Origin of the sequence: Pseudocitrobacter sp. RIT415 (assembly GCF_003057695.2) — a bacterium.
Lineage (GTDB): Bacteria > Pseudomonadota > Gammaproteobacteria > Enterobacterales > Enterobacteriaceae > Pseudocitrobacter > Pseudocitrobacter faecalis.
In genome coordinates, this window is the sequence record NZ_QBJC02000001.1 from 230,686 (window position 1) to 288,356 (window position 57,671).

At 54.8% G+C, this 57,671-nt stretch carries 58 protein-coding genes (2 of these 58 only partly in view); 11 read left to right on the forward strand and 47 right to left on the reverse strand.

Annotated elements, in window-relative coordinates; all coding sequences use genetic code 11:
* The 6 genes from nuoF to lrhA form a co-directional block, all read right to left on the reverse strand.
* Positions 1-1,173 carry the 5' portion of an NADH-quinone oxidoreductase subunit NuoF gene (gene nuoF / locus DBY68_RS00995; protein ID WP_015963656.1) on the reverse strand. It extends 165 nt beyond the left edge of the window, so the window shows 1,173 of its 1,338 coding nt (coding positions 1-1,173); its start codon is at positions 1,171-1,173; its stop codon lies beyond the left edge, outside the window.
* Positions 1,170-1,670, reverse strand: a complete 501-nt coding sequence (gene nuoE / locus DBY68_RS01000; RefSeq protein WP_015963655.1) for an NADH-quinone oxidoreductase subunit NuoE — start codon at positions 1,668-1,670, stop codon at positions 1,170-1,172. The genes nuoF and nuoE overlap by 4 nt, the downstream gene beginning before the upstream one ends.
* Before the next feature lie 2 nt (positions 1,671-1,672).
* Complete coding sequence (gene nuoC / locus DBY68_RS01005; RefSeq protein WP_108473592.1) at positions 1,673-3,478, reverse strand: NADH-quinone oxidoreductase subunit C/D; 1,806 nt, start codon at positions 3,476-3,478, stop codon at positions 1,673-1,675.
* Positions 3,479-3,564: 86 nt separating this feature from the next.
* Positions 3,565-4,239: an NADH-quinone oxidoreductase subunit NuoB gene (gene nuoB / locus DBY68_RS01010; protein ID WP_015963653.1), complete on the reverse strand. Its 675-nt coding sequence runs from the start codon at positions 4,237-4,239 to the stop codon at positions 3,565-3,567.
* A gap of 15 nt (positions 4,240-4,254) precedes the next feature.
* Entirely contained in the window at positions 4,255-4,701 is a 447-nt protein-coding gene (gene nuoA / locus DBY68_RS01015; protein WP_108473591.1) for an NADH-quinone oxidoreductase subunit NuoA, read from the reverse strand.
* Between the two features lie 629 nt (positions 4,702-5,330).
* A complete protein-coding gene (lrhA, locus tag DBY68_RS01020; protein WP_108473590.1) occupies positions 5,331-6,272 on the reverse strand; it encodes a transcriptional regulator LrhA in 942 nt (313 codons plus the stop codon).
* A gap of 930 nt (positions 6,273-7,202) precedes the next feature.
* Between lrhA and alaA the strand changes: the two genes are divergently transcribed.
* On the forward strand, positions 7,203-8,420 hold the full coding sequence (gene alaA, locus DBY68_RS01025) for an alanine transaminase AlaA (RefSeq protein ID WP_108473589.1): 1,218 nt from the start codon (positions 7,203-7,205) through the stop codon (positions 8,418-8,420).
* 77 nt (positions 8,421-8,497) lie between these two features.
* A complete protein-coding gene (yfbR, locus tag DBY68_RS01030) occupies positions 8,498-9,097 on the forward strand; it encodes a 5'-deoxynucleotidase (RefSeq protein ID WP_108473588.1) in 600 nt (199 codons plus the stop codon).
* 53 nt (positions 9,098-9,150) lie between these two features.
* On the opposite strand, the gene DBY68_RS01035 is transcribed toward yfbR, so the two are convergent.
* The 4 genes from DBY68_RS01035 to yfbV form a co-directional block, all read right to left on the reverse strand.
* Positions 9,151-10,983 carry an SLC13 family permease gene (locus DBY68_RS01035; RefSeq protein WP_108473587.1) on the reverse strand — a complete coding sequence of 611 codons (1,833 nt, stop codon included), beginning with the start codon at positions 10,981-10,983 and terminating at the stop codon, positions 9,151-9,153.
* Positions 10,984-11,068: 85 nt separating this feature from the next.
* Positions 11,069-11,728: a sugar phosphatase gene (locus tag DBY68_RS01040; RefSeq protein ID WP_108473778.1), complete on the reverse strand. Its 660-nt coding sequence runs from the start codon at positions 11,726-11,728 to the stop codon at positions 11,069-11,071.
* Between the two features lie 11 nt (positions 11,729-11,739).
* On the reverse strand, positions 11,740-12,234 hold the full coding sequence (locus DBY68_RS01045; protein ID WP_015963646.1) for a YfbU family protein: 495 nt from the start codon (positions 12,232-12,234) through the stop codon (positions 11,740-11,742).
* Positions 12,235-12,316: 82 nt separating this feature from the next.
* Positions 12,317-12,772 (reverse strand): terminus macrodomain insulation protein YfbV, encoded by a 456-nt coding sequence (gene yfbV, locus DBY68_RS01050; RefSeq protein WP_108473586.1) that lies wholly within the window; start codon positions 12,770-12,772, stop codon positions 12,317-12,319.
* A gap of 337 nt (positions 12,773-13,109) precedes the next feature.
* Between yfbV and ackA the strand changes: the two genes are divergently transcribed.
* Together ackA and pta are read left to right on the forward strand one after the other, a co-directional pair.
* Positions 13,110-14,312 (forward strand): acetate kinase, encoded by a 1,203-nt coding sequence (gene ackA / locus DBY68_RS01055; protein WP_108473585.1) that lies wholly within the window; start codon positions 13,110-13,112, stop codon positions 14,310-14,312.
* Between the two features lie 78 nt (positions 14,313-14,390).
* A complete protein-coding gene (gene pta / locus DBY68_RS01060) occupies positions 14,391-16,532 on the forward strand; it encodes a phosphate acetyltransferase (protein WP_108473584.1) in 2,142 nt (713 codons plus the stop codon).
* Positions 16,533-16,630: 98 nt separating this feature from the next.
* Here the strand turns inward: pta and yfcD are convergent, their stop codons facing one another.
* Genes yfcD through yfcF form a run of 3 tightly spaced genes read right to left on the reverse strand, consistent with a single transcriptional unit; the run spans position 16,631 to position 18,490 of the window.
* Positions 16,631-17,182: an NUDIX hydrolase YfcD gene (gene yfcD / locus DBY68_RS01065; RefSeq protein ID WP_108473583.1), complete on the reverse strand. Its 552-nt coding sequence runs from the start codon at positions 17,180-17,182 to the stop codon at positions 16,631-16,633.
* Between the two features lie 55 nt (positions 17,183-17,237).
* A complete protein-coding gene (gene yfcE / locus DBY68_RS01070; RefSeq protein WP_108473582.1) occupies positions 17,238-17,789 on the reverse strand; it encodes a phosphodiesterase in 552 nt (183 codons plus the stop codon).
* 56 nt (positions 17,790-17,845) lie between these two features.
* On the reverse strand, positions 17,846-18,490 hold the full coding sequence (gene yfcF, locus DBY68_RS01075; RefSeq protein WP_108473581.1) for a glutathione transferase: 645 nt from the start codon (positions 18,488-18,490) through the stop codon (positions 17,846-17,848).
* Positions 18,491-18,639: 149 nt separating this feature from the next.
* On the opposite strand from yfcF, the gene yfcG reads away from it, so the two are divergent.
* The 4 genes from yfcG (at position 18,640) to DBY68_RS01095 (ending at position 21,404) form a co-directional block, all read left to right on the forward strand.
* Positions 18,640-19,269, forward strand: a complete 630-nt coding sequence (gene yfcG / locus DBY68_RS01080) for a GSH-dependent disulfide bond oxidoreductase (protein WP_108473580.1) — start codon at positions 18,640-18,642, stop codon at positions 19,267-19,269.
* A gap of 58 nt (positions 19,270-19,327) precedes the next feature.
* The gene (folX, locus tag DBY68_RS01085) at positions 19,328-19,690 is read left to right on the forward strand and encodes a dihydroneopterin triphosphate 2'-epimerase (protein WP_015963638.1); all 363 of its coding nucleotides are present in this window, start codon (positions 19,328-19,330) and stop codon (positions 19,688-19,690) included.
* A 21-nt stretch (positions 19,691-19,711) separates the two neighbouring features.
* Positions 19,712-20,614, forward strand: a complete 903-nt coding sequence (locus DBY68_RS01090) for a TIGR01777 family oxidoreductase (protein ID WP_108473579.1) — start codon at positions 19,712-19,714, stop codon at positions 20,612-20,614.
* Positions 20,615-20,897: 283 nt separating this feature from the next.
* Positions 20,898-21,404 (forward strand): GNAT family N-acetyltransferase, encoded by a 507-nt coding sequence (locus tag DBY68_RS01095; protein ID WP_108473578.1) that lies wholly within the window; start codon positions 20,898-20,900, stop codon positions 21,402-21,404.
* Positions 21,405-21,430: 26 nt separating this feature from the next.
* Here the strand turns inward: DBY68_RS01095 and hisP are convergent, their stop codons facing one another.
* The 23 genes from hisP to pdxB form a co-directional block, all read right to left on the reverse strand.
* Positions 21,431-22,204: a histidine ABC transporter ATP-binding protein HisP gene (hisP, locus tag DBY68_RS01100; RefSeq protein WP_108473577.1), complete on the reverse strand. Its 774-nt coding sequence runs from the start codon at positions 22,202-22,204 to the stop codon at positions 21,431-21,433.
* A 7-nt stretch (positions 22,205-22,211) separates the two neighbouring features.
* Complete coding sequence (locus DBY68_RS01105; RefSeq protein ID WP_108473576.1) at positions 22,212-22,928, reverse strand: ABC transporter permease; 717 nt, start codon at positions 22,926-22,928, stop codon at positions 22,212-22,214.
* Positions 22,925-23,611 (reverse strand): histidine ABC transporter permease HisQ, encoded by a 687-nt coding sequence (locus DBY68_RS01110; protein WP_108473575.1) that lies wholly within the window; start codon positions 23,609-23,611, stop codon positions 22,925-22,927. Before DBY68_RS01110 ends, DBY68_RS01105 begins: the two co-directional genes overlap by 4 nt.
* Positions 23,612-23,679: 68 nt before the next feature.
* Positions 23,680-24,462 (reverse strand): histidine ABC transporter substrate-binding protein HisJ, encoded by a 783-nt coding sequence (hisJ, locus tag DBY68_RS01115; RefSeq protein ID WP_108473574.1) that lies wholly within the window; start codon positions 24,460-24,462, stop codon positions 23,680-23,682.
* Positions 24,463-24,694: 232 nt separating this feature from the next.
* Complete coding sequence (argT, locus tag DBY68_RS01120) at positions 24,695-25,477, reverse strand: lysine/arginine/ornithine ABC transporter substrate-binding protein ArgT (RefSeq protein ID WP_108473573.1); 783 nt, start codon at positions 25,475-25,477, stop codon at positions 24,695-24,697.
* A 294-nt stretch (positions 25,478-25,771) separates the two neighbouring features.
* Complete coding sequence (locus tag DBY68_RS01125; RefSeq protein WP_108473572.1) at positions 25,772-26,341, reverse strand: UbiX family flavin prenyltransferase; 570 nt, start codon at positions 26,339-26,341, stop codon at positions 25,772-25,774.
* Positions 26,342-26,422: 81 nt separating this feature from the next.
* Positions 26,423-26,671, reverse strand: coding sequence for a hydrogenase maturation factor HybG (hybG, locus tag DBY68_RS01130; protein WP_108473571.1), 249 nt, complete (start codon positions 26,669-26,671; stop codon positions 26,423-26,425).
* 12 nt (positions 26,672-26,683) lie between these two features.
* Positions 26,684-27,025 carry a hydrogenase maturation nickel metallochaperone HypA gene (gene hypA / locus DBY68_RS01135; RefSeq protein WP_108473570.1) on the reverse strand — a complete coding sequence of 114 codons (342 nt, stop codon included), beginning with the start codon at positions 27,023-27,025 and terminating at the stop codon, positions 26,684-26,686.
* Positions 27,018-27,509: a hydrogenase-2 assembly chaperone gene (gene hybE / locus DBY68_RS01140; RefSeq protein ID WP_108473569.1), complete on the reverse strand. Its 492-nt coding sequence runs from the start codon at positions 27,507-27,509 to the stop codon at positions 27,018-27,020. The genes hypA and hybE overlap by 8 nt, the downstream gene beginning before the upstream one ends.
* A complete protein-coding gene (locus tag DBY68_RS01145) occupies positions 27,502-27,996 on the reverse strand; it encodes a HyaD/HybD family hydrogenase maturation endopeptidase (protein WP_108473568.1) in 495 nt (164 codons plus the stop codon). Before DBY68_RS01145 ends, hybE begins: the two co-directional genes overlap by 8 nt.
* Positions 27,996-29,699, reverse strand: a complete 1,704-nt coding sequence (hybC, locus tag DBY68_RS01150) for a hydrogenase 2 large subunit (RefSeq protein ID WP_108473567.1) — start codon at positions 29,697-29,699, stop codon at positions 27,996-27,998. Before hybC ends, DBY68_RS01145 begins: the two co-directional genes overlap by 1 nt.
* Positions 29,696-30,874, reverse strand: a complete 1,179-nt coding sequence (hybB, locus tag DBY68_RS01155) for a Ni/Fe-hydrogenase cytochrome b subunit (protein WP_108473566.1) — start codon at positions 30,872-30,874, stop codon at positions 29,696-29,698. Before hybB ends, hybC begins: the two co-directional genes overlap by 4 nt.
* Complete coding sequence (gene hybA / locus DBY68_RS01160) at positions 30,864-31,847, reverse strand: hydrogenase 2 operon protein HybA (protein ID WP_108473565.1); 984 nt, start codon at positions 31,845-31,847, stop codon at positions 30,864-30,866. Before hybA ends, hybB begins: the two co-directional genes overlap by 11 nt.
* A 2-nt stretch (positions 31,848-31,849) precedes the next feature.
* Positions 31,850-32,968, reverse strand: a complete 1,119-nt coding sequence (gene hybO, locus DBY68_RS01165) for a hydrogenase 2 small subunit (protein WP_108473564.1) — start codon at positions 32,966-32,968, stop codon at positions 31,850-31,852.
* Between the two features lie 387 nt (positions 32,969-33,355).
* Entirely contained in the window at positions 33,356-34,873 is a 1,518-nt protein-coding gene (gene purF, locus DBY68_RS01170) for an amidophosphoribosyltransferase (protein ID WP_108473563.1), read from the reverse strand.
* A gap of 33 nt (positions 34,874-34,906) precedes the next feature.
* Positions 34,907-35,395, reverse strand: coding sequence for a colicin V production protein (gene cvpA / locus DBY68_RS01175; RefSeq protein ID WP_015963619.1), 489 nt, complete (start codon positions 35,393-35,395; stop codon positions 34,907-34,909).
* A 252-nt stretch (positions 35,396-35,647) separates the two neighbouring features.
* Positions 35,648-36,349 (reverse strand): cell division protein DedD, encoded by a 702-nt coding sequence (dedD, locus tag DBY68_RS01180; RefSeq protein WP_108473562.1) that lies wholly within the window; start codon positions 36,347-36,349, stop codon positions 35,648-35,650.
* Entirely contained in the window at positions 36,339-37,607 is a 1,269-nt protein-coding gene (folC, locus tag DBY68_RS01185; protein WP_108473777.1) for a bifunctional tetrahydrofolate synthase/dihydrofolate synthase, read from the reverse strand. The genes dedD and folC overlap by 11 nt, the downstream gene beginning before the upstream one ends.
* Before the next feature lie 72 nt (positions 37,608-37,679).
* A complete protein-coding gene (gene accD, locus DBY68_RS01190; RefSeq protein WP_199538643.1) occupies positions 37,680-38,594 on the reverse strand; it encodes an acetyl-CoA carboxylase, carboxyltransferase subunit beta in 915 nt (304 codons plus the stop codon).
* A gap of 153 nt (positions 38,595-38,747) precedes the next feature.
* Positions 38,748-39,407, reverse strand: a complete 660-nt coding sequence (locus tag DBY68_RS01195) for a DedA family protein (RefSeq protein WP_108473560.1) — start codon at positions 39,405-39,407, stop codon at positions 38,748-38,750.
* A gap of 28 nt (positions 39,408-39,435) precedes the next feature.
* Positions 39,436-40,248: a tRNA pseudouridine(38-40) synthase TruA gene (gene truA / locus DBY68_RS01200; RefSeq protein WP_015963614.1), complete on the reverse strand. Its 813-nt coding sequence runs from the start codon at positions 40,246-40,248 to the stop codon at positions 39,436-39,438.
* Entirely contained in the window at positions 40,248-41,261 is a 1,014-nt protein-coding gene (locus tag DBY68_RS01205; protein WP_108473559.1) for an aspartate-semialdehyde dehydrogenase, read from the reverse strand. Before DBY68_RS01205 ends, truA begins: the two co-directional genes overlap by 1 nt.
* Positions 41,262-41,323: 62 nt before the next feature.
* Positions 41,324-42,460, reverse strand: a complete 1,137-nt coding sequence (gene pdxB, locus DBY68_RS01210; protein ID WP_108473558.1) for a 4-phosphoerythronate dehydrogenase PdxB — start codon at positions 42,458-42,460, stop codon at positions 41,324-41,326.
* A 111-nt stretch (positions 42,461-42,571) separates the two neighbouring features.
* Between pdxB and flk the strand changes: the two genes are divergently transcribed.
* Positions 42,572-43,576 (forward strand): flagella biosynthesis regulator Flk, encoded by a 1,005-nt coding sequence (gene flk / locus DBY68_RS01215; protein WP_108473557.1) that lies wholly within the window; start codon positions 42,572-42,574, stop codon positions 43,574-43,576.
* Between the two features lie 86 nt (positions 43,577-43,662).
* Here the strand turns inward: flk and DBY68_RS01220 are convergent, their stop codons facing one another.
* Together DBY68_RS01220 and fabB are read right to left on the reverse strand one after the other, a co-directional pair.
* Positions 43,663-44,841: an MFS transporter gene (locus DBY68_RS01220; protein ID WP_108473556.1), complete on the reverse strand. Its 1,179-nt coding sequence runs from the start codon at positions 44,839-44,841 to the stop codon at positions 43,663-43,665.
* A gap of 201 nt (positions 44,842-45,042) precedes the next feature.
* Positions 45,043-46,260 (reverse strand): beta-ketoacyl-ACP synthase I, encoded by a 1,218-nt coding sequence (fabB, locus tag DBY68_RS01225; RefSeq protein WP_108473555.1) that lies wholly within the window; start codon positions 46,258-46,260, stop codon positions 45,043-45,045.
* A gap of 160 nt (positions 46,261-46,420) precedes the next feature.
* On the opposite strand from fabB, the gene mnmC reads away from it, so the two are divergent.
* The gene (gene mnmC, locus DBY68_RS01230; protein ID WP_199538640.1) at positions 46,421-48,421 is read left to right on the forward strand and encodes a bifunctional tRNA (5-methylaminomethyl-2-thiouridine)(34)-methyltransferase MnmD/FAD-dependent 5-carboxymethylaminomethyl-2-thiouridine(34) oxidoreductase MnmC; all 2,001 of its coding nucleotides are present in this window, start codon (positions 46,421-46,423) and stop codon (positions 48,419-48,421) included.
* Positions 48,422-48,521: 100 nt separating this feature from the next.
* On the opposite strand, the gene DBY68_RS01235 is transcribed toward mnmC, so the two are convergent.
* Genes DBY68_RS01235 through prmB form a run of 6 tightly spaced genes read right to left on the reverse strand, consistent with a single transcriptional unit; the run spans position 48,522 to position 53,069 of the window.
* On the reverse strand, positions 48,522-48,797 hold the full coding sequence (locus DBY68_RS01235; protein ID WP_108473553.1) for a YfcL family protein: 276 nt from the start codon (positions 48,795-48,797) through the stop codon (positions 48,522-48,524).
* Between the two features lie 26 nt (positions 48,798-48,823).
* A complete protein-coding gene (locus DBY68_RS01240; RefSeq protein WP_108473552.1) occupies positions 48,824-49,372 on the reverse strand; it encodes an elongation factor P hydroxylase in 549 nt (182 codons plus the stop codon).
* A 3-nt stretch (positions 49,373-49,375) separates the two neighbouring features.
* A complete protein-coding gene (locus DBY68_RS01245; RefSeq protein ID WP_108473551.1) occupies positions 49,376-50,185 on the reverse strand; it encodes a sulfite exporter TauE/SafE family protein in 810 nt (269 codons plus the stop codon).
* Positions 50,185-51,009: a penicillin-insensitive murein endopeptidase gene (gene mepA / locus DBY68_RS01250; protein WP_108473550.1), complete on the reverse strand. Its 825-nt coding sequence runs from the start codon at positions 51,007-51,009 to the stop codon at positions 50,185-50,187. The genes DBY68_RS01245 and mepA overlap by 1 nt, the downstream gene beginning before the upstream one ends.
* Positions 51,010-51,011: 2 nt before the next feature.
* On the reverse strand, positions 51,012-52,097 hold the full coding sequence (aroC, locus tag DBY68_RS01255; protein WP_108473549.1) for a chorismate synthase: 1,086 nt from the start codon (positions 52,095-52,097) through the stop codon (positions 51,012-51,014).
* A gap of 39 nt (positions 52,098-52,136) precedes the next feature.
* The gene (gene prmB / locus DBY68_RS01260) at positions 52,137-53,069 is read right to left on the reverse strand and encodes a 50S ribosomal protein L3 N(5)-glutamine methyltransferase (RefSeq protein ID WP_108473776.1); all 933 of its coding nucleotides are present in this window, start codon (positions 53,067-53,069) and stop codon (positions 52,137-52,139) included.
* A 164-nt stretch (positions 53,070-53,233) separates the two neighbouring features.
* On the opposite strand from prmB, the gene smrB reads away from it, so the two are divergent.
* Positions 53,234-53,785, forward strand: a complete 552-nt coding sequence (gene smrB, locus DBY68_RS01265) for an endonuclease SmrB (protein WP_108473548.1) — start codon at positions 53,234-53,236, stop codon at positions 53,783-53,785.
* Positions 53,786-53,871: 86 nt separating this feature from the next.
* Here the strand turns inward: smrB and sixA are convergent, their stop codons facing one another.
* The 3 genes from sixA to fadI form a co-directional block, all read right to left on the reverse strand.
* Positions 53,872-54,357 carry a phosphohistidine phosphatase SixA gene (gene sixA, locus DBY68_RS01270; protein WP_108473547.1) on the reverse strand — a complete coding sequence of 162 codons (486 nt, stop codon included), beginning with the start codon at positions 54,355-54,357 and terminating at the stop codon, positions 53,872-53,874.
* A gap of 199 nt (positions 54,358-54,556) precedes the next feature.
* The gene (gene fadJ / locus DBY68_RS01275; RefSeq protein WP_108473546.1) at positions 54,557-56,707 is read right to left on the reverse strand and encodes a fatty acid oxidation complex subunit alpha FadJ; all 2,151 of its coding nucleotides are present in this window, start codon (positions 56,705-56,707) and stop codon (positions 54,557-54,559) included.
* Positions 56,707-57,671, reverse strand: partial view of an acetyl-CoA C-acyltransferase FadI gene (gene fadI / locus DBY68_RS01280; protein ID WP_108473545.1) — the 3' portion only. Its footprint extends 346 nt past the window's final position; the window shows 965 of its 1,311 coding nt (coding positions 347-1,311); the start codon falls outside the window, past its right edge; the stop codon is at positions 56,707-56,709. The genes fadJ and fadI overlap by 1 nt, the downstream gene beginning before the upstream one ends.

Here is a 57,671-nt window from a genome sequence, read left to right on the forward strand (position 1 = left end):
CAGGAATCGACACAGTTGCTCAAGTGTCTCGATATCGCCCGGTTGGCCTTCGCCTTTTTCCAGCGCGCGCAGAATTTTCACGCTCCACGGCAGGCCGTCACGGCATGGCGTACACCAGCCGCAGGACTCACGGGCGAAGAACTCTTCCAGGTTACGCACCAGGCCAACCATGCCAATTTCATGGTCGACGGCCATCGCCAGCGCCGTACCCAGACGGCTGCCCGCTTTACCGATGCTTTCGAACTCCATCGGCAGGTCGAGATGCGCTTCGGTGAGGAAGTCAGTTCCCGCCCCCCCTGGCTGCCAGGCTTTGAATTTGAGGCCATCGCGCATGCCGCCCGCGTAATCTTCGAGAATTTCACGCGCGGTCGTGCCGAATGGCAGTTCCCACAGACCCGGATTTTTCACGCGCCCGGAGAAGCCCATCAGCTTGGTACCCGCATCTTTACTTTTCGAGATGTTCTGGTACCACTCCACGCCGTTCGCGAGGATGGCCGGGACGTTACACAGGGTTTCCACGTTGTTAACACAGGTTGGTTTGCCCCACGCGCCAGAGGTCGCCGGGAATGGCGGTTTGGAACGTGGATTGGCGCGACGCCCTTCGAGGGAGTTGATCAGCGCGGTTTCTTCACCGCAGATATAACGCCCTGCCCCGGTGTGCACGAACAGTTCAAAATCAAACCCGGTGCCCATGATGTTTTTGCCAAGCAAGCCGGCTTCGGTTGCTTCAGCAATCGCGCGGCGCAGATGCACCGCCGCTTCAACGTATTCACCACGCAGGAAGATGTAACCACGATACGCTTTCAGCGCAAACGCGGAGATCAGCATGCCTTCCACCAGCAGGTGCGGCAGTTGCTCCATCAGCAGACGGTCTTTGTAGGTGCCGGGTTCCATTTCATCGGCGTTACACAGCAGGTAACGGATGTTCATGGATTCGTCTTTCGGCATCAGGCTCCATTTCAGGCCGGTAGAGAAGCCTGCACCGCCGCGCCCTTTCAGGCCAGCGTCTTTCACCTGGTTGACGATTTCGTCTGGCGACAGCCCGGTCAACGCTTTACGCGCGCCCTCGTAACCGTTTTTGCTACGGTATTCATCCAGCCAGACCGGCTGTTTGTCATCACGCAGACGCCAGGTCAGCGGATGCGTTTCGGGAGTACGGATAACGTTTTTCATTTATACCGCTCCAGTAGTTCAGGAATGGCTTCCGGCGTCAGATGGCTGTGAGTATCCTCATCAATCATCATGTTTGGCCCTTTATCGCAGTTCCCCAGGCAGCAGGTCGGCAGCAGCGTAAAGCGACCGTCAAAGGTCGTCTGCCCCGGTTTGATGTTGAGCTTTTGCTCCAGCGCCGCCTGGATCCCCTGGTAACCCGTGATGTGGCACACCACGCTGTCGCAGTAACGGATCACGTGACGGCCCACCGGCTGGCGGAAGATCTGGCTGTAGAACGTTGCCACGCCTTCGACATCGCTTGCCGGAATACCCAGCACATCGGCGATCGCGTGGATCGCGCCGTCCGGTACCCAGCCACGCTGTTTCTGGACAATTTTCAGCGCTTCGATGGACGCCGCACGCGGGTCTTCGTAGTGGTGCTTCTCGTGCTCTATCGCTTCACGCTCTGCCGCACTCAGCTCAAAAGCCTCGGTTTGTGGTTGTTGATTCTCGTGCATAATTAGCGGTCCACGTCTGACATAACAAAATCGATACTACCCAGATAGACGATAAGGTCTGATACCAGGCTGCCACGGATAGCCGACGGAATCTGCTGAAGATGCGCATAGCTCGGCGTGCGGATACGGGTACGGTAGCTCATGGTGCTGCCGTCGCTGGTCAGGTAGTAACTGTTAATACCCTTGGTCGCTTCCACCATCTGGAACGATTCCTGCGCCGGCATAACCGGGCCCCAGGAAACCTGCAGGAAGTGGGTGATCAGGGTTTCGATATGTTGCAGCGTGCGCTCTTTCGGCGGCGGCGTGGTCAGCGGGTGATCCGCTTTGAACGGGCCTTCCGGCATGTTGTCGAGGCACTGCTGAAGAATACGCAGGCTCTGGCGCAGCTCTTCCACTTTCAACATCACGCGGGTGTAGCAGTCAGAAACGCCACCGCCGGTCGGGATTTCAAAGTCGAAGTTTTCATAGCCAGAATATGGACGCCATTTACGCACGTCGAAGCCGATACCGGTCGCGCGCAGGCCAGCACCGGTGGTGCCCCACTCAAGCGCTTCTTTTGCGGTATAGGCGGCAACGCCTTTCGAGCGGCCAATCAGGATAGTGTTACGCAGCGCGGCTTTCTCGTAAGAGTCGAGACGCTTCGGCATCCATTCGAGGAATTCGCGTAGCAGGCGATCCCAGCCTTTCGGCAGATCGTGCGCGACGCCACCGATACGGAACCATGCCGGGTGCATACGGAAACCGGTAATCGCTTCTACCAGATCGTAAATTTTCTGACGGTCGGTAAAGGCGAAGAACACCGGTGTCATCGCGCCGACGTCCTGAATAAACGTCGAGATGTACAGCAGGTGGCTGTTGATGCGGAACAGTTCGGAGAGCATCACGCGGATTACGTTGACGCGATCCGGCACGGTGATACCCGCCAGTTTTTCAACGGCCAGTACATACGGCATTTCGTTTACGCAGCCGCCGAGGTATTCGATACGGTCGGTATACGGAATGAAGCTGTGCCAGGACTGGCGTTCGCCCATTTTCTCCGCGCCACGGTGGTGGTAACCCACGTCAGGCACACAGTCGACGATCTCTTCGCCATCAAGCTGCAGGATAATACGGAATGCACCGTGCGCAGACGGGTGATTCGGGCCGAGGTTGAGGAACATAAAGTCCTCGTTTTCGGTACCGCGTTTCATGCCCCACTCTTCCGGTTTAAAGGTCAACGCCTCCATTTCCAAATCCTGCTTGGCTTTAGTCAGCTCAAACGGATCGAATTCGGTTGCGCGCGCCGGGTAGTCTTTACGCAGCGGGTGACCTTCCCAGGTATTCGGCATCATGATACGACGCAGATTCGGGTGGCCGTTAAAAGTAATGCCAAACATCTCCCAGGTTTCACGCTCATACCAGTTGGCGTTAGGGAAGAGTTTGGTGAAGGTCGGCACGTTCAGGTCGTTTTCAGACAACGCCACCTTGAGCATAATATCGCTATTACGTTCAATGGAGATGAGATGGTAGAAAACGGAAAAATCCGCCGCGGGTAAGCCCTGGCGGTGCGTGCGAAGACGTTCGTCCATGCCATGTAAATCAAACAGCATGACGTAAGGCTTAGGCAGTTTCTTCAGGAAGTCGCCGACTTCCAGCAGCTGTTCGCGCTTGACCCAAACGACGGGAACCCCGGTGCGGGTCGCCTGAACGGTAAAAGCATCCGGCCCAAAACGGTTGCGCAGTTCGCCGATGACCGGATCATCAAGGTGATCGCGGGTTTGCCATCCGGCTGCGTCATGCGCGGTTAAATCGGTCATATTGTTCACCATTGCAAAAGGTCCGTGGTGACTGCTGACGAGGCTTCGCGCTGTTGTAGATTGATTTGCGAAGTTTTTATCCCGTCTGCAGGCGCAAATTAAATCTCGTCAGGCGTGCGCAGGTTGGTCACTGCAATTCGTTCGCCGCGTTTACGCTCGCGTTCCGACTGCATATTGGCGCGATAAACGCCCTGATCGCCTACTACCCATGACAACGGGCGGCGTTCTTTACCGATTGATTCCTGCAGCAGCATCAGCGCCTGCATATAGGCTTCCGGACGCGGTGGGCAGCCCGGGATGTAAACATCAACCGGAATAAACTTATCCACGCCCTGTACAACGGAGTAAATGTCATACATACCGCCAGAGTTCGCGCAGGCGCCCATTGAGATAACCCACTTCGGTTCCAGCATCTGTTCGTACAGGCGCTGAATAACCGGAGCCATCTTGGTGAAGCACGTGCCCGCCACCACCATCAGGTCAGCCTGACGCGGAGAAGCACGCAGCACTTCCGCACCGAAACGCGCCACGTCATGCACCGCAGTGAAGGACGTCACCATCTCAACGTAGCAGCAAGAGAGACCAAAGTTGTAAGGCCAGATGGAGTTTTTGCGACCCCAGTTGACCATATCGTGCATCGCGTGTTCGAGCTTGCCCATATACACGCTTTTGTTAACTTCCTGCTCCAGGGGATCGGTAACAATCTCCTGTTTTTGCAGGGGATAACGGTCGTTCTCACCGTTAGGATCTATGCGGGTGAGCGTATAATCCATCGTATTGCCTCGCTTTTACTGCGTATTACGGTTAGTGACGCTGTCAGTATCAGAGTTAACCAGGGTGCGGCGAGAACGCGCAGGCGTCCAGTCAAGTGCGCCAACACGAACGAGGTAAACCAGACCAGCCAGTAGCACCAAAATGAAAATTGCGGCTTCGATAAACCCTACCCAGCCACTTTCGCGGATAGACGTTGACCAGGCGAAAAGGTAGAGCGCTTCCACGTCGAAGATGACGAAGAACATAGCGACCAGATAAAACTTCGCGGACATGCGCAGGCGTGCGGTACCGACAGAATCGATACCCGATTCAAACGGCGTGTTTTTACTTCTTGCGCGCGCGCGACCGCCGAGATACCAACCGCCAATCAGCATGAGGCAGCAAAGGCCGATGGCAATGACCAGAAAGATAGCGAATGCCCAGTGATGAGCGATGATTTCAGTGGATGTTGACATACGCACAGCTTTACCAAATAGGTAGCATAACCACGTCTGCTCTTACTGGCAGATGGACGCTACATTGATTCATGGGGAGGATTAAAAAACCAGCAAAACGGCCTGAATCACAGCATAGACCGAAAAAATTTGAGGTTTTTTACTCCTTTCGATAACCTTTTGTCAACTTTAACAAAGGTTTCATCACATTAATTTACATCAATTCCATTTCATTAACATTACGTGCCCTTTGCGGCATTTCGACTCATGTCACCCTCCGGATTGAGTGCTGGTGAATCGTGTCCGTTTTCGAACAATAACAATTAGTACCCTTCTATTTTGACAGGAATTTCACACGATTCCTCCCCCTCTGGAGGAGTATTTTCTTGATCTAAGACACGGTTCTGTTAATTCAGCCTGAAAAACAGCAACAAAACACCCGGTTTTTTAACATTAGCAGGATATGTTAAAAGTGGATCACAATTGACCTAAATAGCGGCAAAAAACCATTTAATTAACTGATTGTATTACAAATAGTAAAAAGCATTAATTGCCAAAAGCATTAGCGCAGGCGAAAAAAAAGCCACTGGCTGACTTTCGCTGGCCAGTGACTCTTTTTTACACTTACAATTTGTTACCAGTTTTCTGCGAGGTTGTTACTCAATGACCTCGTCATCAGCATGGGAATTATCTCCCCCTTCCAGGGTATAGAGCGTGCTCTGTGTCCAGGGCTTGATGCTCGTCTCAACCGACTGGAAGATCATCTGCATTAATTCATTTGGATTCTGCACGTTACAGCTTAGTAAATATTCGGTATCTGGCAATACCGGCATTTTATCGGCACGACCCAGCACGCGCAGTTCCGGACTCATCATCTCGACCGGCCTTGCCGTCACACCGAGTCCCGCCTTCACCGCGGCGCGTACCGCTGACGGAGTAGAGGCCACATACGCCAGTCGCCACGGCACATTTGCCGCATCCAAAGTAGAGATGATCATATCGCGGAACGGGCTTGGATCATCAAGCAACACCAGCGGTACGGGCTCTCCTGGTCGCAGAGCGAATTCAGCGGCGCAGTACCAGTGCGTCGGTGAGGTGCGTAACACCGTCGAGTGGAACGCATCAATTCGATGCGTGGTGAGTACCAGGTCGACCTCATTCTTGTGGAGCATTTCTGCCATATCCGCGTGTCGCTTAACGCGCACATCCAGCCCAAGCTTTGGCCAGGCGGAGCTAATACGGTTGAGCAGGAATGGCAGAATGGTATCCGCTGATTCATCGGAGGAACCAATCGTCAGTTGCCCCTGAAGCGTACTGAACATCAGCGATGTGCAGGCTTCATCATTAAAGCGCAGAATTTTACGTGCATAGCCTAATAACTGGATACCGTGCTCGGTTAACAGTTTATTACGACCATGACGGGCAAAAAGTTCTTTGCCAACAAGTTGTTCCAGCCGCTGCATTTGCTGGCTAACGGCGGATTGGGTGCGACAAACGGCTGCTGCTGCTGCGGCAAAAGTGCTTAAATCGGCGACCGCAACAAATGTTCTCAGCAGATCGAGGTCGAGATTAAGTATCGGACGATTTGCATTTATCATATTTATTCACTTACAGGTCGCTAAGGCTAACCTGCCTTGTTGATGCCGCGCTCTGAAATCAGGCTCATCCTTTTAAAAGCCCATCCTTCGGCATGATGCAACCGAATGACTGCCTGACGGAGCGGTATTACATTAAAATTGTCTGCCTCCCATCGGGTGACAGTCCCCTCTGCGATAAAGTGTTTATCTTCAGGTGTGAGACTATTCTTCTCAGTACCTTTGTGTGTGCTCTTTCAAAATCCGGTTATCTGGCCAGTCTATATAATGCTGACTACCCAATAATACCGGAGGGAAACGAATGATTAAAAACTGTTTAATAACATCATGTTGTCTGTTTGCAGCGATAATCACTCACAAGAATGATGAATGAATGCACGCGATAACATCATTATCCTAACCTAAATCCATTATATTTATAAGTATTAATAAGTAAGATCTTTAGGCAAAAATTCCATTAAAATCAAAATGCTTTAATAAAACTAACAATTCTTAAGGATTACTTTGCAATTTAAAATAAAACATTAATGACCCTCCGAAGCGTTCATTAACAATGATTAACATTGAATTCACAGCGAAATGTATTAGTCATGATGTATATGTTTCATGAATTCATTCACAATTAATATTACTAAAGCATTGCTAAAGTATATCGCGACACGTTTACCGCCTGACTTCACAACTTCGATTTTAATCAGTTGAAAAAACTGCCAATCCACCACCCTCCCACACATGACGCTATCAAACAATAAATTAACAAAACATACAATCCGTGATATCGCTTAATTATAGTTAAATAGAATGTGCTGCAACATTAGCACTGGCAAAATCTTCTCCTGTTGACCCTTCAAAACACCGGTGATGCGGAGTACATTATTCCGAGCTGACTTCCATGGCTGGGAGTGGCGATAACAGCTAAAAGGTTAAAGGTTCATGTCCCCCATCGAAAAATCCAGCAAGTTAGACAACGTCTGTTACGACATCCGTGGCCCGGTTCTGAAAGAGGCCAAACGCCTTGAAGAAGAAGGCAATAAGGTTCTGAAGCTCAATATCGGCAACCCGGCCCCCTTCGGGTTTGACGCGCCGGATGAAATTCTGGTCGATGTGATCCGCAACCTGCCGACGGCGCAAGGTTATTGCGACTCCAAAGGGCTCTACTCGGCCCGTAAAGCTATCATGCAACACTACCAGGCACGCGGCATGCGCGACGTGACGGTAGAAGATATTTACATCGGTAATGGTGTATCTGAACTCATTGTGCAGGCAATGCAGGCCTTACTAAATAGCGGCGATGAAATGCTCGTGCCGGCACCAGATTACCCGTTATGGACAGCTGCGGTATCACTTTCAGGTGGCAATGCGGTGCACTATCTGTGCGATGAATCCGCAGGCTGGTTCCCGGATCTCGATGATATACGCGCTAAAATCACCCCGCGTACCCGCGGCATTGTGATCATCAACCCGAACAACCCAACCGGCGCGGTCTATTCCAAAGAGCTGCTGCTGGAGATCGTCGAGCTTGCCCGCGAACATAACCTGATCATCTTCGCTGACGAAATCTACGATAAGATCCTCTACGATCACGCTCAACACCACTCTATCGCCGCACTGGCCCCAGATTTGCTGACCGTAACGTTTAACGGCTTGTCAAAAACCTATCGCGTGGCGGGCTTCCGCCAGGGCTGGATGGTACTGAATGGGCCGAAAAAGCATGCGAAGGGTTATATTGAAGGGCTGGAAATGCTGGCCTCAATGCGTCTGTGTGCCAACGTTCCGGCGCAGCACGCCATCCAGACGGCGCTTGGCGGTTATCAGAGCATCAGCGAATTTATCGTACCGGGTGGTCGTCTGTATGAACAGCGTAACCGCGCGTGGGAACTGATTAACGAGATCCCGGGCGTGTCCTGTGTGAAGCCTGACGGCGCGCTCTACATGTTCCCGAAAATTGATGCGAAACGCTTTAACATTCACGACGACCAGAAAATGGTGCTCGACTTCCTGCTACAGGAAAAAGTGCTGCTGGTTCAGGGAACGGCGTTTAACTGGCCGTGGCCGGACCACGTGCGTATCGTCACGCTGCCGCGCATTGACGATCTGGAAATGTCGATATCCCGCTTTGGTCGCTTCCTGTCGGGCTACCGCCAGGCGTAAGACGTTGGCCGGATTTGCATCCGGCCCTCATCTCAGCGCACAATGACCCTTACTGATGTTACCGAGTAAGGGTCGTTATGAATCAGAGTCATTTTTTTGCCCACCTCTCCCGCCTGAAGTTAATCAACCGCTGGCCATTGATGCGCAACGTGCGCACGGAAAACGTCTCTGAACACAGTTTGCAGGTGGCGATGGTTGCCCACGCGCTGGCTGCAATTAAAAACCGCAAATTTGGCGGGCAGGTTAACGCCGAACGCATCGCACTGCTGGCGATGTACCACGATGCATCAGAAGTCCTGACCGGCGATTTACCGACGCCAGTGAAATACTTCAACTCGCAAATCGCTCAGGAATATAAAGCTATTGAGAAGATTGCCCAGCAGAAGCTGGTCGAGATGGTGCCGGAAGAGTTGCAGGATATCTTTGCGCCGCTGATCGATGAACATCAATACAGCGAGGAAGAGAAATCGCTGGTTAAACAAGCCGATGCATTGTGCGCGTATTTGAAATGTCTGGAAGAGTTATCGGCCGGAAATAACGAATTTTTGCTGGCAAAAGGTCGGCTGGAGAAAACCCTGTCCGAACGGCGTAGTGAAGAGATGGATTATTTTATGGCGGTGTTTGTACCGAGCTTCCATTTGTCGCTGGACGAAATCAGTACCGATTCGCCGCTGTAGTGCGGCCTGTTGTTGCCGGATGGCGCTTATCCGTCATCCGGCTCAATAGCCACTTAAAACGGGAACAATACCGGTATCAGCAGCACGCTGACAATCATCACCAGAATGGTGAAAGGTACACCGATCTTCACGAAATCACTGAAGCTATATTTCCCCGGCCCCAGCACCAGCGTGTTCACCGGCGATGAAACCGGCGTCATAAAGGCCGCCGAGGCCGCCATCGCGACGACCATGGCGAACGGATAAGGTGAAACCCCCATTGATTTCGCTGTCGCCAGCGCAATCGGCGCCATCAATACCGCCGTTGCGGTGTTAGAAATAAACAACCCGATAGTCGCACACATCACAAACAGACAGCCCAGCATCAGGTAAGGCCCCTGCCCGCCGCCGATATCCATCAGCCCTTTCACCACCAAATCAACACCGCCGGTTTTTTGCAGCGCCAGCGCGAACGGCATCATCCCCACAATCAAAATGATGCTCGGCCAGTGGATCGATTTATAGGCGCTTTGCGCATCAATGCAGCGGAATTTCCCCATCAGCAGGCAGGCGATGATCGCCGCAATCGGGTTGGGAATTTCATCTGTCAGCATTAAAGCAACCATCAGCACCAGGCAGAAAATCGCATGCGGAGCCTGACTGTGCGCAGGCGAGGCGTCGCTCACTTCAACCGGCAGGTTAAGCACCACGAAGTCGCGCCCTTTCTGCGCCAGCTGATTGATGAGCTTCCAGTTCCCCACCACCAGTACGATATCGCCAAGTTCCAGCGGGATATCCACCACCGAGCCGTCCAGCGCTTCGCCGTTACGTTTCATCCCCACGACATTCAGACCATAACGGGTACGAAACGCAATTTCGCGCACCGTTTTCCCCAGCAGTTCCGACTCCGGGATCAGCGAGACTTCCGCCATCCCCACATCCAACGCCTGATCGGCAAAGTATTCGCCGCGCAGCACCATCGGCTCAAGCATCTGCTCGGCGCAAAACTCACGCAGGTCAACGTCTGCCGCGGACATATCAATCAGCAGCACATCGCGCGCGCGGAATTCCGATACCCCGTTAACGTTCACGATTACCCGGCGAAAACGACGCCAGCGCTCAACGCCGATAACGTTCGCGCCGTAGCGTTCACGCAGTTTCAGGTCATCGAGTCGCTGACCAATCATGGGCGAGCCGGGGCGAATCGCCAGCCGACGTGCGCGCCCGGTCAGACGGTAGGCTTTGATGAGGTCGCGAAACGAGCTGCGTTTACCGCCATCACGGGACGATGACGGGTCTTCGCCTTTGAACATAAAGCGCATCAGCAGCATATAAACGATGCCGAGCAGCAGCACGACCAGGCCTATCGGCGTGACGCTGAAGAAACCAAAGCCGTGCAGCCCTTCACGCAGTAATTCACTGTTAACCACCAGGTTCGGCGGCGTTGCCACCAGCGTCATCATACCGCTGATAAGCCCGGCAAAACTGAGTGGCATCATCAGGCGCGACGGCGAGATGTTCATACGCAGGGATACGCTGAGGACGACGGGGATAAAGATAGCCACTACGCCGGTCGAACTCATAAACGCGCCGAGCCCTGCGACGGTGAGCATCAGATAGACCAGCATCTTGGTTTCACTGCTGCCCGCCACCTGCACCAGCCACGCGCCCATTTTGGTCGCCACGCCGGTACGAACCAGGCCATCGCCGATGATAAACAGGGCGGCAATCAGAATAACGTTGGGATCGCTAAAACCCGAAAAAGCTTCGCTGAGAGTTAAGGTGCCACTTAATACGAAGGCCACAATGACCAACAGCGCAATAGCATCCATGCGCACTTTGCCCATCGCGAACAACACGACCGCGATAGCCAGTAGAGAGAGAACCCAAATCAATTCACCGTTCAAAACACATCCTTGTCAGAAAGATAAGTGATAAGTATTGGCATGATGGCAGAAAAAAGCCCCGTGAATACGGGGCCAAATCATAAGATTATGCTTTTAACGTCACGTCAACAGTGCCGTCGGGCTGTTTAGCAATATTCAGTACATCAAGCGAGGTCAGCACAAAATCGGCTTCGTTAAGACGTGGCGCATCTGCCGGAACGTTAACCGCAATCACGTGACACCCCGCCGCCAGCCCGGAGAGCACACCCGCCGCGGCGTCCTCCACAACCGTGCAATCCTGCGGAGCGAGCCCTAACAGCTCCGCGCCCAGCAGATACGCATCCGGCTCTGGCTTGCCGCGTTTCACGCGCTCGGCAGTGACAAACACCTCCGGCATCGGCAGCCCCGCCGCTTTGTGGCGAGCATGCGCGACCGGGATGGAACCCGAAGTAACAATCGCCCACGGAATATGGTTCGCGTTCAGCGTTTCGAGCAACTCAAGCGCGCCTGGCAGTGCAATCACGCCGTCCGTATCGCTGGCTTCAATCTGCTCAAGGCGGGTGAACTCAGCCTGAATCGCCTCTTCAGATTGCCCCGGCATAAAGTGGCGCAGCGAGGTGATCGCTTGTTTACCGTGGATAAAACCGAGGATCTCATCGTGCGGGATCCCGAAGCGATCGCCCCAACTGCACCATGAGCGTTCCACAACCGGCAGAGAATCCACCAGCGTACCGTCCAGATCAAACAGAAAACCTTTACACTGCACAGGCGCCTCCATCAGGCGTTGATGATTTGATTAATTTCGTTGCTGCTCAGGTGGTACTGGCGCGGGCAGGAGTGCCACACGTTCAGCATGCGCTGATACTTATCCCACATTGGGGTCTGAGCGTTAAAGCCGTGCGTACCCGCGTCGAAATGGGTATAGCGGCCTTCAACATTGACCATGAAGCGGACATAGCTCAGGAAGCGGGCTTCAGTCGCCGCGTCAAAGCCCAGGAAGGTGACGCGACGTTCATCGATGGTGTCGGCGTCTTTCAGGTTGGTCCATGAGACGTGCAGCGCGTGATACATCTCCATGATGTCGATAACAATGCGGCAGGTTTCTTCTTTTAACTCACCGAAGTCGCGATCCAGTTCGCGCATTTGCAGGCCAAAACCGCGCTCGATGATGGTCTGCAGACGGCGATAGCGTTCGGCGTTATCGGGATCAAGCATAGTCATCATTTTGTATTGATTGGACAAAATCAGACGTTGAGCATGGGTCATTTCCATTTTTACGACTCCTGTTGCGCTTTGCAGCATAAAAAAAGACACAAACGTTGTGCCTTCTTTTATATGCGTTTTTGATGGTTAATTACAAATCATCAAGGAAAGTTTTATCCAGTTGTTTGAAGGCGCGCTTAAGCGTGTCAGCCAATGCCTGATAATCGGGCTTGCCTTCGACCGGGGCGAGCGCTTGCCCTGCCTCCTGTAATTTTCCCCGCACTTCGTAAAACCACTGCAAGGTGGATGGCGGCAACGGCGTAACAGAGCGTTTTCCCAACCACCATAACCCCTGCATTGGCAGGCTCAGGGCAAACAGCGCGGTAGCGACGGCCGGGCCAAGTTGCCCACCCAGGGCAATTTGCCAGCACAGCGTAAAGACCGCTACCGGCGGCATAAAGCGGATTGCGTGGCGAGTGATACGGATGGCGCGGTTTTCGATAAATACCGGCGCGAGGCGTTTTTCCAGCGGCCACGTCTTAGAGTAGTGCTGCCCCCGGCGGAACAAACTAAAAAAACTGACCGAGCGATTTTCGGGCGTCGACATGGCTTACCTCAACTTCACATATAAAAATTAAAAAATTCGTGCAAATCCACAACTGGGTATGACAACGTTCAAAACATTTTGGCATACACCCTGCAATCGGGTATCCTGTGCCAGCCTGAGATGAGGGCTAGTCTATCTCGTCCAGTCCGTCAAATTATCGCATATTCTGCCATTGGCTGAAAAATATGCAAAATGACTTAGAATCAATATGTATTTCTTTCATCCTGCCTCAAAATCGATTCAGGCATGATGTTAATCATAAATGTCAGCTTCATCCTGCGCTACGCTTTGTGACTCCTGACGTTTTTTTAGCCACGTATCATAAATAGGTACTTCCATGTCGAGTAAGTTAGTACTGGTTCTGAACTGCGGTAGCTCCTCACTGAAATTTGCCATCATCGATGCACTGAACGGTGACGAGTACCTCTCTGGTTTGGCCGAATGTTTCCATCTTCCTGAAGCACGTATCAAATGGAAAATGGACGGCAGCAAACAAGAAGCGGCTTTAGGTGCAGGCGCCGCTCACAGTGAAGCGCTGAACTTTATCGTTAACACTATTCTGGCACAAAAACCAGAACTGTCTGCACAGCTGACTGCGATTGGTCACCGTATCGTACACGGCGGCGAGAAGTACACCAGCTCCGTTGTTATCGACGAATCCGTCATCCAGGGCATCAAAGACTCCGCCTCTTTTGCTCCGCTGCATAACCCGGCTCACCTGATCGGTATCGCCGAAGCGCTGAAATCCTTCCCAAATCTGAAAGACAAAAACGTGGCTGTATTCGACACCGCGTTCCATCAGACCATGCCGGAAGAATCTTACCTCTATGCTCTGCCGTACAGCCTGTACAAAGAGCACGGCGTTCGTCGCTACGGCGCACACGGCACCAGCCACTTCTTCGTGACTCAGGAAGCGGCCAAAATGCTGAACAAACCGGTTGAAGAACTGAACATCATCACCTGCCACCTGGGCAACGGTGGTTCTGTTTCTGCAATCCGTAACGGCAAATGCGTTGACACCTCTATGGGTCTGACGCCGCTGGAAGGTCTGGTTATGGGTACGCGCTCTGGCGACATCGATCCGGCTATCATCTTCCACCTGCACGACACCCTGGGCATGAGCGTTGACGCTATCAACAAAATGCTGACCAAAGAGTCTGGCCTGCTGGGTCTGACCGAAGTCACCAGCGACTGCCGTTATGTTGAAGACAACTACCAGGAGAAAGCAGACGCTAAACGTGCAATGGACGTTTACTGCCACCGTCTGGCGAAATACATCGGTTCTTACACTGCACTGATGGACGGTCGTCTGGACGCTGTTGTCTTCACCGGTGGTATCGGTGAAAACGCCGCGATGGTTCGCGAACTCTCCCTGGGTAAACTGGGCGTTCTGGGCTTCGAAGTTGATCACGAACGTAACCTGGCTGCACGTTTCGGTAAATCTGGTTTCATCAACAAAGAAGGCACCCGCCCTGCTGTTGTGATCCCGACCAACGAAGAGCTGGTTATCGCGCAAGACGCCTGCCGTCTGACCGCCTGATTCCACACCGCCAGCAATGCTGGCGGTGCTGTTTTGTGCCCGCCCAAATCGGCGGCAACGAGCAAAAGAGGATAAACCGTGTCCCGTATTATCATGCTTATTCCTACCGGAACCAGCGTCGGCCTGACCAGCGTCAGCCTGGGCGTCATCCGTGCTATGGAACGTAAAGGCGTTCGTCTGAGCGTCTTCAAACCTATCGCTCAACCGCGTACCGGTGGCGATGCACCAGACCAGACCACCACTATCGTGCGTGCGAACTCTGCTATCCCGGCGGCTGAACCGCTGAAGATGAGCCACGTTGAGACTCTGCTGTCCAGCAATCAGAAAGATGTGCTGATGGAAGAGATCATCGCTAACTACCACGCGAATACTAAAGACGCGGAAGTGGTTCTGGTTGAAGGTTTAGTGCCGACGCGCAAACATCAGTTTGCTCAGTCTCTGAACTATGAAATCGCTAAAACGCTGAATGCAGAAATCGTCTTTGTGATGTCTCAGGGTACTGATACCCAGGAACAGATCAACGAACGCATTGAGCTGACTCGCAGCAGCTTCGGCGGCGCGAAAAACACCAACATCACCGGCGTTATCGTTAACAAACTGAATGCCCCGGTTGATGAGCAGGGCCGTACTCGCCCGGATCTGTCCGAAATCTTCGACGACTCCACCACGGCAAAAGTGATTAAAGTCGATCCTGCTAAGTTGAGCTCTGCCAGCTCTCTGCCGGTTCTGGGCGCGATTCCGTGGAGTTTCGATCTGATCGCGACTCGCGCAATCGACATGGCGCGTCACCTGAACGCGACCATCATCAACGAAGGCGACATCAAGACCCGCCGCGTGAAATCCGTGACCTTCTGTGCACGTAGCATCCCGCACATGCTGGAACACTTCCGTCCGGGGTCACTGCTGGTGACCTCCGCAGACCGTCCTGACGTTCTGGTTGCCGCTTGTCTCGCAGCCATGAACGGCGTTGAGATCGGCGCGCTGGTTCTGACCGGTGGCTATGAAATGGACGCACGCATCAGCAAACTGTGCGAACGTGCCTTCGCGACTGGCCTGCCGGTATTCATGGTGAACACCAACACCTGGCAGACCTCTCTGAGCCTGCAGAGCTTCAACCTGGAAGTCCCGGTTGACGATCACGAGCGTATTGAGAAAGTTCAGGAATACGTTGCTAACTATATCAACGCTGACTGGATCGAGTCTCTGACCGCGACCTCCGAGCGCAGCCGCCGTCTGTCTCCGCCGGCATTCCGTTATCAGCTCACCGAGCTGGCGCGTAAAGCCGGTAAACGTGTTGTTCTGCCTGAAGGCGACGAACCGCGTACCGTTAAAGCGGCTGCTATCTGTGCTGAACGTGGTATCGCAACCTGCGTGCTGCTGGGTAACCCGGATGAAATCAACCGTGTTGCTGCAGCGCAGGGCGTTGAACTGGGCGCTGGTGTAGAAATCGTTGACCCGGATGTGGTTCGCGAAAGCTATGTTGCGCGTCTGGTTGAACTGCGTAAAAACAAAGGCATGACCGAAACCGTTGCCCGCGAACAGCTGGAAGACAACGTGGTTCTTGGTACCCTGATGCTGGAGCAGGACGACGTTGACGGCCTGGTTTCCGGTGCCGTTCACACGACTGCTAACACCATCCGTCCGCCGCTGCAGCTGATCAAAACTGCGCCAGGCAGCTCGCTGGTTTCCTCTGTGTTCTTCATGCTGCTGCCAGAACAGGTTTATGTTTACGGTGACTGCGCGATCAACCCGGATCCGACCGCTGAACAACTGGCAGAAATCGCGATTCAGTCCGCTGATTCCGCTACTGCATTTGGTATCGAACCGCGCGTTGCGATGCTCTCCTACTCCACCGGTACCTCTGGTGCAGGTAGCGACGTAGAGAAAGTTCGCGAAGCGACTCGTCTGGCGCAGGAAAAACGTCCTGACCTGATGATCGACGGCCCACTGCAGTATGACGCCGCTGTGATGGCTGACGTTGCGAAATCTAAAGCGCCGAACTCCCCGGTTGCCGGTCGCGCTACCGTGTTCATCTTCCCGGATCTGAACACCGGTAACACCACCTATAAAGCGGTTCAGCGTTCTGCCGACCTGATCTCTATCGGGCCGATGCTGCAAGGCATGCGCAAACCGGTTAACGACCTGTCTCGTGGCGCACTGGTTGACGATATCGTCTACACCATCGCGCTGACCGCGATTCAGTCGGCTCAGCAGGACTAATATAGTCTGCCGCCCCTTCACCGGGGCGAAAAAAAATCCAGGGGTGTAAACCTCTGGATTTTTTTATGGGCGCGAGACGCCATCACATTTGCCGTACGCTACTCTTTGTCAGCCGTTTCAGGCTCATGCGACTGATTCTTCGCATTGCGGCTCATCCACAGCGCCAGCGCTTTTAGCGAGTCTGCGGTAAATTCGTCACAGCGGGCGGTGATCTCTTCCGGCGTCAGCCAGCACACTTCGCTGACCTCTTCTTCCTGCAATGCAAACGGCCCGTGCGACACGCAACTGAACAAGCTTCCCCAAACGCGGCAGTGTTTATCTTCAAAGTAGAACTGCCCATGGTCGGCAAACGGCACACCGGCAATGCCAAGCTCTTCTTCTGCTTCGCGACGCGCGGAGTCCAGCATCTGCTCATCAGACTGCACCACACCGCCTGCCGTCGCATCCAGCAAGCCAGGTTGGTAATCTTTGGTATCGGTGCGACGCTGCACCAGTATCTTGCCCATACCGTCATGAACGACAATATAGGTAGCACGATGACGCAGACATTGAGCCCGCATCTGTTCACGGCTGGCCTGCGCGATAACCTCATTGTCTTCGTTGACGATATCAACCCATTCCGTGCTTGCCAAATGATTCTGCTCGACCATCAGAAAACCTTCTCCAGGAGCGCTCTTGCGGCGCATTTTACGTTTGTCGGCTAAATTACGGGTTAATCACAACCTCTGCAATAACCTGTTGATCATTGAGTGCGAAAACTTGCAATTTATCGCCATCCAGCATGCCGTAACTGGCGACATTTCCGCCTTTCGGGATACTGACCGAGCCAGGATTAAACAGGAAAATCTCGCCGCGCTTCTCGGCAACCGGAAGATGCGTATGTCCAGAGACCAGCACATCGCCCGCCGCCAGCGGCGGGGGGTTATCGGGGCCAAAGAGATGACCGTGCGTCAGAAACAAGCGCTGTTTTTCTGTCAGGATCTGCTGCCAGGGCGCGGTGATGGGAAAGTGCAACAGCATCTGGTCTACTTCGCTGTCGCAATTGCCGCGAACGGCAATAATCTGGCTCGCCAGCGGGTTGAGGCGTTCGGCTACCTGCGCCGGTGCGTAGCCTTCAGGCAATGCATTACGCGGCCCGTGATAAAGGATATCGCCAAGGATAACCAACCAGCGGGCGTCGCTTTGTGCAAAGAGTGACAATACGCGTTCAGTCGCGGGCAGAGAACCATGAATATCCGATGCAAACATCAGCTTCATTTATCAAATCTCCACACATGAAAACCGTACTATCATAATGGATTCCGTTCGTGTTTTCAGCCTGCGCGTTTCGCTGAAAGCGCAACGTAACGCAGAACAGAAGAACGCTGCCACTGGAACTCGGCGTAATCAGCAAGCGCCTGCGGGACATCATCCCCGTTCAGCACCAGGCGATTAAGCATCAGCGCCAGGTCCGTATCCGCGATACACCATTCGCCAAACAAATTTTGCTGCCCGTGAGCCAGTAACGCGCTCGCCGTGTCAAACAGTTTAGCGGCGCTTGCTTCTCCCGCGCGGGTTAATGGCGGTTTTTTTACACCAGCAAATACCACATCCGTTGAGCGCTCTTCGCGAATCGGCATCAGGTCGCTGCGCAACCATGCCTGAATTTGCCGGGCCCGGGCGCGTTTTTGAATGTCGTGAGGATAGAGCCGCTCCCACTGCGGCGGGGCAAAGCGCTCATCAAGGTATTCAGTGATTGCCGATGACTCGCTCAACTGGAAGTCATCGATTTCCAGCAGCGGCACGCGTCGCGTCTGGCTATAGCCTTTCCAGCCTGACTGAAGATGTTCACCGTTATTCAGCGACACGGATTTAAGGGTGAACGGCAGGCTTTTTTCCTGCAGTGCCACGTAAACGGATAAAACATAAGGCGAGAAAAAATCGGAATCTGACCAAAGGGTAATAGCAGGGTTGCTCATAACATACTCACTGTCTGATGGCGATAAATCAACATATCCTGTCTTTTCACGCTTGTCACTTATCGCCACCATGAGGATTTTGCATGTCATCCCCGTGTCGCAACTGAGGCCTATACTTAGGTCACACCCCGCCACAAATCGGAGAGACGATGATAGACCTCTACTATGCGCCCACCCCGAACGGCCACAAAATAACGCTTTTTCTGGAAGAAGCCGAATTGCCCTACCGTTTGATTCGCGTCGATATCAATAAAGGTGAGCAGTTTAAGCCGCAATTTCTCGCCATTTCGCCGAATAATAAAATTCCGGCAATAATTGATCATCAACCGGAAGACGGCGGTGCCCCCTTTAGCCTGTTTGAATCCGGTGCCATCTTGCTTTATCTGGCTGAAAAATCCGGCAATTTGCTGAGCGGCGAACTGCGCGAGCGCCATACGACGTTGCAGTGGTTGTTCTGGCAGGTCGGCGGTCTTGGCCCGATGCTGGGGCAGAACCATCACTTTAATCACTTCGCCCCTCAGCCCGTCCCCTATGCCATTGAGCGATATCAGGTGGAAGCTCAGCGCCTGTATAGCGTGCTGAATCAACGCCTTGCCAGCAATCCATGGATTGCTGGCGATCACTACAGCATTGCCGATATTGCCTGCTGGCCGTGGATAAACTCTCACGTTCGGCAACGTATCGATCTTGCCGCTTATCCGGCAGTGCAAAACTGGTTTGAGCGCATACGCCAACGCCCGGCCACCGCGCGTGCCATGCAGCTGGCCCAGCCCCATTAAGCAGCCGATTGCTTTCGTGTATGATGGCTGAGACAACGATAAAAAGGAGTAATCTGCAATGTCTCAGCCAGACGCTATTATCCGCATCAAAAATCTTCGCCTGCGCACCTTTATCGGGATTAAAGACGAAGAGATAGCCAACCGTCAGGATGTGGTTATCAATATTGAGATTCGCTACCCGGCAGACCGCGCGCGCAACAGTGAAGATATTAACGATGCGCTGAACTATCGCACTATCACCAAAAACATCATTAGCCACATTGAGGGTAACCGTTTCTCACTACTGGAAAAATTAACTCAGGATGTGCTCGATATCGCACGTGAACATCACTGGGTCACCTATGCTGAAGTGGAGGTCGATAAACTTCACGCGCTGCGTTACGCCGACTCTGTTTCCATTGCTATGAGCTGGCAACGTTAAGCGCTTCCTGACGGAGGTGGCATGAAGATTCTGATAACCGGCGGTACCGGGTTGATTGGCGGCCATTTAGTTCCGCGACTGCTGGAACTGGGCCATGCGGTGACCGTGGTTACCCGCAGCCCTGATAAAGCCCGGCAGCGTTTTGGCTCGCGCGTTGAGATCTGGAAGGGGCTTGACGACAAGCGCACGCTTGATGGCATTGACGCCGTCATCAATCTGGCGGGCGAGCCGATTGCCGATAAACGCTGGACTGATGCGCAAAAACAGCGGCTGTGCGAAAGCCGCTGGCATATTACGGAAAAAATAAGCACATTAATTCAGGCCAGCGAAACACCGCCTCACGTGCTAATTTCAGGTTCTGCGACGGGATATTATGGCGATCTCGGTGAAGTTGTGGTGACGGAGGAAGAGCCGCCGCACAATGAATTCACCCACAAACTCTGTGCGAAGTGGGAACAGATCGCCTGCACCGCGCAAAGCGATCGTACTCGCGTTTGTCTGCTTCGCACCGGCGTCGTGCTGGCGGCAAAAGGCGGCATTCTCGGCAAAATGCTCCCACCGTTCAAACTTGGGCTTGGCGGGCCAATCGGCACCGGTCGACAATATCTGGCGTGGATCCATATCGACGATATGGTCAACGGCATTTTGTGGTTGCTCGATAATCCACTTCGCGGGCCGTTTAATATGGTTTCCCCCTATCCGGTCCACAATGAACAATTCGCCCATTCCCTCGGCCATGCGCTACATCGCCCCGCGATTCTTCGCGTTCCCGCCACGGCGATCCGCCTGCTAATGGGAGAATCGTCGGTGCTGGTGCTGGGTGGGCAACGCGCCCTGCCAAAACGGCTGGAAGAGAGCGGTTTTGTCTTCCGCTGGCACGACCTCGATGAAGCGCTAGAGGATCTTTTAGGCTGGGGGAAGTGAGAGTGATGACATTGCCTGATGCGCTACGCTTATCAGGCCTACTATATTTTTGCAATATATTGAATTTGCAATATTTTGTAGGCCGGATAAGGCGTTTACGCCGCATCCGGCAATAACAAAGCGCACTTTGTCAGCAATCAGGCGCCTTTAAACTGGGGGCCTTTGTAAACCTTCATGTTCTTATACCATGGTCTTAGCCATCACCACGCTGCACTCAAGAGCCTGTAATCCCACACGTTGAGGTGTTAAGGTACTCGCTTCTTTACCCGTTATGGCATTGAATATGATTACCCTCACCACGCCGCGTCTGTTGCTCTCATCCTTCAACGCATCTGACTGGCCCTTTTTCCTGCGACTTCGTCAGGATCCTCAGGTGATGCGTTATATGGGCGAGGTGTTGAGTGAAGCGGCGCTGCGCACGATTTTCGACGCGCGCTGTGCCGATAGCGGCGTATTCGTTCTGCGTGAAAACAGCGGTGAGCCAATCGGTGATATTGGCTTGCGCATCAGCAGTAAAAATCCACACGAAGCCGACGTCGGCTATGCACTGTTACCGGGTGCGCAGGGGAAAGGCTATGCCCGCGAAGCACTGAGCGCTATCTGCCAGTACGGGTTTACTGAACTGGGTGTCAATGCCATTAATGCCTGGGTGCTGGGCGAGAACCGCAGCTCTTCGCGCCTGCTGGAAAAACAGGGGTTTGTGCGCATTCAGGTACTGGAAAATGCCTATCATCTGAACGGTATTGACTACGATGACTGGGTCTATCGGCTGGAACGTCCACACGAATAGCCCGGCGGGGAGCCGGGCTGAGAAGATTACTTCAGAGAACCTTTGAGGAACTGCTGCAAACGCGGGCTTTGCGGGTTATCGAACAGTTGTTCCGGGGTACCCTCTTCCTCAATTTTGCCCTGATGCAGGAAAATAACATGTGACGATACGTGACGGGCAAAGCCCATTTCGTGCGTCACCACTACCATGGTTTTCCCCTCTTCCGCCAGTTGCTGCATGATGCGCAGCACCTCGCCCACCAGCTCCGGATCCAGCGCGGAGGTCGGCTCATCAAACAGCAAGACTTCCGGCTCCATCGCCAATGCACGAGCAATCGAAACACGCTGCTGCTGGCCGCCGGAAAGGTGCACCGGATATTTCGCCTGCTGGCGCGCATCAATGCCCACCTTCGCGAGATACTTTTCCGCTCGCTCGCGCGCTTCCTGCTTGCTCAGGCCCAGCACCTGAATCGGCGCTTCCATCACGTTCTCAAGCACCGTCATGTGGCTCCAGAGATTAAAGTGCTGGAAGACCATCGTCAGACGCGTACGTAGCAGGCGCAGCTGATTTTTATCAGCGACTTTCAACTGTCCGTCTTTATCCCGTACCAGCCCGATATTCTGACCGCTCACCACAATCGTGCCTTCGCTCGGTTTTTCGAGGAAGTTAATACAGCGCAAAAACGTACTTTTCCCCGACCCGGACGAACCAATAATAGTGATCACATCACCGGCATCCGCCTTCAGTGATACCCCTTTCAGCACCTCGTGTTCGCCGTAGTGCTTATGCAGATCGATTACGTTTAATTTATTCTCAGGCATCGTGTTCTCAGTGCGAAGAAGAAGGTTTTACATGCTGCAACCAGCGTTTTTCCGCTTTGCGGAACAGAGAGATCAGCACATACGAGATAATCAAATAAAGCACCGCCGCGATCCCAAATGCCGTAAAGGGCTGATAGGTGGCAGAGTTGATATCTCGGGCAATCTTCAGTAAGTCCGGCACGGTGGCGGTGAATGCCAGCGCCGTCGAGTGCAGCATCAAAATCACTTCATTGCTGTAAGCCGGCAGCGCAATACGCAGCGCCGACGGTAAAATAATGCAGCGGTAAAGCTTAACGGAGGAGAAACCATAGGCGCGCGCCGCTTCAATTTCACCCGCCGGTACCGCGCGAATCGCGCCCGCGAAAATCTCGGTTGTATAGGCGCAGGTATTCAGCGTGAGCGCCAGCACCGTACAGTTCAGGCCGCTGCGGAAAAAGGCGTTCAGCAGTTCGGTGCCTTTCACAATTTCGAGCGTATACATGCCGGAGTAGAACACCAGCAGTTGCACATACAGCGGCGTGCCGCGAAAAATATAGGTAAACAGCCACACCGGGAATCGGATGTATTTATTGCTGGAGACGCGGGCAATGGCGAGAAACAGCGCCAGAATGCCGCCCATCACCACCGAAGAAATCAGCAGCCACAGCGTAATGGCAACGCCCGTGAAGCGATACCCATCCGTCCACAGCAGGGATTTCCAGTATTCCTGAATAATGTCAATCACAGGTCAGCCCTCTTCACGCCCACGGAGTAACGGCGTTCGAGCAAGAGCAGCACACCATTGGAAACGGTTGTAAATACCAGATAAATCAGGCCACAGACGATGGCGAAATAGAAAGGCTCCCAGGTACTCTTCCCGGCCAGCTGTGTCGCTTTCACCACATCTTCCAGCCCCAGCAGCGACACCAGCGCTGTCGATTTGAGAATAACCTGCCAGTTGTTGCCAATTCCCGGTAGCGCGTAGCGCATCATCGCCGGGAACAGAATGCGACGGAACGTCTGCCCGCCGGTAAAGCCAAAGGCCGTCGCCGCCTCGATGTGCCCTTTCGGCACCGCCATAAACGCACCGCGGAAGGTCTCAGTAAAATAGGCGCCGTAGATAAACCCAAGCGTAATAATACCGGCAATCATCGGGTCGATGTCGAACTGGCTTAAACCGAGTGAATCGGTGACCACGTTCAGCGCCATCTGTAACCCATAGAAAATCAACAACATCAGCACGAGATCTGGCACGCCACGAATCAGCGTGGTATAGCCTTCAAAAATCAACGCCAACAGGCGATTATTGGAAAGCTTTGCACCAGCCCCAACCAGGCCGATAAGCACCGCCAGTACCACTGAGCTGATTGCCAGCTCAAGCGTCACCAGCGCGCCCTGAAAAATGACTTGTGAAAACCCGTAAAGCATTCAGCCTGCCCTGTCTTATTATCACCGTCGCCCCATTCAGAGGCGGGGCGACGGGTGGTCAGCGACGGTTATTCGCCGTATACGTTAAAATCGAAGTACTTTTTCGCCAGCTTGTCATACGTGCCGTCAGCACGCATTTCAGCAAACGCTTTATTCAGCGCTTCACGCAGTTCGTTATCTTCTTTACGCAGGCCCATACCGGTACCCACGCCAAACAGTTTTTCATCTTTGATGGACGGGCCACCAAACGTGTAATCTTTACCAATTGGCTGCTTCAGGAAACCTTCGCTTGCCGCGACTTCATCCTGAAACGCCGCGTCAATGCGCCCCGCGGTCAGGTCAGAATAAATGTTGTCCTGGCCCTGATAAGAGACAATCTCAACGCCTTTTGCCGCCCAGTGTTCATTACCGTAAGTTTCCTGGGTCGTCCCCTGCAGTACGCCGACACGTTTACCTTTCAGCGTGGTGAGGTCTGGCGTCACCGGAGAACCTTTTTTCACCACCAGGCGAGAATCCGCTGCATAAAGCTTGTCGGTAAATGCGATTTCCTGCTGACGTTTTTCGGTGATAGAGAGCGAAGACATAATGGCATCGATTTTCTTCGCTTTCAGAGACGGGATCAGCGCGTCCAGCGGGTTCTCAACGAAGGTACATTGTGTCTGGATACGCTTACACAGCTCTTTTGCCAGATCGATATCAAAACCAATCAATTCACCCTTCGCATTCTTTGATTCAAACGGTGCATAGGTTGGGTCGGTGCCAATTCGTACTTTTTGTGGGATTGCTGCGAAAACACTCGAAGCGCTGGAAAGCGCCAATACCAGAGAAAAAGATAACGCCAGCTTTTTCATATTTATCCTCGACTGCCTTTGATTTCTGCGGGTTTGTCCAAAAAATCCTGAGCAGTTATCGTGCCACTTTTCAGCCCAGAATGGCAAAGCATTCTGCCCTGTCTGTTGGCTTTTTTCTCACTAAAAATGCGTATTTATGCAGGAATGCACCACTTTTGTGCACAGAGTGCACAACATCGAGACATTGGCAGCACCAATGCACCATTAAAGTGCATTGGTGCTGTCGGGAAAATTAATCCCCGTAGACGTTGAAGTTAAAATACTTCTTCGCCATTTTGTCGTAAGTACCATCTGCGCGGAGCTCAGCCAGTGCTTTATCAAAGGCCTGCTTCAGCTCAACATCATCTTTACGCAGGCCAACGCCTGTGCCGTCGCCAAAGAATTTTTTATCCTTCACGGAAGGCCCGGCGAAGTCAAAATCTTTCCCGGCAGGCTGCTTAAGGAAACCTTCACTGGCGGCCACTTCATCCTGCAATGCAGCGTCCAGACGACCCGCGGCCAGGTCGGAGTAAATCAGGTCCTGGTTCTGGTACGCCACGACATCAACGCCTTTGCTGCGCCAGTTCTGGTTCGCATACGCTTCCTGAGTCGAGCCCTGCAATACGCCGACGTGCTTCCCTTTCAGTGAGTCCAGCGTGGGCTGGATAGGCGAACCTTTTGCGGCAATTAGACGGGAATCTGCCGCGTAGAGCTTGTCGGAGAAGGCAATCTCCTGCTGGCGTTTTTCGGTGATAGAGAGAGAAGAGATAATCGCGTCGATTTTCTTCGCTTTCATGGAGGGGATCAGGGCATCAAAATCACTGCCGACCCAGGAGCACTTCACCTGCATGCGTTTGCACATCTCATTACCCAGATCGATATCAAAGCCGATGAAATCGCCTTTAGCATCTTTGGACGAGAACGGTGCATAGGTGGTGTCGGTGCCGATGCGGATACTTTGCGGCAATGCGGCAAACGCGCTGGAAACGCTGCCAAGACCGAGCAGTAAAGAGAGAGCCAGAACCGTCTTCTTCATACATACCCCTTTAAAAATCGTGATGCAGTGAGCTGCTATCTAATAGGTTGTGTTGTGTGTTGCAGACCAACAGTGCAGCTTTTATGCCATCTTTATCGTCAGCGCTAACTTTGACGTTAAATATGTTAATAAAAAGATGCAATATGGTAACAAGATAGGAAGATAGCAGTTCGGACACATAATCCGCAGCAGTAAAACGCAAAATGCGTGATTAAATATCGAGGATTTGATCGGCGTTACAAAATCGCCCTGCAACAGGGCGAAAAGCACAGATGAGCACCACACTGGTGCAGTTCAGGCACCTTGCCAGCGGGTAAAGAGATCGTGTGGCAGGTCGATATTGAAGAGATCGAGAACGCGGTTAACTGTCTGATTTATAATATCATCAATGGTTTGTGGGCGATGATAAAACGCCGGAACAGGCGGCATAATCACCGCGCCAATCTCGGCGGCCTGAGTCATTAAGCGCAGATGCCCAAGATGCAGCGGTGTTTCCCGCACGCAGAGCACCAGCGGGCGATGTTCTTTGAGCACCACATCCGCGGCGCGGGTCAGCAGCCCATCGGTATAACTGTTCACAATGCCGGAAAGGGTTTTCATCGAACACGGCAGAATCACCATGCCCATGGTTTTGAAGGAGCCCGAAGAGATGCTGGCGGCGATATCTCGCGCATCATGCACGACATCGGCAAAGGCCTGCACCTCGCGCAACGAGAGATCCGTTTCCAGCGCAAGAGTTTGCCGCGCGGCCTGGCTCATCACCAGATGTGTTTCAATATCAGGCACGTCGCGTAAAACCTGAAGCAGACGAACGCCGTAAATTGCGCCGCTGGCACCGGATATTCCAATAATAAGTTTTTTCACTGTGACTGCCCTTTTTGCGTAATGCTGCAACGTAGCAGGATTATAGCGTCCTGGGCCAGTTCAACGAAATTAAACCATTACTTACACCACCGTTTCGTCAAGTTCCATCTGCCGCAGCGCAGCCAGCGTCGCCTGCGCTTCGGCTTCATCAATAATGCTCATGGCAAAGCCCACGTGCACCAGCACCCACTGCCCAACGAGGTCGGCGGTGTCGCCTTCGCAGATAAGCGCAATATTCACATCGCGTTTCACGCCGCACACTTCCACCTGCGCGAGCTGGTGAATATCTTCACCCACGGCCAGCACCTGGCCCGGTACGCCAATACACATAATTAACTCCGGTTATTCCACTTCAATACTTTTTACCCGCAGCGAGTCGCCCGTATCGACGCGCAAATTCGCACTATCACACTGTGGGCAATGCGCATCATGCTGGGTGATTTCCACCGCGCGGCTGCAATCCCAGCACCAGGCCTGCGCGGGGCGGTACTCAATATGCAATTCACAGCCCTGCGCGACGGTATTCTGACAGACAATATCAAAGCTGAAACGCACGGCGCTCTCTTCCACGCAGGAGAGCGCACCGATCTCGAGCCATACGCCCGTCACGCGGTTAACACCGTGCTGCGCGGCCTGCTGCTGGATGATTTCCACCGCGCTCTGGCACAGCGACAGCTCATGCATCCGCCACGCTCCGACGGCCAAACAGCAGCGAGCGGCGGCTTGTCATGCCCGGCGCATCCGGGTTGCTCACCGGGAGGGAAAGCAGCATCCGCGCACAATCATCCACCAGCCGCAGCCCCTCTTCCACCGCAAGCGTTTTAGGTAGCGGTGACAGCAGCGAGCAGGAAAGATATTGCGAAACGCCCTCCAGCTCGCCCACGGTAAAGGTCATGATGCCGTAAGGCAGTTGCAGCCCCAGTTTTTCACTGACGGTGCGACGCGGCCAGCGCTGCTCCGGGCCGGGAAAAATAACCGCGCTCAGCATCCACGGGGTGATAACGCAGCCCGTCCATTGCCCTTCAAAGAGCGTGAAGTCTGAGACAGACACTGGCATGGTTGGGTGCAAAAAAGCCAGGTCATGCATCGAACGGCGCGCCACTTCCTCAAAGGCTGCCTGCACCAATAACTGTGGCGATGCTGAGAAACCGGTAATTTCATCAGACATGCGTTTCCTCCCGGGCTACCACCTCAACGCCCGATTCGCGCAGCGCCAGCAGCACCTGCTCCAGCGCCGGCGTAATCATCGCTTCTACGGTTGGCGTTAAACCGATATGGGGCTCAAGGGATTCAGGAATAACGCCCACCAGGGTGAGTTTTTTCGGAAATTCGCCGGTGAAACGCAGGGCCGACAGAACGTCGGCCAGTCCAAGCTGATGCGGGGAGATTTTGTTGGTAAACAGCGCCGGAACTTCATCATCGCGCAGCACCATAATCGTGCCCGGCGCATTTTTGCGTGAGACAATGGCATCGGCAATAATCAGATGATCGCGATCGGCCATATCCCCCAACAACTCCATGCCGGCCGTACCGCCGTCAAGTACCTCGACGTAATCCGGCAGGATGTAACGCTGTTCCAGGGCTTCAACAATACGCACGCCGATTGCCTCATCGGTGAGCAGAATGTTGCCAACGCCTAACACTAGAATCCGCATCACAGCACCTTCACCGCGACAACATCGTTGCCGTCGGCGTCCACCACATGCACCGCGCAGGACATGCACGGGTCGAAAGAGTGAATCGTGCGCACCACTTCCAGCGGTTTTTCCGGATCGGCAACCGGCGTCCCCACCAGCGAACGTTCATACGGGCCAACTTCGTCGTTGAAATTACGCGGGCCGGAGTTCCAGGTGGAAGGTACAACCGCCTGATAGTTGCTGATAATCCCGTCTTTGATCACCATCCAGTGCGACAGCATCCCGCGCGGCGCTTCGAGGAAGCCGACGCCTTTAAACTCACCGGTGGCCGGGATATTCGGTTTCACAAAAGTGGTATGGTCGCCCTTGCCGATGTTAGTCACCAGCGCACTATACTGATGCTGCAGAATATGTTGCAGTTCGCAGCAGTGAACGGTACGCCCGATGATGCGACCAAGCGTAGAGTGCAGTTGCTCTACACCCAACGTTTTACCCGTCAGTTTGGTATAAATGGCGATGATTTCATTGAGCTTCGTGTGGGTAGATTCGCGTTTTGCCGCCAGTTTACACAGCATGTTCGCCAGCGGCCCCACTTCAACGGTTTTACCGTAAAAGGTCGGCGCTTTCACCCAGGAGTATTTTCCATCGTCTGACCAGCCGGTGTAGTTCGGCACGGTGGTGCCTTCCCACGGTGCCTGCGGCGATTCGTCTTTATACCACGCGTGCTTCGCGCTCTCCTGGATCCCTTTAATCAGAAACTCATCAGACTGAGAACTTATCGGGCGATAGGTTGAGAGATCGCTGTTGGTGATATAGCCGCCCGGGAAGAGGAAGCTGCCGTTTTTACCATCGGTCGGGAATTCCGGCGTAGCAAGATAGTTCACCGCCCCGCGACCGCGCTCCAGCCACTCAGGATAAAACGCCGCAATGACCGCAGTATCGACTTTATAAACCTGCTCAACGAAATCGCTCAGTTTGTCGATAAAGGATTTGATGTACATCAGGCGTTCAAGGTTCAGCACGCCCAGGCCATCCAGGTTGATTGGGTTCGCTACGCCGCCAACAGCGAGGTTCTGAATGTGCGGCGATTTACCTCCCAGCAGCGCCACCACGCGGTTCGCGTCACGCTGGCACTCCAGCGCCTGAAGATAGTGCGCAACAGCAATCAGGTTTACTTCCGGCGGCAGTTTCATCGCCGGGTGCCCCCAGTAGCCGTTTGCGAAAATGCCTAACTGGCCGCTGGCAACTAAGTCCTTAATTTTATTTTGAACCTTCGTAAACTCTTCCGCGCTGTTCAGGTGCCAGCTCGATACACCGTTCAGCATCGCCGAGGCTTTCGCCGGATCCGCTTTCAGGGCTGACGTGATATCCACCCAATCGAGCGCCGAAAGCTGATAAAAGTGCACGATGTGATCATGCGTGGTGTGGGCCGCCAGAATGATATTGCGGATATGCTGCGCATTCACCGGCACATCAATTTTCAGCGCGCTTTCTGCCGCACGCACGGAGGCAATCGCATGGGTGGTCGTACACACGCCGCAGATACGCTGAACAATCATCCAGGCGTCACGCGGATCGCGATTTTTGACAATCTCTTCCATGCCGCGCCACATGGTGCCGGACGCCCAGGCCTTAGACACCACCCCATTTTCAATTTCGCAGTCAATACGCAGGTGCCCTTCAATTCGGGTTACCGGGTCAATCGTAATTCTCTGGCTCATGCTTTGCTCGCCTCATGACGCTTGTTGTCGTTTTGTTTTAAAGGGGGAAGTATCGGCAACAGACGAATGAGCAGAATGTATGCACAAATCTCAATTGCCACAAAACCCATAGAAATCAGCAGCTCTTCCCAGGTCGGGAAGTAGTGGTAACCGCCACCGGGGTTGAACGCTACCAGTGAATAGGAGATACGCCAGGTCGCACAGCCAAGCAGCGCGCTCAGTGCGGACAGGTACAGCATGCGCGAATCATTACGCAGTTTCCCAACGCGCAGTACCACCAGCGGGAAGAGCATCAGCAGCGCTTCCAGCCAGAACAGGAAGGAGTAGAAATCCCCTGCAAAGGCATACGACAGCTTGTGACGATAAATCAGCTCGCCTACGCGTAACACCAGGAACAGGGCAAGCAACACGCTGGCGGTATTCATCAGCTTCACAAACAGCGATTTCTCATCCGGCCCTCTTCCCCGTAGCCCAGTCTGCACCAGCGAACCTTCAAACACCACAATGGCGAAGCCCATGATGAAAGCGGTCAGCACCGAGAACAGCGGCAGCATCTCGTAGCTTTGCCACAGCGGATGCACTTTATAGCCCGCCGAGATCATCAATGACCCCATGGAAGACTGGTGCATCGTCGGCAGCAGTGCGCCGAGCGCGATGATGAAGAACATCAGTTTATTGAGGAACTTCAGCGGTACTTTCCAGCCCATACGTTCCAGCAGCGCGGGCGCAAACTCCAGCGCCATCACGCCGATATAGATGGTCATACAGACGGCGGTTTCAAACAGCACCGAGTTAACGTTAAAGTGCCCCGGAATGTAAAAGTACGGCAGGTTCCAGTAACGCCCAACGTCGATGGTAATCGACAGTCCACCGAGGGAATAACCAAACAGGCTCGCCAGCAGCGCCGGACGCACCAGCGGGTGATAACGCCCTTTGTTGAACACATACACCGCCCAGGCCAGCGCCCAGCCCCCGCAGGCAAAGCCGGTGCCGATCAGCAAATCGAAAGCGATCCAGATCCCCCACGGGTATCCACCGTTAAGATCGGAAACGGAACCCAATCCCCAGATCAGACGTTTGACGATCATGATCAGGCACAGCACAGCCAGCGGCGCGAAAATAATGATCGGCTTGCTGATAATTTTCCCGCCCAGCGGTTTTGGATCATGACTCATGATCGTCTCCTCCTTCGTGAGGGCCGCTCTTCGTATTGCGACGCACCAGCACGGTTAGCCCCGCCAGCAAAGCAAGCGGCAGCATCATGCCCTTATAAACCGTGTGTTGAACATGCTCGGAACGTGCACCAGTAGAAAGCTCATCCAGCTTCGGCAAGCCCAAATTCTCATAGGGCACACCGGTCAACACCATCACCTGCGTTCCTCCCCCCTCTTTCTCTCCGTAAAGATGTGGATAGTAGTGTGGTACCGTATGCAGGTAGGTATCCCCGGTTTTCAGGGTCTGACGCGGGTAGTGGTATTCGCTTCCCGGCTTCAGGGCCAGACGTTTTTTCGCCTCCGCCATCAGTTCTTCGCGGGTGCCAAAAATCACCGCGCCCGCCGGGCAAACGGAAACGCAGCCGGGTAATCCGCCTTTATCCAAGCGTTCAACGCCCTTCTGGTTGCACAGTTCACACTTGTGAATCGCACCAAACGGGTTGTTGTAGTCGTATTTCGGCACGTTATACGGGCAGGCGACCATGCAGTAGCGGCAGCCGGTGCAGACATCTTTGTTGTAATGCACGATGCCGGTTTTCGGGTCTTTTCTCAGCGCCTGAACCGGGCAGACGGAGACACAGTTGGGGTCTACGCAGTGCATGCACTGTTTTTTGATGTAGGCGTACCCGTTCTCTTCCTTGTCTTTGTTGACGCCCGTTCCACTACGCCACACCTGAATGATGTTATTGGTGTAGGGCGAAAGTTTGTCGTTGTTGGACCAGGTTTGTTCGCCCTGCGGATTGCGTGCCGGGAAGTTGATATTCTGGCACTCGGTCACGCAGGCCTGGCAGCCGACGCAAAGTGTTGAGTCGTATAGCATGCCCAACGAACCCGGAATGGGCGGGCGGTTTTCCGCAGCCTGAGCCACGGAAGGCGCAGCCCCCAGCAGAAATGCGCCACCGGAGGCAGCTTTAATAAAGTGTCTTCTGTTCACGGTTATTCTCCCCGTGAGTCAGTGTTGTCTTTCTTCTGCTGACGCCCCAGTTCGCGCACAGCCATTACGCTGACGCCCGCCACCAGGCCGACCACACCGCCCAATAAACCCACGGCGCCAGCAGAAATCTCGCCGCCCTCTTTCAGGTTTACATCCGGCTTTTCCGCCCGTGGCGTTTGATTCTCAACCGTTGCCAGTTGGTGGATACCTTTGTGGAAACCGACGCCCTCTTCGTTACAACCGTAACAGGGATGACCAATCGCCACCGGCCAGACGCCACCGACGTCGCAGAATTGCAGCGTGGAGCAGTTGCCGTACGTTTCTGGCCCTTTGCAGCCCAGATGGTACAGACACCAGCCCTGGCGATGTCCTTCATCGCCAAACTCTTTCGCAAAGCGCCCGGCGTCAAAGTGCGGACGGCGTTCGCAGTGTTCATGGATCAGACGGCCATAGGCGAAGGTTGGGCGATTTTTGCCATCGAGCTTCGGCGGTTTGCCAAAGGTGATGATATGCGCGACGGTCGCGAGGAAGTTATGCGGGTTGGGCGGGCAACCCGGAATGTTGATTATCGTTTTGCCCGGCAAGGCTTCCTGAAGCCCTACCGCGCCGGTCGGGTTAACGCCCGCCGCCGCCACGCCGCCCCAGGCTGCGCAAGAGCCGATAGCAATAATCGCCGCCGCGCCTTCTGCCGCTTTACGGATATGGTCGATAATCGGCTCGCCGGCGACCATGCAATAAATTCCGTTATCTTTTAACGGGATCGAGCCATCGACCACCAGCACATACTGACCTTTGTATTTCTCAAGGGCGTTGTGCTTGTTCTCTTCAACCTGATGGCCGAAAGCGGCGGAGAGCACTTCGTGGTATTCCAGAGAGATAGTCTCCAGCACGAGGTTTTCGACGGTTGGATGGGTGGCGCGGAGCAGAGATTCCGTGCATCCGGTACACTCCTGCGCGCCAATCCAGATTACCGGCGGACGCTGCGGGCGGGTGATTGATTCGGCCATCTCGGCGGCCGCTTTACTACTGAGCCCCATCGTGGCGGCCAGTGCTGCACAAAGCTTCATAAAATCACGGCGGTTAACGCCATGAGAAGTGCTGAGGGTGTTATCTCCAGTCATCTTGTTGTTATTCCGTAACGAAGACTTGGGTTTCTCCTGCACCTCTCGCAGGTTGCAAAAGGCGCACCATTGACCACATTTATTTTATGGTTATTGACAGCATACTACTCCGCCATATAGACAAAACGAAGGGTCGAGAGGGTTTTGTAACCAATGAAAGCAGTTTTTCTTACCACCTCACTAACCCCTGATTGGTATTATCCACATATTAAAAATGGTTAATGGACGCTACTATAAAATTTATGGCAGTGATGTTTATCCGGTTTGTTCACACTATTGAAAAACGGATTCTGAAAAATGTGAGGAAGACGAAATTACTGCGAAAAGAGAGGGATAGGATTGGGGGTACAGAAAAGAAAACGCCAGGTTGCCCTGGCGTTAGACGCGTTAACCTTCGTTATGCATCTCTAAGTTTTCCACTTCGTTCTGCAACTGCACCGCTTTGGCGTCGTCGTTACGCAGGGAATCGAGATAATCGAGGTACTGTTGATCGACATCTTTAGTGACGTATACACCGTTAAATACAGAACATTCAAACTGCTGAATATCCGGGTTTTCTGCGCGTACCGCGTCGATCAGATCGTCCAGATCCTGGAAGATAAGACCGTCTGCGCCGATGATCTGGCGAATTTCGTCGACTTCACGACCGTGGGCTATCAGCTCGGTCGCGGTTGGCATGTCGATACCGTAGACGTTCGGGAAACGAATTTCCGGTGCGGCGGAGGCCAGATACACCTTCTTCGCCCCGGCTTCACGTGCCATCTCGATAATCTGCTCTGAGGTGGTGCCGCGCACGATCGAGTCATCGACCAGCAGGACATTTTTATCGCGGAACTCGGCACGGTTGGCGTTAAGCTTACGGCGCACCGATTTACGACGCAGTTGCTGGCCCGGCATGATAAAGGTACGGCCAACGTAGCGGTTTTTCACGAAGCCCTGACGATACGGTTTGCCCAGAATACGTGCGATTTCCAGCGCGATATCGCAGGAGGTTTCCGGAATCGGGATCACCACGTCAATGTCCAGGTCTTCCCACTCGCGGGCAATCTTTTCACCCAGTTTGGTGCCCATATTCACGCGCGCGCTGTAAACGGAAATCTTGTCGATAAAGGAGTCCGGGCGCGCGAAATAGACGTACTCGAACAAGCACGGGTTGCTGACCGGGTTATCCGCGCACTGGCGGGTGAAGAGCTGTCCCTTCTCGGTGATATACACCGCTTCGCCCGGCGCCACGTCGCGCAGGAACTCAAAGCCCAGGGTATCGAGCGCCACGCTTTCGGAAGCAACCATATATTCCGTGCGGCCATCACCAATATCGCGTTTGCCCAGCACCAGCGGGCGAATGCCGTTCGGGTCGCGGAAGGCGACCATGCCGTGACCGATAATCATTGCCACGCAGGCGTAAGCGCCACGGATTTGACGGTTGGTCGCCGCAATTGCGGCGAAGATGTTATCGGCTTCCAGCGGATAATGACGGAAATTGTCGAGTTCGCTGGCGAAGATATTCAGCAGGATCTCGGAATCAGAGGTGGTATTGATGTGGCGGCGCTTCTCTTCGAACAGTTTTTGACGCAGTTCGTGCGCGTTGGTCAGGTTGCCGTTATGGGCAAGGGTGATGCCATACGGGGAGTTGACGTAGAAAGGTTGCGCCTCAGACGCGCTGGAGCTGCCAGCGGTTGGATAGCGCACGTGGCCAATCCCCATGTTGCCCTGCATACGCTGCATATGGCGAGCTTCAAAGACATCGCTGACCAGCCCGTTTGCCTTACGTAAACGGAAACAGTTGTTTGCATCAATGGTGATGATGCCCGCGGCATCCTGTCCACGATGCTGCAGCACCGTTAACGCATCATAAATCGACTGGTTGACCGGCATAACACCGGCGATACCGACAATACCGCACATACGTCTTTTCCTCGTTAAGCCACATCTCAGGACTTATGTCCTGGGCAAGAAACTTGACGAGCTTTGCAGATAGTCAAAGAACCATCTGATGATGAAACTGAACTGCGGGATAAGCTGCGATTTATGCCAGTCTTCGCTTTTCGCCACACCGGTAAAGGTATCAAGGAAGAACAGAATAGCGGCGACGATTAACACCCCGCGTAGCGCACCAAAACAGATGCCCAACACCCTGTCCGTTCCCGATAAACCGGTTTTTTCCACCAGTTGACCGATAACGTAGTTAACGATAGCGCCGACGATAAGCGTCGCGATAAACAGTACCGCGATAGCAATCCCGTTGCGAACCAGTTCATCATCAAAGCCCGTGAACCAGACGGACAGGTACGTGTAGTAATGACTCGCGACAAAGAAGGCACAGCCCCATGTCACCAGCGATAACGCTTCACGAACAAAGCCACGGATAAGGCTAACCAGACAGGAAAAACCTATTACCGCGATAATGGCGTAATCAATCCAGACCATATGTGTCCCACGATGCTACGCCCTGTCATCCGGTTCGGGGCGCATTCTAACAGAAAAAGAAAACGTTTGCGTAGGGATTTCCTTTCCCTGCGAAAATAAAAATGGCGCTGAAAAAATGTTCAACGCCATCGCTTCTGGAGGGGTTTTTAATCCCCCTCACCTTAGGGAGAGGGAGAAAACCCGCACCGACCTTTACACCATGCTCGATCGGTTCCCTCTCCCTCAGGGAGAGGGCTAGGGTGAGGGTCGCCTTTAATTCGGCGAATACCCCATCACCACCCCGCTCAGCCCGGAGAGCTGCTTAAGCTCGCCAAGCGAACCTTTAAGCTTCTCTTTCGACGCATCAGGCCCTACCAGGATGCGGGTAATTTTACCCTGAACTGGCGTGGAAGGCGACGTGTAGACGCGATAGCCCGCACCGCGAAGCGACGCGACAATCTCGTTGACTTTATCGGCGTTTTTCAACGCGCCAAGCTGCACGACGTACGCCTTCCCTTCCGGGGCCGGTTTTTCAGCAGGCGTCGGTTTGGCGGGCGGTGTTTCAGTCGCGGCGGCGATTTGCTCGCTGGCGACATCACGCGTTGGCTGCGGCTTCGGTTTCGGCGGCTCAACCGGTTTGGGTTTTGGCTTCGGTTGTTCCACTTGCACCGGCGCAGGATCGATGCCGTTGTTGTTCGCCGCGGCAAAACGCCCCGGATCGAGCGACGGTGCTGCCGCATCGCCCGCTCTCACTTCTTCCGCCGCGCCTTCCGGCGGCTGAGCTGGCAGCGCCTGTGTCGCCGTCGGCAGCATATCGGGCTCATCGCGGTCGCCCGGTTTTGGCACCAACGGGATCGCGGCAAACTCATCCTGGTAGTGTTTTTTCTGCCCGTCGAGCAGCCCTGGCAGCACAATGACGCCCAGCGCTACCAGCACAATTGTCCCGACTAAGCGGTTCTGAAACTTACTTGCCACCGGCTCTCCCCGCGTCTAACTCTTCCATTACATGCGCTACCGTGTGAAATGAGCCACACACCAGCACCGTATCTTCTGGCCCGGCATCGGCCATCGCCGCGTGCCACGCCTGCGCCACGCTGGCGTAGACGGTTCCTGCGCGTAAGTGTTTCACCAGCTCTTCAGCGGTGGCCCCGCGCGGCCCTTCTAAAGGCGCACAATACCAGCTATCGACCACACCTTCCAGACACGCCAGCGTACCGGCGATATCCTTATCATGCAGCATACCAATAACCGCCAGAACGCGCCCGGTCAGCGGCTCAGATTTGAGACGCCCGGCGAGGTACGCGGCGGCATGCGGGTTATGAGCAACGTCCAGAATCACGCGCGGTGAGGTCTGGATAGTCTGAAAGCGCCCCGGCAGAATGGCACCGGCGATACCGTCACGAATGGCCTGCTCGCTAACGTTAAGGCCACTGGCACGCAGTGCCGCCAGTGCGGTCGCCGCATTAGGTTGCGGCACCTGCGGCAACGGCAGCGCATCCAGGCGGCCTGCCGCATCGCTAAACCACCAGCTTTCAGCGTCCACGCCATACTGCCAGGCAATATCACGTTGTAACAGCTGTGCGCCCTTTTCACGCGCCACATCAGCGATCGTCGTCGGCATATCCGGTTCACCCACTACGGCCGGACGCCCGGCACGGAAGATACCGGCTTTTTCACGGCCAATACTTTCGCGATCCGGCCCCAGCCAATCGGTGTGATCCAGCGCGATGCTGGTAATGACCGCGACATCCGGATCCACCAGGTTGGTGGCATCCAGTCGCCCGCCGAGCCCAACTTCCAGAATGACCACATCCAGCGCGGCTTGTTTAAACAGCCACAATGCGGAAAGCGTACCGTATTCAAAATAGCTCAACGAGATATCGCCACGCGCCTGCTCGATAGCGGCAAACGACGCCGTATGCGCGCTCTCCGTGAGTTCTGCGCCCTGCACGCGTACACGTTCGGTGTAACGCACCAGATGCGGAGAACTGTAAACGCCCACTTTGTAGCCCGCCGCCGTCAGCATCGCTTCCAGCGTCCGGCAGGTGGTGCCTTTGCCGTTGGTTCCGGCAACAGTAAAGACAAATGGCGCAGGTTTCTGCACGTTCAGCCGGGCAGCCACCTCGCCCACGCGTTCCAGGCCCAGGTCGATGGTTTTGCTATGGAGGTGTTCCAGATAAGAAAGCCACGTAGCCAGGGGCGACGTGGCCTGAGGAATAAGTTTGTTGTCCATGATGCCCGCGATTTGTTTAACGGTGATGAGAAGCAAAAAGGGCAGCGCCGTCTGGCCCTGCCCTTTGCATTATCAGGCCTCTGGTTCCTGATCCGGTACCGGTGGTACCTCCACACTTTCGTGGGCTTCTTCCGGATTTGGTGCCGGAAGATTCATGAGCTTCGCCAGGATGCTCGCCAGCTTCAGGCGCATTTCCGGACGACGAACAATCATATCGATTGCCCCTTTCTCAATCAGGAACTCACTGCGCTGGAATCCCGGCGGCAGTTTTTCACGAACCGTTTGTTCGATAACACGCGGGCCGGCAAAGCCGATCAGCGCTTTCGGTTCAGCGATGTTCAGGTCGCCCAGCATCGCGAAGCTCGCCGATACACCGCCCATGGTCGGGTCGGTCAGTACCGAGATATACGGCAGACCACGTTCCTGCATTTTCGCCAGCGCCGCAGAGGTTTTCGCCATCTGCATCAGCGACATCAGCGCTTCCTGCATACGTGCCCCACCGGATGCAGAGAAGCAAATCAGCGGGCAGTTATCTTCCAGCGCCTGCTCAACCGCACGAACAAAACGCGCGCCAACTACGGAGCCCATCGAACCGCCCATAAAGGCGAATTCGAATGCCGCAGCCACCACCGGCATGTCGTGCAGCGTGCCTTTCATGACCACCAGCGCATCTTTCTCGCCCGTTTCTTTCTGAGCAGACGCCAGACGGTCTTTGTATTTTTTGGAGTCACGGAACTTCAGCACGTCTTTGGGCTCAAGCTCGCTTCCCAGTTCCACCAGTGATCCTTCATCCAACAGGCTATGCAGGCGATTACGCGCTGACATACGCATGTGGTGGTCACACTTAGGGCAAACCTCCAGGTTACGCTCCAGCTCGGCGCGGTACAGAACCTGCCCACAGCTGTCGCACTTGGTCCATACACCCTCAGGAATGCTCGCTTTGCGTGTAGGGGTGATGTTGCTTTTAATTCGTTCAATCCAGCTCATTGATAACCTTTCTGCCTGAACCTGGTCGATGCCAGTTTTGTCATAAGGGGCGCATAATGCCATTTTTGCCCCTTACAGACCATGAATGTTGCACATTAAAACATAACAGCCCGAAACTTTGGATAAAAAAGTGGTCGAACCGCGAATTCGCGCTTACTTCGCTTGTTTTGCCGCCGCGCGACGATGGCGCACAATTTCGATAACCCCTGGCAAAACAGAGACCACAATAATCCCGACAATCAGTAACTTAAGGTTATCCTGAATCATCGGGATGGTACCGAAGAAGTAACCCGCATAGGTAAACAGCAGCACCCATAATACCGCGCCAATTACGTTATAGGCGGCAAAATGGCGATAGGACATGTGCCCCATCCCTGCGACAAACGGTGCGAAGGTGCGAACAATCGGCACGAAGCGCGCCAGAATAATCGTTTTTCCACCGTGTTTTTCATAAAACTGGTGCGTTTTATCCAGGTAGCTGCGACGGAAAATTTTCGAGTTCGGGTTACTGAACAGCTTCTCGCCAAACAGCCGTCCAATCGTGTAGTTCACCGCATCTCCGGCAATTGCCGCAATCAACATTAATGCCACCATCAGATGGACGTTAATGTCGTTGGTGCCCAGCGAAGCCAGCGCCCCGGCGACAAACAGCAGGGAATCGCCCGGTAAAAACGGCGTAACAACCAGGCCTGTTTCACAGAAAAGAATTAAAAACAGAATGGCATAAACCCAGACGCCGTATTGCGCGACGAGCTCTGCCAGATGCACATCAATATGTAGAATAAAATCAATGAGAAAGTGAATCAGATCCATAATTGTCTTCAGCCTTTGTGAACTGCTCTCAGTCCGCTAAAAAAAGCGGCCCCATGGGTACGCGCGGCAGGTCAAAACGTTCCGGGTAATCAACAGAAACCAGATACAAACCTTCCGCTTTCGCCGTTGCTGCCGCCAGCGTTCTGTCTTTTGCGGCTAACAACTCAGCAATCCAGCTCTCTGGCTGGTTTTGGGCGCCGACTTCCATCAGGCTGCCGACGATATTCCTTACCATATGATGCACAAAGGCATTCGCTTTAATATCTACCACCACGTACGCGCCATAGCGGGCAACATTAATATGCATAATGTTGCGCCACGGCGTGCGTGACTGACACTGCACCGCGCGGAACGAGGTGAAATCGTTCTCGCCCAACAAACACTGGGCGGCACGGTGCATTCGCGCCTCATCCAGCGGTTGATGATAGTGGGTTACTCCCTGACTCATCACCGCCGGACGTAACCGATGATTGTAGATGATGTAGCGATAACGGCGAGCCGTGGCGCTAAAACGTGCATGAAAATCTTCCGGCACATGTTTCACCCAACGCACGGCGATGTCACCAGGTAAATTCGCATTTACACCAAGTGTCCACGCCGCGTCTTTACGATCGGCGGTGGTTTCAAAATGCACCACCTGCCCGGTACCGTGTACGCCGGAATCGGTACGCCCGGCGCAGAACACGGTGATCGGTTCGTTGGCCACCTGAGTGAGCGCTTTTTCCAGCTTCTCCTGCACGCTGCGGACTTCGTTCTGACGCTGCCAGCCATAATATTTGCTGCCGTCATACTCGATGCCCAGCGCAATTTTATAGACGGGCTGTTGCTGCACTTCCGACATTAGTACATATACTCCTGCACTAATTTTTCAGCGATTTTCACCGCCATCAGCGCGCCGCCAAAGCGAACGTTATCAGCGACCGACCAGAACTGTACCTGTTCCGGCATACCGTAGTCATTACGCACACAACCGACAGAAAGATGCGCGCTGCCGGAAGCATCGTTCACTTGCGTCGGGAACTCATTCTCTTCAGAGAGCACGACATCTTCGCCACGAGCGAAAGCATCACGAGCTTCGTCTGCTGCCAGCGGACGCATGGCTTCGAATCCGACCATCTGCGCATGACCATAGAAGACCGGCGACTGGACGCAGTTAGCGGAGATAATCAGGCCTTCATCCTGCAAAATTTTGCGCGTCTGATCGACGATTCGCTGCTCTTCACGCACGATACCTTCACGATTCGGCAGCAGCGGCAGCATGTTGAACGCCAACTGGCGACCGAAGAAATCGTCATCATCAATCGGAATGCCGTTGAGCAGTTTTGCACTCTGCCCCGCCAGCGCATCGACGGCTTTCTTGCCGTGAGCCGATGCGGAAAGCAGGCAGGTCACGTTGATACGCGCCAGACCGCCCTGGTCGATCAGCGGTTTCAGCGCTGCCAGCAGTTGACTGGTCTGGCTGTCCGGCACAGCAATCAAGTTACGGTTACGGTAATCGGCCAACACAAACGGGTTCACTTCCGGCACAACCAGCGGCACGTCCGGTTCAAGCGCGAACTGTCCACTCAAATCAATAACCAGGCAGCCTGAGTTAGTGGCTTCTTCCACATACGTTGACGTGGCTTCAACACCCGCTGCAAAGAACGCGAGTTGAACCTGTGTCCAGTCGAATTCCGCCGCATCCTGAACGCGCACGGTTTTCCCGCCAAAGCGCAGCGATTCCCCGGCGCTTTCGCTACGCGCCAGCGCATAGAGTTCACCTACCGGGAACTCACGCTCCGCCAGTGTTTCAAGCAGGGCTTCCCCAACGGCGCCCGTTGCGCCCAGTACGGCAATATTCCAGCCTTCAGACATGGTGATTAACTCCAGAAATAGCGACGTGCCTCGCCGACGAGCAAGGCACAAAAGAAATAATCTTAACGAATCGGATGATGAACGGCGTTAAACCCGAGCTTTTTCAGAAGCGTTGCCGCATCTGCGTCATCACATTGTACATACAGTGACGACCACTCGCGGCGCTCAAGGTAATTTTTACGCAGCTTGTCGAACTCACCCGGAATGCCCGCCACTTTTCGCAGCGGCGCATCATCGCGGCGCACATCATACACCAAATGCACCAGCCTTTTCAGCGTTGGCTGATCGAGCTTACCGTGCAAGGTGATGCGGCCGAATTCCGGCGGCGGCAGCAGCGTATCCAGCGCCACCTGCTGCGCCTGGCCGATAAACTTGCTATAGGCTTCAAACACCTGCGTGGTGCCGCGCGCTTTGCCTTCCAGCGTGTAGCCAGCGATGTGCGACGTGCCGATATCCACTTTTTCGAGCAGCGCCAGGTTGAGATCCGGTTCCGGCTCCCAGACATCAAGCACAACGCTAAGATCCTGACCGGCTTCAAGGCATTTTAGCAAGGCCGCGTTATCCACCACCGGGCCACGGCAGGCGTTAATTAAAATCGCGCCCGGCTTCAGACTGCGGATCAGCGCTTCATCGGCCAGGTGCAGCGACTTATACGGGCCATCTTTAAACAGCGGCGTATGGAAGGTCAGGATATCGGCTTCCTGTACCAGTTCATCGAGCGCGCGGAAATCGCCCTCGTCGCCGTTATCGGCACGCGGCGGATCGCACAGCAGCGTGCGCACACCCAGCGCTTCCAGACGTTTTTGCAGCCGTCCGCCTACATTACCGACACCCACAATCCCGACCGTACGGTCAGTGAGCGTAAAACCGTCGCGCTCAGCCAGATACAACAGTGAGGAGAAAACGTATTCCACGACCGCAATGGCGTTACAGCCAGGGGCGGCGGAAAAACCAATGCCCGCCTGCGCAAGCCACGCCTGATCGACATGGTCAGTACCCGCGGTCGCCGTGCCAACAAATTTAATTGACTGATTCGCCAGCAGGGACTCATTCACCTTCGTGACGGATCGCACCATCAGCGCGTCGGCGCCCGCCAGTTCCGCTACCGGAATGGGACGTCCTGGAACAGCCTTCACCTCACCCAAACGGCTGAAGAGCTCACGGGCGTAGGGCATATTTTCATCAACAAGGATTTTCACGTTACGGTACCTGTCTGAGAACGAGAGTTAACCGGGGAAGTGTGCCATAATCTGGCCGCCAGGCATACTCGACATCCTGGTTAAGTAGAGCAATAAGGTTAAGGATAAATCATGACGCAACCCATTTCAGGTATGCCCTCGCGCCCTCCGGGGGAAGGTTCAACCACCACTTCTGTCGCCGGAGAACAACCGCTCTCCACGCAGCAGCGCACGGTACTTGAACGTCTCATCACGCGTCTTATGGCGTTGACCTCACAAACGAATGCGCAGGTGTGGGCTGGCGTGCGTCACGATTTGGGGTTGAAGAATGATTCACCGCTGGTGTCGCGCAATTTTCCTGCCGCCGAGCAGAATCTGAATCAGCGCCTCGAAACGGCACAGCAGAATCTTAGCACCCGGCAAACCCTGTCACAGCTGACGGAACTGTTGAATCACGGTAATAATCGCCAGGCGGTCAGTGATTTTATTCGCCAGCAGTATGGGCAAACCGCGCTGAGTCAGTTAACACCCGCTCAACTGAAAAACGTGCTGCAACTCCTGCAAAACGGCCAGCTGTCGATTCCGCAACCGCAGCAACGCCCGGCAACCGATCGCCCGCTGCAGCCAGCCGAGCACAATACGCTGAATCAGTTGGTGACCAAACTTGCCGCTGCCACGGGCGAGTCGAGCAAGATTATCTGGCAATCAATGCTGGAGCTTTCCGGCGTGAAAACCGGCGAGTTAATTCCGGCCAAACATTTTACGGCACTGGCGACCTGGCTACAGGCGCGTCAGACACTAAGCACCCAGCCGGCGCCGACGCTCAATGCACTGCAGGCGGCGCTCAAACAGCCGATGGAACCGCACGAGTGGCAGGCCCTGAAGGATTACGGTCAGCAAAACTGGAACATCACGCCACAGACGGTGCTGACAATGACGCAGGTGCAAACGCTGTTGAATCAGCTTTTCCTCAAGCGCGTCGAGCGTTCGCAGGACACGCTGGATGTGCAATATGTGCAGCCCATCACCAGCCCATTCGCACCGATCATTGAGGCATATAAATCCGCCTCTGCGCGACCGGGCCTGATGCTTATCGTGCTCGTTGTGGTGATGGCGCTGTTATGGATGGTGCTCTAAGCCTGCAGTAACAACAGACGAATGATGGTGGTCATCACCGCGTCATCATCATTCGTTCCGGTAATCAAATTTACCGCTGCGAGGCGTCACTTTTTACGAAACGCGACGAGCGTCACCACAATACCCAGCAGCGCCGAAATCGCCCCGGCGAGGAAGACGGAAGGATATCCCGCCATTGTCGCCAGCATCCCCGCCAGCGGGCCGGAGACACCGAGCGCGATGTCCTGAAATGCCGCATAGCCGCCTAATGCCGTGCCGCGCACCTGCGGCGGTACACGCTTGACGACTTCGACGCCCAGCGCCGGGAAAATCAGCGAACAACCTGCGCCGGTCAACGCCGCGCCGGCCAACGCCATCCATGCATCCGGTGCCTGCCACAGCAGCGCAAGCCCCACCGTTTCAACCAGCAGCGAGCCCACCGCCACCTTCACGCCGCCAAAGCGGTCAGGCATCCAGCCAAACAGAATACGCACCAGCACAAACGCGCCGCCGAAGGCCGTCAAGGTGAAACCCGCCATCGCCCAGCCGTTGCTGGCAAAGTAGAGTGACACGAAGGTACCTATCATCGCAAAGCCCACGCCCTGCAACGCCAGGCCCAGACCCGGCTGCCAGATAAGCCCAATGACGCTCCACAGCGAAGGCCGCTCGCCTGCGTTGGCGGGCACTTTGCGTACACTGCCGTTAAATGCCCACGCCGCCACAGGCAGCAACATCGTCACCACGGCGAGCGTGGCAAAACTGTAATGACTGTTGAGGAAAAGCCCCAATGGCGCACCGACCGCCAGTGCGCCAAAAATCGCCATCCCGTTCCACGACATCACCTTTCCGGAGCGTTTTGGGCCAACGAGCCCCATTCCCCAGGTAAGTGTTCCGGTCAGCAGCTGGCTTTCACCAAAGCCCAGAATCAAACGGCCAACAATCAAGAGGCCAAACTTCACCATCGCATCAACGGGCAGCAGTGCCGCCGCCAGCCAGGCCGTCCCGGCCAGCGCACAGGCGGCCATTCCCTGAAGCGCCGAACGCTTCGCACCGTATTGATCGGCCAGACGCCCGGCATAGCCGCGCGTTAATACGGTGGCGAGAAACTGAATACCCACGGCGATACCGACCATGGTATTGCCATACCCCAGTTCCTGATGCACAAACAACGGAATAACGGGCAGCGGAATACCGACGGTCAGATAGGTGAGAAAAACAGCAAAGGCGATACGGAACAGCGAGCCGTTACCGGAAGATGCTGGAACAGATTGAGAAACTTCAGACATGCTTTACTCCAGAATGCAGAGTAAGGCGGGGAATAGACCACGCCTCCTCCACCTGATAATCAGGGTGTCGGCGCGTTGATTGACGTTAAACGCTTACGCACTCGTATGAGAGTGTTGAGGGCCGATTTTGCCTTTTTTAACAGCAAGATGTCAACGCACAAAAAAGGAGCCTTCCGGCTCCTTTTTTAAGGCGTTCAGCAATTACGCTTTCAGCTTACGCATCACCAGCGTTGCATTAGTGCCGCCGAAGCCGAAGCTGTTGGACATCACGGTGGTCAGTTCACGCTCGGTCGGTTCGGTTACGATGTTCAGGCCAGCGGCCTGCTCGTCCAGCTCTTCAATGTTGATGCTTGGCGCGATAAAGCCATGTTCCAGCATCAGCAGAGAATAGATAGCTTCCTGCACGCCAGCGGCACCCAGAGAGTGACCGGTCATGGCTTTGGTTGCAGAGATAGCCGGGCTGTTACTGCCAAACACTTCCTGAATAGCGCCCAGTTCTTTCACGTCGCCAACCGGCGTAGACGTACCGTGGGAGTTCAGGTAGTCGATAGGAGTATCAACGCCGTTCATTGCCATCTTCATGCAACGTACTGCGCCTTCGCCAGACGGAGCAACCATGTCAGCGCCATCAGACGTTGCACCGTAGCCCACGATTTCTGCATAGATATGCGCGCCGCGCGCCAGAGCGTGTTCCAGCTCTTCGACAACAACCATACCGCCGCCGCCCGCGATGATAAAACCGTCACGATGTGCGTCATACGTACGGGACGCTTTTTCCGGGGTGTCGTTGAATTTCGTGGACAGCGCGCCCATTGCATCGAACTCGCAGGCCATTTCCCAGCCCAGTTCTTCGCCGCCACCGGCAAACACGATATCCTGTTTGCCCAACTGGATTTGTTCTACCGCGTTACCTATGCAGTGTGCGGAGGTGGCACACGCGGAACTGATAGAGTAGTTCACACCGTGAATTTTGAACGGTGTTGCCAGGCACGCGGAAACCGCGGAGCCCATGGCTTTGGTCACCACATAAGGGCCGACTGCTTTCAGGCCACGTGGGCTACGCATTGCGTCGGCACCGAACACCTGCGCTTTAGAGGAGCCGCCGGAACCAGCGATCAGCCCCACACGCGGGTTGTTCTGATAATCTTCAGCTTTCAGGCCAGAGTCTTCAACTGCTTGCTGCATAGAGAGGTAAGCGTAAATAGAGGCATCGTTCATGAAACGGACCACTTTGCGGTCGATAAGACCGGTGGTGTCCAGTTTGACGTTACCCCATACGTGGCTACGCATACCAGAGTCTTTAAACTCTTGAGAGAAAGTGATCCCCGAGCGTCCTTCACGCAGAGATGCCAGGACTTCCTGCTGGTTGCTACCGATGCTGGAAACGATGCCCAGGCCAGTAATCACTGCACGTTTCATTCATAACCTCTGTAAGTCATCACTATTTTAAAGTTTCGAGAGGCAAGATAGCGTACACTTGTACGCCGAACAAGTCCGATCAGCCAATTTATGCATAAATTTGCGCCTTCCGGCACGCATCGCTAAGATCGGCAGACTCCTTGCCGCACGAGTAACTTACGTGAAACAAAACGCCATACAATCTGCCAACCTCGAATTCAACAGTGAGGGTACACCTGTTTCCCGAGATTTCGACGACGTCTATTTCTCCAACGACAACGGTCTGGAAGAAACGCGCTACGTCTTTCTGGGAGGTAACCAGTTAGAGGCACGCTTCCCCACCCATCCGCATCCTCTGTTTGTAGTAGCGGAAAGCGGGTTCGGAACGGGGCTCAACTTCCTGACCCTTTGGCAGGCATTTGATGCCTTTCGTCTCAAGTGGCCTGAGGCGACACTGCAGCGGCTGCATTTTGTCAGCTTTGAAAAATTCCCGCTCACCGCAGCCGACCTGCGCTTAGCGCATCAGCACTGGCCGGAACTGGCGCCGTGGGCGGAACAGCTTCAGGCCCAGTGGCCATTGCCACTGGCGGGCTGCCATCGTTTATTGCTTGATGGCGGGCGGGTGACGCTTGATTTGTGGTTTGGCGATATTAACGAACTGACCGATCAACTGGATGATTCGTTTAATCAGCAGGTGGATGCCTGGTTCCTTGACGGTTTTGCTCCGGCGAAAAACCCGGATATGTGGACGCCGCAGCTCTTTTCCGCGATGGCACGCCTGGCCCGCCCCGGCGGCACGCTGGCCACGTTCACCTCGGCGGGGTTTGTCCGTCGCGGGTTGCAGGACGCTGGTTTTACGATGCATAAAACCAAAGGCTTTGGTCGCAAGCGTGAGATGCTGGTCGGTGAAATGACGCAACCGAACGCACTTCCCGCACGTGCGCCGTGGTTTGCCCGCACCGGCGCCAGCTCGCGTGAAACCGCGATTATCGGCGGCGGCATCGCCAGTGCCCTGCTCTCACTGGCCCTGCTGAGACGCGGCTGGCAGGTGACGCTTTACTGTGCCGATGATGCCCCGGCGCAGGGCGCATCCGGCAATCGTCAGGGCGCGCTGTATCCATTGTTAAGCGCGCACGATGCTGCGCTGGAAACGTTCTTCCCGGCGGCGTTTACTTTCGCACGCCGACTTTATGATTCGCTTCCGGTGGCCTTTGATCATCGGTGGTGCGGCGTCACCCAGCTTGGCTGGGATGCAAAAAGTCAGCAGAAAATCGACCACATGCTGTTGCTGGGGCTGCCTGAAGGATTGGCTCATGCGGTAAGCGCACAGGAGGTTGCCGCCACTACGGGTGTGGAAACTGGCTGCGGTGGCATTCAGTACCCGGCGGGCGGCTGGCTCTCTCCGGCACAGCTTACGGCGGGCGTATTTGCACTGGCCCGGCAGCAGGGGCTGGTCGTGCACTGGAACAAATCCCTCACTTCGCTGGAAAAACAGGATGAGGCCTGGCAATTGCATTTCGCTGATGGAGAAAGCGCCCGCGCCGCGAGCGTGGTGCTGGCGACCGGGCATAATATTAACCAGCTTCCACAAACCGCCGCGTTGCCTGTGTACGCTGTTGGCGGGCAGGTAAGCCATATCCCCACTCGCCCTGCGCTGGCGCAGCTTCGCCAGGTGCTGTGCTATGACGGTTATCTGACGCCGCAAAACCCGGCTAATCAGCATCACTGCATTGGTGCAAGCTACCATCGTGGTGAACGCGAGATGACCTTTAACGAGGAAGACCAGCAGCATAATCGTCAGCGATTGATCGACTGTTTCCCCGATGCCGAATGGGCAAAAGCGGTCGATGTCAGCGCCAACGAGGCGCGCGTTGGTGTGCGTTGCGCCACGCGCGATCATCTGCCGATGCTCGGCAATGTGCCGGATTACGACACTACGCTGGTGCAATATGCCCATCTGCTGGAGGAGCAGGACACCGCAGCAACAGCCCCGGTTTACCCGAATCTGTTTATGCTGGGTGGGCTTGGGTCTCGCGGATTATGTACCGCCCCGCTGGCGGCCGAAGTGCTGGCATCGCAAATGAGCCATGAACCACCGCCGCTGGATGCACGCACGTTATCGGCGTTAAATCCGAATCGGTTGTGGGTAAGGAAGTTATTGAAGGGAAAGAAGGTTAAGTAAGCTCCCCCTCACCCCGGCCCTCTCCCGCAGGGAAAGAGAGAAAAACCAAAACGCACGAACGATCCCCACTCCTACAGGGAGAGGGGATCGGGCCAGGGCCCTACTGCTGCGCCTTCTGGAACAGCGTCTCCCACATCCCCAGCACCAGAGCCTGGTCGCGCGGTGACAGTTCGCCGGCCTGAATCGCTTTCTCCAGGCTGCGGGTCACGTTATGCGACACCGCATCAGCAGTGTGATCGTCGCCCTCTTCCAGCTCGGCAACCGCCAGCGTCAGGTGACCACGCAGATAACCGCTGGCAAACAGTTCATCGTCGCTGGCGTGCTCCACCATGTCATCAATTAACGCCAGAATGCGTGATTCAAACTCGGCGATCATCTTCTTTCCTCTTTTTGAACGTGGCGTTAGTTAAGGTCTTCCGGCCACGGAAATTGTTCTGCCGCGAGCGGCGGCGTCTGATAATAGTTTTGTAATGCGTTGATAAATCTGGCCGGGCGTGCAGGAATGCCCTTCTCCAGATATTCCATCACCTGCGCATGTACGCGGCGCTGAAAAACAATGCGGTCCGGCTCGAAGTCGCCTTCCAGGTTGTCGCAACTTACGTTAAACGGATAGCCCGCCGCCACGCAGAAAAGCCAGTCGAAAGCCTGTGGTTTCACTTCCACATCTTCAAACTGCCCCTGCGTTTTGGCATCGCGTCCGTCCGGGCAGTACCAGTAACCGAAATCGACCAGCTCACGACGCGCCTTTCCGGCGATACACCAGTGCGAAATCTCGTGCAGCGCGCTGGCGTAAAAGCCATGGGCAAAGACGATGCGGTTATAGGGCACATCGGCATCAGCAGGAAGATAGATCGGTTCGTCGTCGCCTTTAATCAGACGGGTATTAAAATCATCGGCAAAGCAGCTATCGAAAATATCAATCAGCTGCTGCGCGTTATGCGTTGCGTTCATTACTTAATTCATCCCTAACCACTGAAGGATTTCCTGTCCATGGCTGTCATACAGAAGTTTGGCGCTCATCACCGCCGAGACGATGACAATCATCGGGCGAATAAGCGATTGCCCTTTGCTGAGAACCAGCCGTGACCCCATTCGGGCACCGAAGAACTGGCCGACCATCATCACGAAGCCGGTTGCCCAGATAACTTTGCCGCCCAGAATAAACAGTAGCAGCCCGCCGACGTTTGACGTGGCGTTCAGCACTTTCGCATGGGCGGTCGATTTGGCGAGGTTGAAGCCTGCCAGGGTGACAAACGCCAGTGCGTAGAATGACCCCGCGCCGGGGCCAAAGAAACCGTCATAAAAACCGACGCCCCCCCCCGCCACCAGCGCAAATGGTAGACCGTGCAGACGACGTGCGCGGTCGCCTTCACCGATTTTCGGCATCAAGAGGAAGTACAGACCAATACCGATAACCAGCAGCGGTAAAATCTGGCGCAATACGTCAGCTTTCACATACTGCACCAGCAGCGCACCCGCCATTGAACCGATAAAGGTCATCAGGATATTGAGCTTCTGATCGGCCAGATTCACCACCTTCTGGCGGATAAAATAGATCGACGCAGAAAGCGATCCGCCGCAGGCCTGCAATTTATTTGTCGCCAGCGCTTGCGCCGGCGACATGCCCGCCGCCATCAGCGCGGGAACGGTGAGTAAGCCGCCGCCGCCCGCTAAAGAATCAATAAATCCGGCCAGTGCGGCGATAAAAAACAGCGCCACCAGCATGAGGGGTGATACCGTGAATATCTCAACAAAACTGTCCATCAGAGTACGTGCTCATCCAGTAACGCCTGGCAGGAAGGCGGTAATGGCGGCGGCGTCTTCTTCACAGGTTTGGTGGTGCCCGGTTTAGGCGGTTCGAACCAGCTTTGCAACTCCGCACCGCAACCGTCACCTGCCGGCGGCAAAGCTTGATCTTCACATTCAAGGCTGTTCGCCGGGCAACGCAAACGCACGTGCATATGCGCGCGATGCTGGAACCACGGGCGAACTTTACGTAACCAGTCGCGATCGCTCCCCGCCTCCAGACAAAGCTGTTGCTTAATTGCCGGGTTCACAAAGATGCGCGTGACGTCGTTGTCCTGCGCGGCAAGCTTAATCAGATGACCAATTTCCGGCTGCCAGACGCGCGAGTTAATGCTTTTACCATCCGCCGCGACCAGATCCAGCGCCTGCGGTTTCAGCAGTTGCGCCGACGTCCAGCGGGTTTTCGGCAATTGCAGGAAGATATCGACATCCAACCCGCTCTGGTGGCTGGCATGGCCGCCGTTAAAGCGCCCACCGGCTGGCATGCCCATATCGCCAATCAGAACCGTTCCCATGCCGTGGTTCTGCACCTGCTGACTGAGGCGCTGAATAAAACGCATCAGATCCGGGTGGCCGAAATAACGACGCTGATCGGTGCGCATCACCTGATACGTGTTCGATTGCAGCGGCAGCGCTTCTGCCCCGACAATACAGCCGTTGGCGAACGCGCCGATTGACTGCGCACTGCCCGCAATAGGCTGCGTTACTTTTTGCCACGGCGTTGCCGCCAGGCTGGCGGTGCTGACCACAAGGGCCAGCAGAGCGAGAACGGTTTTTTTCATGATTACCAGCGTGGAAGAGTGGTCGTCACATCGGCGTTTTGCGCACGTTGACGCATAAAGTGATCCATCAAAACTATCGCCAGCATCGCTTCCGCGATAGGCACCGCACGAATACCGACACACGGGTCGTGACGGCCTTTGGTGATCATCTCAACTTCTTCACCAAAGCGATTGAGCGTTTTACCCGGCACGGTAATGCTGGAGGTGGGTTTCAGAGCGATGTTCGCGACAATCTGCTGACCGCTGCTGATACCGCCCAGAATGCCGCCCGCGTGGTTGCTCTGGAAACCGTCTTTGGTGATTTCGTCGCGATTTTCACTGCCACGCAGTTTCACTACGTCAAAACCGTCGCCGATTTCCACGCCTTTCACCGCGTTGATGCTCATCAGTGCGTGCGCGATATCGGCATCCAGGCGGTCAAAGACTGGCTCGCCAAAGCCCGCAGGTACACCATCGGCAACCACAGTGACTTTCGCCCCGATAGAGTCGCCCTCTTTTTTCAGGCCGCGCATCAGTTCATCCAGGGCGTCGATTTTGTCTGGATCCGGGCAGAAGAATGGGTTCTGCTCAACCTGATCCCAGTCTTTTATCGCCAAAGGAATATCACCCATCTGAGTCAGGCACGCGCGGATCTGAATACCGAATTTCGTCGCGAGGAATTTTTTGGCAATGGCGCCTGCCGCCACGCGCATTGCCGTTTCACGGGCAGAAGAACGGCCACCGCCGCGATAGTCGCGCAGGCCATATTTCTGTTCATAGGTGTAATCAGCGTGCCCTGGGCGGAACACATCTTTGATAGCACCGTAATCCTGCGAGCGCTGATCGGTATTTTCAATCAGCAAGCCAATGCTGGTACCGGTGGTCACGCCTTCAAACACGCCAGAGAGAATTTTCACCTGGTCCGGCTCGCGGCGCTGGGTGGTGTAGCGCGAGGTACCAGGGCGACGACGGTCGAGGTCGTGCTGCAAATCCGCTTCCGTTAACGGGATGCCTGGCGGCACGCCATCAACGATGCAGCCCAGTGCCAGACCATGCGACTCACCGAAGGTGGTTACGCGAAAGAGTTGTCCAATTGTATTTCCTGCCATCACGGCTCCGCTGTCGTTGTTGTGTTGTTGCGTGCTGGATTAATCTTTGTAAATCGCGAAATGATCGCGGGCAGCCACCAGCTGCGCTTTGGTCAGCATGAAGACGCCGTCACCGCCGTTATCAAACTCCAGCCAGGTGAACGGTACGTCCGGGTACTGTTCCATGAGATGCACCATGCTGTTGCCGACTTCACAAATCAGCACGCCATCGTCCGCAAGGTAATCCGGCGCACAGGCCAGAATGCGGCGCGTCAGCTTCAGCCCATCCGTACCCGAAGCGAGGCCCAGCTCTGGCTCGAAACGGTATTCGCTTGGCAAATCGGACATATCTTCAGCATCGACGTACGGCGGGTTAGTGACGATTAAATCGTACTGCAACTGCGGCAGGTCGCGGAAGAGGTCTGAGCGAATTGGCGTGACGTTATGGATCATGCCGTGTTCTTCAATATTTTGTTCGGCCACGGCCAGCGCATCCAGCGAAATATCCACGGCGTCCACTTCCGCTTCCGGGAAGGCATAAGCGCTGGCGATCGCGATACAGCCGCTGCCGGTACACATATCAAGGATATGCTGCGGCTGATGATTGATAAGACCGGCGAACTTATTGTTGATTAATTCGCCAATCGGCGAGCGCGGTACCAGCACGCGTTCATCGACGTAAAATTCATGGCCACAGAACCAGGCTTTGTTGGTTAAATACGCGACCGGAATACGCTCGTTCACGCGGCGGATCACGCGCTCAACAATGCGGTGTTTTTCACTGGAGGTGAGGCGTGCGCTGCGCATGTCTTCCGGAATATCCAGCGGCAGATAGAGTGAAGGCAGAACCAGCTGTACGGCTTCATCCCACGGGTTATCGGTGCCGTGCCCGTACCAGATATTCGCCGCGCTAAAACGGCTTACCGCCCAGCGCAGCATGTCCTGAATGGTTTGCAGCTCATTGACCGCTTCATCGACAAAAATCTTATCCACATTATTCTCCAGGGCATGCGTCGGGGTAAATTCGGCGGCTAGTTTGCCACGAAGACGCCGATAAATCAGCATTCTTGCGCAGGCGACCGGGGAAAAAACCGTTTTCACTGCCAACCGCCGTCTTCAGAAGGTAAACTAACGGAAATGCCAGATGAGAAGAATCCATGAAAAAGAAAGCATCGCTTAGCGAGGAGGATCAGGCGCTGTTTCAGCAACTGATGACGGGCACGCGCAAAATTAAGCAGGACACCATTGTCCATCGCCCGTTACGTAAGAAAGTGAGTGACGTGCCGGTGAAGCGGCTTATTCAGGAGCAGGTGGACAACAGCCACTACTTCTCCGACGAATTTCAACCGCTGCTGAATACCGAAGGGCCGGTAAGGTACGTGCGCGAAGGCGTCAGCCATTTCGAGCTGAAAAAACTGCGCCGTGGCGATTACTCCCCGGAGCTGTTTCTCGATTTGCACGGTTTGACGCAGCAGCAGGCTAAACAAGAACTGGGCGCGCTGATTGCCGCCTGTCGCCGCGAACATGTGTTTTGCGCCTGCGTGATGCACGGGCACGGAAAGCATATTCTTAAACAGCAAACGCCGCTATGGCTGGCGCAGCATCCGCACGTTATGGCATTTCATCAGGCATCGAAAGAGTATGGCGGAGACGCCGCGTTGCTGGTGCTGATTGAAGTGGAAGAGTGGCTGCCGCCGGAATTGCCGTAGGCGCAAAGCATTGCCGGATGGCGACTCGGGTATATCTGTAGGCCGGATAAGCGCAGGCGCCATCCGGCACAACAGCAGGCAAGGTCTTAAATCGCTTTCGCCATTTTCAGATTGCAGGGGCTCATTTGCCATTTGAAGACGCCCATGCCGTCCGCTTCCAGCGTGACGCAGGCGATCGCAGAGGTGGTGAACATTGGCGGCGTTTCGCCAGGGCAAAGTTCAGAGACCAGGTAGCCAACCAGTGGCAGGTGGGATATCACCAGAACAGACGCGACACCTTCATTCGCCAGCGCTTGCAGATACGCGCTGACGAGTCCGATATCACCGCATGGCGTCAGTTCAGGCAGCACTTCGACATCTTCAGGCAAGTGCATGCACTCCCCTACCATATCAAGAGTCTGTTCCGCACGCAGGAACGGGCTAACCAGAACACGTTCAATATCCACTTTTTGGCCTTTCAGCCAGGTTGCCATCTGACGGGATTCATCACAACCACATCCCGTAAGAGGACGAACCGAGTCACTGGCTGCTTCAAGAGCAGCGTCGCCGTGACGCATAATAAAAACTTGCATATTGCACCGCTTTTGTTAAACAGAAGCACCGATCAACATCGCAGAAAACGAGACCTGCGATGTTTCGGTAGCCGGGCATTGTGCCTGATCCATCCAATGAATGAAACGCTGTCTTTTACCTTAATGGCGTAAGTATAGTCAATATTTGTTTACAAAATGACCAGCACAGCGTCACTCGCTGAGTGATATACCTTTGACCTCAACCCTCTGAGCCAGTTTCCAACGGAGAATAAAAAGTTTCTCCTCGTTCGCTCATGGCGACCAACACCTCGCACGGCGTAAAACGTGGGCCGTACTGTGAAGCCAGGCGTTGTAATCTGGCAACCACTTCACCCGCGCCCAGCGAATCCATGTAACGGAACGGGCCACCTAAGAACGGTGGAAAACCAATGCCAAACACCGCGCCAATGTCACCATCGCGCGCGCGGCGGATCACGCGTTCATCAAAGCAGCGCGCCGCTTCGTTGAGCATAAGCAACACACAGCGTTCAGCTATCTGTTGCGGCGAAAGCTGGCTGTTACGCGAAGCCATCCCAGGTAGCGAATAGATTGCGCTATCCGGTTGTTTCTTGCTTGTACGCCCTTTTGCGCCATAAAGATAGAATCCGCGACCGTTTTTTCTGCCTTTGCGATCGTCGTTCAAAATCGCTGAAATAAGCGTTGCAGGGGCGCTGAAACGATCCCCATATGCTGCTTCCAGCACCGGCATAATTTTGGTACCTGTATCAATTCCCACCTCATCCAGAAGCTGGATAGGCCCAACGGGGAAACCGAATTTAACCAAAGCATTATCAATATCTTCGATGCGTTCACCGTCGGTGAGCATACGCATCGCCTCATTAATGTACGGCGCTAAAATACGATTTACATAAAACCCAGCGCGATCGGCCACCACAATCGGCATTTTCCCCTGTTTCTTTGCCAGCTTCACGGTGGTGGCGATAGTCTGTTCAGAGGTTGCCGCGTGTGGGATAACCTCCACCAGCGGCATTTTTTCGACCGGGCTGAAAAAGTGCAGGCCAATCACCTGTTCAGGCCGTTGTGCCTGGGCGGCAATATCGCCAATCGGCAGCGACGACGTATTCGACGCAAAGATGGTGTGCGGCGCACACTGCTGCTCCACTTCACTCACCATTTTCTGTTTCAGCGCCAGATCTTCAAACACCGCTTCAATGACCAGATCCCGATGCGCAAACCCGCGATAGTCGGTCGATCCGGAAATCAACGCCAACTGACTATCACGCTCATGAGCCTTGATATGGCGGCGGCGCACCTTGTTATCAAGCAGCTCCCAGCTGTACTTCAGCGCATGGTTGATGCCCTTAGCATTGATGTCTTTGATACGTACCGGCAGCTTGCCTTTGGTCGCGGTCACGAAGGCGATCCCCCCGCCCATCAGGCCGCCGCCTAAGATCCCCACCGCACGCAATGGCCCGGCCTCAACGCTGGCACCCGGATCTTTTTTAATCTCCGTACTGGCGAAGAAAATATGCCGCAGCGCTTTAGACTGCGGAGTCATCGCCAGCTCGCCAAAGGCGCGCGCTTCCGCGTCATAGCCGCTGCTGGTGCCCTGTGCCAGCCCGGTTTCAATGACGTCCAGGATCTTTTTGGTCGCCGGATAGTTGCCGTGCGTTTTCTGCTCGGTTTTCTTTCCGGCAAGCGTAAACAGAATATTGCGCCCCAATGGGCCCGCCAGAATGCGCTCTTTGACCGGCAGATGACGTGAACGGGATGGCGCTTGCTTTGCCAGCTCAACCGCGGCTTCCAGCAAAATCGTCTGTGGCACCACGTCATCCACCAGCCCAACCTTAAGCGCCTGGCGCGCGCGCAGTTGCTTGCCTGTCAGAATCATATCCAGCGCTGTACTCACGCCAATCAGACGCGGCAATCGCTGGGTACCGCCTGAGCCCGGCAGCAAACCAAGTTGCACTTCCGGTAACCCAAGCACCGTTTTGGGATCGTCAGAACAGACACGCCCATGGCAGGCAAGCGCCAGTTCCAGCCCGCCGCCAAGGCATGCTCCGTGAATGGCGGCAATCACCGGGATCGACAAACCGTTCAGATCCGCCATGATCTGCTGCCCCTGCCGCGCCAGCTCTTCGGCTTCCTGCGCGCTGGCGCAGTTACCAATCATGTTGATATCAGCGCCGGCAATAAAGTTGTCAGGCTTGGCAGATATGATAACCACGCCCTGAAGCGCTTTATTGTCGCGAATTTGCCTGAGAATCGTCCGCACCTGCGCACCAAACTCCGCCTTCAGGGTATTCATTTTTTCATCCGGCACATCGATGGTAATTATGGCGACGTTATCCGGGCGAACAGTGAGAGAAAATGCGGATATTGTCGTCATTATTCAGCCTCCAGTACCATTGCCGCGCCCAAACCACCCGCCGCGCAGGCGGTGACAAGGCCAAAACCGCCTCCCCGGCGGCGTAATTCATTGAGCGTTTGCGTGATCATTCGGGCACCGGTGGCGGCAAAGGGGTGCCCATAGGCTATCGATCCGCCCAACACATTGAACTTACTTTCGTCAACCTCCCCGGTCGCCTGGGTACGCCCCAGCACGTCGCGGGCAAAACGATTGCTGGCAAGGCACTGAATATTTGCCAGCGTTTGTGCGGCAAACGCTTCATGCATATCAAACAACGTGAGATCTGCGAGGGTGAGCCCCGCGCGATCGAGTGCCAGCGGCGTGGCCCACGCCGGGCCGAGCAGCATATCCTGCTGCACCTCAATGGCGGTAAACGCGTAGCTGCGCAGATAGCCCAGCGGTGTTAAACCCAGTTCGCGGGCGCGCGATTCAGTCATTAAAATCACCGCCGCCGCGCCATCAGTCAGCGGCGTACTGTTGGCTGCCGTGACCGAGCCATGTTTACGGTCGAAGGCCGGGCGCAGTTTGGCGTAATCCGCCAGCGTCGAGCTACCGCGTATATTATTGTCCTGCTCCAGCGGGTCACGGAACGGTGGCGCGTAGGCCGTCATCACTTCATCCGCCAGTTTGCCTTCCGCCCATGCCTGCGCTGCCAGCTGATGCGAGCGATGCGCCAACGCGTCCTGCTCTTCACGCGTAATGTGGTACGTTTTCGCCATCTGTTCAGCCGTATCGCCCATGCGCAGGCCGGTAGAATACTCCGCAACCGCCGGGGGAACCGGCATCAGGTCGCGCAGCTTAAGGCGGGAAAAGAGTTTCAGGCGCTGGCCGAGCGTCCGCGCTTTATTGGCGTCAACCAGCGTCCGCGCCAGCTTTTTACTGACGCCAATCGGCAGCACGGAGGAGGAGTCCGCCCCGCCTGCAATCCCTGCGCGAATCGTCC

Excerpts from the sequence above, each read along its gene's own strand:
- nuoE (WP_015963655.1), bottom strand. The coding sequence starts at position 1,670 with ATGCACGAGAATCAACAACCACAAACCGAGGCTTTTGAGCTGAGTGCG.
- nuoC (WP_108473592.1), bottom strand. The coding sequence starts at position 3,478 with ATGGTGAACAATATGACCGATTTAACCGCGCATGACGCAGCCGGATGG.
- nuoB (WP_015963653.1), bottom strand. The coding sequence starts at position 4,239 with ATGGATTATACGCTCACCCGCATAGATCCTAACGGTGAGAACGACCGT.
- lrhA (WP_108473590.1), bottom strand. The coding sequence starts at position 6,272 with ATGATAAATGCAAATCGTCCGATACTTAATCTCGACCTCGATCTGCTG.
- alaA (WP_108473589.1), top strand. The coding sequence starts at position 7,203 with ATGTCCCCCATCGAAAAATCCAGCAAGTTAGACAACGTCTGTTACGAC.
- yfbR (WP_108473588.1), top strand. The coding sequence starts at position 8,498 with ATGAATCAGAGTCATTTTTTTGCCCACCTCTCCCGCCTGAAGTTAATC.
- DBY68_RS01045 (WP_015963646.1), bottom strand. The coding sequence starts at position 12,234 with ATGGAAATGACCCATGCTCAACGTCTGATTTTGTCCAATCAATACAAA.
- yfbV (WP_108473586.1), bottom strand. The coding sequence starts at position 12,772 with ATGTCGACGCCCGAAAATCGCTCGGTCAGTTTTTTTAGTTTGTTCCGC.
- ackA (WP_108473585.1), top strand. The coding sequence starts at position 13,110 with ATGTCGAGTAAGTTAGTACTGGTTCTGAACTGCGGTAGCTCCTCACTG.
- yfcD (WP_108473583.1), bottom strand. The coding sequence starts at position 17,182 with ATGGTCGAGCAGAATCATTTGGCAAGCACGGAATGGGTTGATATCGTC.
- yfcE (WP_108473582.1), bottom strand. The coding sequence starts at position 17,789 with ATGAAGCTGATGTTTGCATCGGATATTCATGGTTCTCTGCCCGCGACT.
- yfcF (WP_108473581.1), bottom strand. The coding sequence starts at position 18,490 with ATGAGCAACCCTGCTATTACCCTTTGGTCAGATTCCGATTTTTTCTCG.
- yfcG (WP_108473580.1), top strand. The coding sequence starts at position 18,640 with ATGATAGACCTCTACTATGCGCCCACCCCGAACGGCCACAAAATAACG.
- folX (WP_015963638.1), top strand. The coding sequence starts at position 19,328 with ATGTCTCAGCCAGACGCTATTATCCGCATCAAAAATCTTCGCCTGCGC.
- DBY68_RS01090 (WP_108473579.1), top strand. The coding sequence starts at position 19,712 with ATGAAGATTCTGATAACCGGCGGTACCGGGTTGATTGGCGGCCATTTA.
- DBY68_RS01095 (WP_108473578.1), top strand. The coding sequence starts at position 20,898 with ATGATTACCCTCACCACGCCGCGTCTGTTGCTCTCATCCTTCAACGCA.
- hisP (WP_108473577.1), bottom strand. The coding sequence starts at position 22,204 with ATGCCTGAGAATAAATTAAACGTAATCGATCTGCATAAGCACTACGGC.
- DBY68_RS01110 (WP_108473575.1), bottom strand. The coding sequence starts at position 23,611 with ATGCTTTACGGGTTTTCACAAGTCATTTTTCAGGGCGCGCTGGTGACG.
- hisJ (WP_108473574.1), bottom strand. The coding sequence starts at position 24,462 with ATGAAAAAGCTGGCGTTATCTTTTTCTCTGGTATTGGCGCTTTCCAGC.
- argT (WP_108473573.1), bottom strand. The coding sequence starts at position 25,477 with ATGAAGAAGACGGTTCTGGCTCTCTCTTTACTGCTCGGTCTTGGCAGC.
- hybG (WP_108473571.1), bottom strand. The coding sequence starts at position 26,671 with ATGTGTATTGGCGTACCGGGCCAGGTGCTGGCCGTGGGTGAAGATATT.
- hypA (WP_108473570.1), bottom strand. The coding sequence starts at position 27,025 with ATGCATGAGCTGTCGCTGTGCCAGAGCGCGGTGGAAATCATCCAGCAG.
- hybE (WP_108473569.1), bottom strand. The coding sequence starts at position 27,509 with ATGTCTGATGAAATTACCGGTTTCTCAGCATCGCCACAGTTATTGGTG.
- DBY68_RS01145 (WP_108473568.1), bottom strand. The coding sequence starts at position 27,996 with ATGCGGATTCTAGTGTTAGGCGTTGGCAACATTCTGCTCACCGATGAG.
- hybC (WP_108473567.1), bottom strand. The coding sequence starts at position 29,699 with ATGAGCCAGAGAATTACGATTGACCCGGTAACCCGAATTGAAGGGCAC.
- hybB (WP_108473566.1), bottom strand. The coding sequence starts at position 30,874 with ATGAGTCATGATCCAAAACCGCTGGGCGGGAAAATTATCAGCAAGCCG.
- hybO (WP_108473564.1), bottom strand. The coding sequence starts at position 32,968 with ATGACTGGAGATAACACCCTCAGCACTTCTCATGGCGTTAACCGCCGT.
- purF (WP_108473563.1), bottom strand. The coding sequence starts at position 34,873 with ATGTGCGGTATTGTCGGTATCGCCGGTGTTATGCCGGTCAACCAGTCG.
- cvpA (WP_015963619.1), bottom strand. The coding sequence starts at position 35,395 with ATGGTCTGGATTGATTACGCCATTATCGCGGTAATAGGTTTTTCCTGT.
- folC (WP_108473777.1), bottom strand. The coding sequence starts at position 37,607 with ATGGACAACAAACTTATTCCTCAGGCCACGTCGCCCCTGGCTACGTGG.
- accD (WP_199538643.1), bottom strand. The coding sequence starts at position 38,594 with ATGAGCTGGATTGAACGAATTAAAAGCAACATCACCCCTACACGCAAA.
- DBY68_RS01195 (WP_108473560.1), bottom strand. The coding sequence starts at position 39,407 with ATGGATCTGATTCACTTTCTCATTGATTTTATTCTACATATTGATGTG.
- truA (WP_015963614.1), bottom strand. The coding sequence starts at position 40,248 with ATGTCGGAAGTGCAGCAACAGCCCGTCTATAAAATTGCGCTGGGCATC.
- DBY68_RS01205 (WP_108473559.1), bottom strand. The coding sequence starts at position 41,261 with ATGTCTGAAGGCTGGAATATTGCCGTACTGGGCGCAACGGGCGCCGTT.
- flk (WP_108473557.1), top strand. The coding sequence starts at position 42,572 with ATGACGCAACCCATTTCAGGTATGCCCTCGCGCCCTCCGGGGGAAGGT.
- DBY68_RS01220 (WP_108473556.1), bottom strand. The coding sequence starts at position 44,841 with ATGTCTGAAGTTTCTCAATCTGTTCCAGCATCTTCCGGTAACGGCTCG.
- fabB (WP_108473555.1), bottom strand. The coding sequence starts at position 46,260 with ATGAAACGTGCAGTGATTACTGGCCTGGGCATCGTTTCCAGCATCGGT.
- DBY68_RS01235 (WP_108473553.1), bottom strand. The coding sequence starts at position 48,797 with ATGATCGCCGAGTTTGAATCACGCATTCTGGCGTTAATTGATGACATG.
- DBY68_RS01240 (WP_108473552.1), bottom strand. The coding sequence starts at position 49,372 with ATGAACGCAACGCATAACGCGCAGCAGCTGATTGATATTTTCGATAGC.
- DBY68_RS01245 (WP_108473551.1), bottom strand. The coding sequence starts at position 50,185 with ATGGACAGTTTTGTTGAGATATTCACGGTATCACCCCTCATGCTGGTG.
- mepA (WP_108473550.1), bottom strand. The coding sequence starts at position 51,009 with ATGAAAAAAACCGTTCTCGCTCTGCTGGCCCTTGTGGTCAGCACCGCC.
- aroC (WP_108473549.1), bottom strand. The coding sequence starts at position 52,097 with ATGGCAGGAAATACAATTGGACAACTCTTTCGCGTAACCACCTTCGGT.
- smrB (WP_108473548.1), top strand. The coding sequence starts at position 53,234 with ATGAAAAAGAAAGCATCGCTTAGCGAGGAGGATCAGGCGCTGTTTCAG.
- sixA (WP_108473547.1), bottom strand. The coding sequence starts at position 54,357 with ATGCAAGTTTTTATTATGCGTCACGGCGACGCTGCTCTTGAAGCAGCC.
- fadJ (WP_108473546.1), bottom strand. The coding sequence starts at position 56,707 with ATGACGACAATATCCGCATTTTCTCTCACTGTTCGCCCGGATAACGTC.